The sequence below is a fragment of the Paraciimarium castrense LEGE 11436 genome, from assembly GCF_056633055.1.
Genome location: NZ_JBSJOW010000008.1, coordinates 1 through 56,746 on the forward strand (window position 1 = coordinate 1; position 56,746 = coordinate 56,746).

At 67.8% G+C, this 56,746-nt stretch carries 49 protein-coding genes (1 of these 49 cut by a window edge); 12 read left to right on the forward strand and 37 right to left on the reverse strand.

Going from position 1 to position 56,746, the window contains the following annotated elements; genetic code table 11:
* Nucleotides 1-213: 213 nt before the first annotated feature.
* From ACWJIO_RS12085 to ACWJIO_RS12100, 4 genes are all read right to left on the reverse strand, one after another.
* Entirely contained in the window at nt 214-1,002 is a 789-nt protein-coding gene (locus ACWJIO_RS12085; protein ID WP_480313716.1) for an isocitrate lyase/PEP mutase family protein, read from the reverse strand.
* 73 nt (nt 1,003-1,075) lie between these two features.
* Complete coding sequence (locus ACWJIO_RS12090; RefSeq protein WP_480313718.1) at nt 1,076-2,461, reverse strand: condensation domain-containing protein; 1,386 nt, start codon at nt 2,459-2,461, stop codon at nt 1,076-1,078.
* Nucleotides 2,454-4,280: an AMP-binding protein gene (locus tag ACWJIO_RS12095; RefSeq protein WP_480313720.1), complete on the reverse strand. Its 1,827-nt coding sequence runs from the start codon at nt 4,278-4,280 to the stop codon at nt 2,454-2,456. Before ACWJIO_RS12095 ends, ACWJIO_RS12090 begins: the two co-directional genes overlap by 8 nt.
* On the reverse strand, nt 4,277-6,004 hold the full coding sequence (locus ACWJIO_RS12100) for a thiamine pyrophosphate-binding protein (protein WP_480313722.1): 1,728 nt from the start codon (nt 6,002-6,004) through the stop codon (nt 4,277-4,279). The genes ACWJIO_RS12095 and ACWJIO_RS12100 overlap by 4 nt, the downstream gene beginning before the upstream one ends.
* Nucleotides 6,005-6,268: 264 nt before the next feature.
* On the opposite strand from ACWJIO_RS12100, the gene fabI reads away from it, so the two are divergent.
* On the forward strand, nt 6,269-7,051 hold the full coding sequence (gene fabI, locus ACWJIO_RS12105) for an enoyl-ACP reductase FabI (protein ID WP_480313724.1): 783 nt from the start codon (nt 6,269-6,271) through the stop codon (nt 7,049-7,051).
* A 12-nt stretch (nt 7,052-7,063) separates the two neighbouring features.
* On the opposite strand, the gene ACWJIO_RS12110 is transcribed toward fabI, so the two are convergent.
* Complete coding sequence (locus ACWJIO_RS12110; protein WP_480313726.1) at nt 7,064-7,684, reverse strand: carbonic anhydrase; 621 nt, start codon at nt 7,682-7,684, stop codon at nt 7,064-7,066.
* Nucleotides 7,685-7,770: 86 nt separating this feature from the next.
* Between ACWJIO_RS12110 and hisB the strand changes: the two genes are divergently transcribed.
* Nucleotides 7,771-8,418 (forward strand): imidazoleglycerol-phosphate dehydratase HisB, encoded by a 648-nt coding sequence (gene hisB / locus ACWJIO_RS12115; protein WP_480313728.1) that lies wholly within the window; start codon nt 7,771-7,773, stop codon nt 8,416-8,418.
* 42 nt (nt 8,419-8,460) lie between these two features.
* On the opposite strand, the gene ACWJIO_RS12120 is transcribed toward hisB, so the two are convergent.
* The 13 genes from ACWJIO_RS12120 to ACWJIO_RS12180 all read right to left on the reverse strand — a co-directional run bounded on the left by ACWJIO_RS12120 (nt 8,461) and on the right by ACWJIO_RS12180 (nt 24,604).
* Complete coding sequence (locus ACWJIO_RS12120) at nt 8,461-9,291, reverse strand: LpxI family protein (RefSeq protein WP_186697462.1); 831 nt, start codon at nt 9,289-9,291, stop codon at nt 8,461-8,463.
* Nucleotides 9,292-9,383: 92 nt separating this feature from the next.
* Entirely contained in the window at nt 9,384-10,667 is a 1,284-nt protein-coding gene (gene hisS, locus ACWJIO_RS12125) for a histidine--tRNA ligase (RefSeq protein WP_480313730.1), read from the reverse strand.
* A 7-nt stretch (nt 10,668-10,674) separates the two neighbouring features.
* Nucleotides 10,675-11,754, reverse strand: a complete 1,080-nt coding sequence (locus tag ACWJIO_RS12130) for an NAD-dependent epimerase (RefSeq protein ID WP_480313732.1) — start codon at nt 11,752-11,754, stop codon at nt 10,675-10,677.
* Nucleotides 11,751-12,704, reverse strand: a complete 954-nt coding sequence (locus ACWJIO_RS12135) for a UDP-glucuronic acid decarboxylase family protein (protein ID WP_480313734.1) — start codon at nt 12,702-12,704, stop codon at nt 11,751-11,753. Before ACWJIO_RS12135 ends, ACWJIO_RS12130 begins: the two co-directional genes overlap by 4 nt.
* A 4-nt stretch (nt 12,705-12,708) precedes the next feature.
* Entirely contained in the window at nt 12,709-14,088 is a 1,380-nt protein-coding gene (locus ACWJIO_RS12140) for a nucleotide sugar dehydrogenase (RefSeq protein WP_480313736.1), read from the reverse strand.
* 49 nt (nt 14,089-14,137) lie between these two features.
* Nucleotides 14,138-16,318: a hypothetical protein gene (locus tag ACWJIO_RS12145; protein WP_480313738.1), complete on the reverse strand. Its 2,181-nt coding sequence runs from the start codon at nt 16,316-16,318 to the stop codon at nt 14,138-14,140.
* Nucleotides 16,319-16,407: 89 nt separating this feature from the next.
* Entirely contained in the window at nt 16,408-17,238 is an 831-nt protein-coding gene (locus tag ACWJIO_RS12150) for a DUF4115 domain-containing protein (RefSeq protein WP_480313740.1), read from the reverse strand.
* Nucleotides 17,239-17,394: 156 nt separating this feature from the next.
* Nucleotides 17,395-19,881 carry a type II secretion system protein GspD gene (locus ACWJIO_RS12155; protein ID WP_480313742.1) on the reverse strand — a complete coding sequence of 829 codons (2,487 nt, stop codon included), beginning with the start codon at nt 19,879-19,881 and terminating at the stop codon, nt 17,395-17,397.
* A 258-nt stretch (nt 19,882-20,139) separates the two neighbouring features.
* Nucleotides 20,140-20,946: a hypothetical protein gene (locus ACWJIO_RS12160; protein ID WP_480313744.1), complete on the reverse strand. Its 807-nt coding sequence runs from the start codon at nt 20,944-20,946 to the stop codon at nt 20,140-20,142.
* Nucleotides 20,943-21,650 carry a PilN domain-containing protein gene (locus ACWJIO_RS12165; protein WP_480313746.1) on the reverse strand — a complete coding sequence of 236 codons (708 nt, stop codon included), beginning with the start codon at nt 21,648-21,650 and terminating at the stop codon, nt 20,943-20,945. The genes ACWJIO_RS12160 and ACWJIO_RS12165 overlap by 4 nt, the downstream gene beginning before the upstream one ends.
* The gene (locus tag ACWJIO_RS12170; protein WP_480313748.1) at nt 21,647-22,537 is read right to left on the reverse strand and encodes a type IV pilus biogenesis protein PilM; all 891 of its coding nucleotides are present in this window, start codon (nt 22,535-22,537) and stop codon (nt 21,647-21,649) included. The genes ACWJIO_RS12165 and ACWJIO_RS12170 overlap by 4 nt, the downstream gene beginning before the upstream one ends.
* Nucleotides 22,538-22,588: 51 nt before the next feature.
* Complete coding sequence (locus ACWJIO_RS12175; RefSeq protein WP_480313750.1) at nt 22,589-23,785, reverse strand: quinone-dependent dihydroorotate dehydrogenase; 1,197 nt, start codon at nt 23,783-23,785, stop codon at nt 22,589-22,591.
* A 9-nt stretch (nt 23,786-23,794) separates the two neighbouring features.
* Nucleotides 23,795-24,604: a ribonuclease H family protein gene (locus ACWJIO_RS12180; RefSeq protein ID WP_480313753.1), complete on the reverse strand. Its 810-nt coding sequence runs from the start codon at nt 24,602-24,604 to the stop codon at nt 23,795-23,797.
* Between the two features lie 182 nt (nt 24,605-24,786).
* Between ACWJIO_RS12180 and ACWJIO_RS12185 the strand changes: the two genes are divergently transcribed.
* Nucleotides 24,787-25,518 (forward strand): DUF3747 domain-containing protein, encoded by a 732-nt coding sequence (locus ACWJIO_RS12185; protein ID WP_480313755.1) that lies wholly within the window; start codon nt 24,787-24,789, stop codon nt 25,516-25,518.
* A gap of 322 nt (nt 25,519-25,840) precedes the next feature.
* On the opposite strand, the gene rplL is transcribed toward ACWJIO_RS12185, so the two are convergent.
* Nucleotides 25,841-26,224, reverse strand: a complete 384-nt coding sequence (gene rplL / locus ACWJIO_RS12190) for a 50S ribosomal protein L7/L12 (protein ID WP_480313758.1) — start codon at nt 26,222-26,224, stop codon at nt 25,841-25,843.
* An 80-nt stretch (nt 26,225-26,304) separates the two neighbouring features.
* Nucleotides 26,305-26,838 carry a 50S ribosomal protein L10 gene (gene rplJ, locus ACWJIO_RS12195; RefSeq protein WP_193814487.1) on the reverse strand — a complete coding sequence of 178 codons (534 nt, stop codon included), beginning with the start codon at nt 26,836-26,838 and terminating at the stop codon, nt 26,305-26,307.
* Nucleotides 26,839-29,102: 2,264 nt separating this feature from the next.
* On the opposite strand from rplJ, the gene ACWJIO_RS12200 reads away from it, so the two are divergent.
* From ACWJIO_RS12200 to ACWJIO_RS12215, 4 genes are all read left to right on the forward strand, one after another.
* Nucleotides 29,103-29,303, forward strand: coding sequence for a hypothetical protein (locus tag ACWJIO_RS12200; protein ID WP_480313763.1), 201 nt, complete (start codon nt 29,103-29,105; stop codon nt 29,301-29,303).
* A gap of 412 nt (nt 29,304-29,715) precedes the next feature.
* Nucleotides 29,716-30,417 (forward strand): aKG-HExxH-type peptide beta-hydroxylase, encoded by a 702-nt coding sequence (locus ACWJIO_RS12205; RefSeq protein ID WP_480313765.1) that lies wholly within the window; start codon nt 29,716-29,718, stop codon nt 30,415-30,417.
* Entirely contained in the window at nt 30,414-31,853 is a 1,440-nt protein-coding gene (locus ACWJIO_RS12210) for an AMP-binding enzyme (protein ID WP_480313767.1), read from the forward strand. Before ACWJIO_RS12205 ends, ACWJIO_RS12210 begins: the two co-directional genes overlap by 4 nt.
* Nucleotides 31,850-32,872, forward strand: a complete 1,023-nt coding sequence (locus ACWJIO_RS12215) for a hypothetical protein (protein ID WP_480313769.1) — start codon at nt 31,850-31,852, stop codon at nt 32,870-32,872. Before ACWJIO_RS12210 ends, ACWJIO_RS12215 begins: the two co-directional genes overlap by 4 nt.
* 21 nt (nt 32,873-32,893) lie before the next feature.
* On the opposite strand, the gene ACWJIO_RS12220 is transcribed toward ACWJIO_RS12215, so the two are convergent.
* Entirely contained in the window at nt 32,894-33,199 is a 306-nt protein-coding gene (locus ACWJIO_RS12220; RefSeq protein WP_480313771.1) for a hypothetical protein, read from the reverse strand.
* 61 nt (nt 33,200-33,260) lie between these two features.
* Here ACWJIO_RS12220 and ACWJIO_RS12225 point away from each other — a divergent pair, with 61 nt between their 5' ends.
* Nucleotides 33,261-33,749: an N-acetyltransferase family protein gene (locus tag ACWJIO_RS12225; RefSeq protein WP_480313773.1), complete on the forward strand. Its 489-nt coding sequence runs from the start codon at nt 33,261-33,263 to the stop codon at nt 33,747-33,749.
* Between the two features lie 57 nt (nt 33,750-33,806).
* Here the strand turns inward: ACWJIO_RS12225 and ACWJIO_RS12230 are convergent, their stop codons facing one another.
* The 7 genes from ACWJIO_RS12230 to gloA form a co-directional block, all read right to left on the reverse strand.
* Complete coding sequence (locus ACWJIO_RS12230) at nt 33,807-35,366, reverse strand: AMP-binding protein (RefSeq protein ID WP_480313775.1); 1,560 nt, start codon at nt 35,364-35,366, stop codon at nt 33,807-33,809.
* A gap of 13 nt (nt 35,367-35,379) precedes the next feature.
* Nucleotides 35,380-36,087: a 50S ribosomal protein L1 gene (gene rplA / locus ACWJIO_RS12235; protein WP_480313777.1), complete on the reverse strand. Its 708-nt coding sequence runs from the start codon at nt 36,085-36,087 to the stop codon at nt 35,380-35,382.
* 97 nt (nt 36,088-36,184) lie between these two features.
* The gene (gene rplK / locus ACWJIO_RS12240) at nt 36,185-36,610 is read right to left on the reverse strand and encodes a 50S ribosomal protein L11 (RefSeq protein ID WP_480313779.1); all 426 of its coding nucleotides are present in this window, start codon (nt 36,608-36,610) and stop codon (nt 36,185-36,187) included.
* 103 nt (nt 36,611-36,713) lie between these two features.
* Nucleotides 36,714-37,319 (reverse strand): transcription termination/antitermination protein NusG, encoded by a 606-nt coding sequence (gene nusG, locus ACWJIO_RS12245; RefSeq protein ID WP_480313928.1) that lies wholly within the window; start codon nt 37,317-37,319, stop codon nt 36,714-36,716.
* A 149-nt stretch (nt 37,320-37,468) separates the two neighbouring features.
* Nucleotides 37,469-37,666: a preprotein translocase subunit SecE gene (gene secE, locus ACWJIO_RS12250; protein ID WP_228009125.1), complete on the reverse strand. Its 198-nt coding sequence runs from the start codon at nt 37,664-37,666 to the stop codon at nt 37,469-37,471.
* A gap of 185 nt (nt 37,667-37,851) precedes the next feature.
* Nucleotides 37,852-40,764, reverse strand: coding sequence for an ATP-dependent Clp protease ATP-binding subunit (locus ACWJIO_RS12255; protein WP_480313781.1), 2,913 nt, complete (start codon nt 40,762-40,764; stop codon nt 37,852-37,854).
* On the reverse strand, nt 40,754-41,155 hold the full coding sequence (gene gloA / locus ACWJIO_RS12260; RefSeq protein WP_186697497.1) for a lactoylglutathione lyase: 402 nt from the start codon (nt 41,153-41,155) through the stop codon (nt 40,754-40,756). Before gloA ends, ACWJIO_RS12255 begins: the two co-directional genes overlap by 11 nt.
* A 127-nt stretch (nt 41,156-41,282) precedes the next feature.
* Between gloA and eno the strand changes: the two genes are divergently transcribed.
* Entirely contained in the window at nt 41,283-42,575 is a 1,293-nt protein-coding gene (eno, locus tag ACWJIO_RS12265; RefSeq protein WP_480313783.1) for a phosphopyruvate hydratase, read from the forward strand.
* Nucleotides 42,576-42,611: 36 nt separating this feature from the next.
* Here the strand turns inward: eno and ACWJIO_RS12270 are convergent, their stop codons facing one another.
* The 4 genes from ACWJIO_RS12270 to argJ all read right to left on the reverse strand — a co-directional run bounded on the left by ACWJIO_RS12270 (nt 42,612) and on the right by argJ (nt 46,475).
* Entirely contained in the window at nt 42,612-44,288 is a 1,677-nt protein-coding gene (locus tag ACWJIO_RS12270; protein WP_480313785.1) for an ABC1 kinase family protein, read from the reverse strand.
* A complete protein-coding gene (locus ACWJIO_RS12275) occupies nt 44,285-44,641 on the reverse strand; it encodes a hypothetical protein (RefSeq protein WP_193914821.1) in 357 nt (118 codons plus the stop codon). Before ACWJIO_RS12275 ends, ACWJIO_RS12270 begins: the two co-directional genes overlap by 4 nt.
* Before the next feature lie 81 nt (nt 44,642-44,722).
* A complete protein-coding gene (locus ACWJIO_RS12280; RefSeq protein ID WP_193914819.1) occupies nt 44,723-45,208 on the reverse strand; it encodes a hypothetical protein in 486 nt (161 codons plus the stop codon).
* Between the two features lie 22 nt (nt 45,209-45,230).
* Nucleotides 45,231-46,475: a bifunctional glutamate N-acetyltransferase/amino-acid acetyltransferase ArgJ gene (gene argJ / locus ACWJIO_RS12285; RefSeq protein WP_480313788.1), complete on the reverse strand. Its 1,245-nt coding sequence runs from the start codon at nt 46,473-46,475 to the stop codon at nt 45,231-45,233.
* A gap of 80 nt (nt 46,476-46,555) precedes the next feature.
* Here argJ and coaE point away from each other — a divergent pair, with 80 nt between their 5' ends.
* A complete protein-coding gene (gene coaE / locus ACWJIO_RS12290; RefSeq protein ID WP_480313790.1) occupies nt 46,556-47,197 on the forward strand; it encodes a dephospho-CoA kinase in 642 nt (213 codons plus the stop codon).
* Between the two features lie 18 nt (nt 47,198-47,215).
* On the opposite strand, the gene ACWJIO_RS12295 is transcribed toward coaE, so the two are convergent.
* The gene (locus ACWJIO_RS12295) at nt 47,216-49,840 is read right to left on the reverse strand and encodes a hypothetical protein (protein WP_480313792.1); all 2,625 of its coding nucleotides are present in this window, start codon (nt 49,838-49,840) and stop codon (nt 47,216-47,218) included.
* A gap of 113 nt (nt 49,841-49,953) precedes the next feature.
* On the opposite strand from ACWJIO_RS12295, the gene ACWJIO_RS12300 reads away from it, so the two are divergent.
* Nucleotides 49,954-51,126 carry a serine hydrolase domain-containing protein gene (locus ACWJIO_RS12300; RefSeq protein ID WP_480313794.1) on the forward strand — a complete coding sequence of 391 codons (1,173 nt, stop codon included), beginning with the start codon at nt 49,954-49,956 and terminating at the stop codon, nt 51,124-51,126.
* Here ACWJIO_RS12300 and ACWJIO_RS12305 read toward each other — a convergent pair.
* On the reverse strand, nt 51,087-51,752 hold the full coding sequence (locus tag ACWJIO_RS12305; protein WP_480313797.1) for a 2OG-Fe(II) oxygenase: 666 nt from the start codon (nt 51,750-51,752) through the stop codon (nt 51,087-51,089). The genes ACWJIO_RS12300 and ACWJIO_RS12305 overlap by 40 nt on opposite strands.
* A 7-nt stretch (nt 51,753-51,759) precedes the next feature.
* Nucleotides 51,760-53,307: an Asp-tRNA(Asn)/Glu-tRNA(Gln) amidotransferase subunit GatB gene (gene gatB, locus ACWJIO_RS12310; RefSeq protein WP_480313802.1), complete on the reverse strand. Its 1,548-nt coding sequence runs from the start codon at nt 53,305-53,307 to the stop codon at nt 51,760-51,762.
* A gap of 95 nt (nt 53,308-53,402) precedes the next feature.
* Here gatB and ACWJIO_RS12315 point away from each other — a divergent pair, with 95 nt between their 5' ends.
* Complete coding sequence (locus tag ACWJIO_RS12315) at nt 53,403-54,521, forward strand: FAD-dependent oxidoreductase (protein WP_480313806.1); 1,119 nt, start codon at nt 53,403-53,405, stop codon at nt 54,519-54,521.
* On the opposite strand, the gene ACWJIO_RS12320 is transcribed toward ACWJIO_RS12315, so the two are convergent.
* Nucleotides 54,499-56,376 (reverse strand): CHASE2 domain-containing protein, encoded by a 1,878-nt coding sequence (locus ACWJIO_RS12320; RefSeq protein ID WP_480313808.1) that lies wholly within the window; start codon nt 56,374-56,376, stop codon nt 54,499-54,501. The two genes, ACWJIO_RS12315 and ACWJIO_RS12320, sit on opposite strands and share 23 nt — an antisense overlap.
* A 29-nt stretch (nt 56,377-56,405) precedes the next feature.
* Nucleotides 56,406-56,746: the 3' end of a FecR family protein gene (locus tag ACWJIO_RS12325; protein WP_480313810.1), read on the reverse strand. 436 nt of this gene lie beyond the right edge of the window; the window shows 341 of its 777 coding nt (coding positions 437-777); the start codon falls outside the window, past its right edge — the gene reads right to left on this strand; its stop codon occupies nt 56,406-56,408.

A 56,746-nucleotide genomic window follows, 5' to 3' on the forward strand; every position in this document is an offset into this window, starting at 1 on the left:
TGTGGTACGCCGTCAGTGACGGCTCCAGTTGGTGCAGAAACCACAGCCGGCTCTGGGCAAAGGACGCCGGGTAGGCGTGAGCCCCGGCAGGCCAGGGGGTCGCCGGGGGCTGCGAGGCGGGAGTCGCGGGGTTGGCCGAGCTGCCGGGAGCGGCTGACGCCGTTGAACCAGCCCCCGCCAGACGATCCAGTCGTGATCGGAAGGAGGAGCCGCTCATGGCCACAAGGCATCCTGGAACAGCTCCTGGCACTCCGCCAGGGACACTCCATGGTTGAGGCTCTCCGAGAAGGGCAGGTGGTCGTCAGCCAGGCTCTCCAGCTGCTGGGCAATGGCCCGCTGGGCAGCAAACAGGCACGGGGTGCTGTAGATCAGCAGGTCGAGTCCAAGCTGCCCAAGGGTTCGGCGGTCACAGGGCGGGGTGCGCCCGCCACCGATCACGTTGACCACCACCGGGCAGCGCACCGAACGGCGAATCGCGCCTAGCAGGTCGAGATCCTCCATCCCATCGGCGAGCACAGCGTCACAGCCCTCGGCTTCGAAGGCCGTCACTCGCCTGAGGATCTCGCCGGGCTCGCTGGCGTCTGTGCGGGCCACGACGACGAGGCGATCACGGGCAGCCAGCACCGCTCTGAGCTTCAACAGATACTCAGCCAGGGGCAGGATCTCCTTGCCCTCCAGATGCCCGCAGCGCCGGGGGCGGCGCTGATCCTCCAGGACGATTCCCGAGGCCCCTGCCCGCTCCACCGCATGGGCCACATGGGCGGCCATGGTGGCGTCACCGAAGCCATCGTCCAGGTCCACCAGCAGGTGATGCCGGGGAAAGGCGTGGCGCAATCGATGCACGAAGGTGAGCAGATCACTCCAGGCGATGAAGCCCACATCGGGAAGGCCATAGGTGCTGGCCGACAGACCAAACCCACTCACGAACAACGCATCGAACCGGGCCGCCGCCAGCCGTGCGCTAAACAGGTCGTAGATACCGATGAAAGGTACAGGGCGCAACGGCTTGGGGGCGTCGCCGCTTGAGGCCAGAAGAGCACGTAGCGCAGCTCCCGCTGTTTGCATCGGCAGCAGTTCAGGCATAGGTGTTCAAGACTGAATCAGGCTCCGCAAGCAAGCGAGCAAGAAGCGACTTCATTCTCTCGAACAGCTCATGGATGGCTTGCTCGGAGAAGCGATCTGTTGCATAGATGATCTTGGTCTGCAGGGAACCATCCGGCAGATGGCGAAATCGGAACTCCAGGGCATGCCTGGCCCGCTGCGATGGCGAGGGAAGTCGGCAGACCTCAAGCCCCAGCAGGCCAGGCCCCCAGGGCCTGTCGATGAGCTGAACCACGACAGGAACAGAGGTATGAGGAGGCTGCGCTGGCCAGAGGGCCTGCTCGAGCATCACGAAGGGGAGCACCTGATGATCCAGGGCTTGCAGGACGGAGGCGCGGACACAATCCAGCAAGTGACGAAAGGAGTAAGACCCTGACAGACGAATGCGGATGAGCAGAAGATTCACGAACGACCCCATCAGCGGCTCCAGGGAAGGGTGGCGGCGTGCAGCCACGGGCACGCCGATACCGATGTCGCCCTGACCGCTGCGCCCGTGCAGGAGGACTGCCACCAGGGCGAGAAGCCCCATGCAGAGGGTGGCGGCGGCGCTGCGGCAGAGCGTCTCCAGGGCAGCTGCAAGGCTGGCGTCCAGCTCGTAGTAGCTGCAGCGGCCTCGATAGCTCGGCGACTGCACGGCCGGCCGGTCGGTCGGCAGCACCACGGGCGGCAACTGATCCAGGGCAGCGCTCCAGGAGCTGAGCAGAACGCGGCGATCCGCTGAACCGAGGCTGCGCCGTTCCCAGCTGGCGAAGTCGACGTAACGGAGCGGCAACGCCTCCAGGGGACTGGCTGCCCCGTCCACAGCGGCCGCATACAGGACGGCCAGGTCGCGGTAGAGCACGGTCCGCGACCAGCCGTCGAAGGCGCAGTAGTGCAAGACGAGCAACAGCACGTGGTCGCATTGCCGGCCCTGGAGCAGCAGGCCGCGCAGCAGCGGCCCCTTGGCCAGATCGAAGGGCCGCTCGAGCTCCTGCTGCAGCCGCGCCCTCACCGCTCCTGGACCCTGGTGCTCCGGCAGCGCTTCCAGCTGCAGATCCACCCCCTGAGCTGGATGCACCACCTGCAGCAGGTCCTCCCCGCCCGGCTGAAAGGAGGTGCGCAGCGGCTCATGGCGCTCGATCAGGCGATCGAGCGCCCAGGCCAGTGCTCCCGGCTGCAGCTCTCCGCGCAGGTGGAGGGCATCGGCAATCGCGCAGGCTGCGCCGTCAGCGTGCTGCTCGAGGCGCCAGAAGCGCAACTGGGACGTGGAGGCCGCGAAAGCCGGCAGCTTGTGGGGAGCTGGGGAACCGAGCGAACGGGCGGGCGGGAAAGGATCGCTGGCCAGTTGCCGCAGGCGCCCAAGCCGGGAGGGCTCAGGCACTGAGGCCCCCGTCCAGGGCAGCGAGGGCTTGGTCGATGCGCATGTCCAGTTCGGCCGCCAGCATCCTCGGGGTGGGGTAGCGGAACAACAGGGTGGCTGGCAGATCGAGCGGGATCTGGCTGTTGAGCCGGGAGATCACCTGCTGACCAGTGAGAGAATCCCCGCCCAGAGCGAAGAAGTTGCTGGATCGCGAGGGCAGAGGGCCCCCCAGCACGGCGGCAAAGATCTCCCCCACCAGCTCCTCCACTTCACCCTCCAGCGGCTCCGCCGCAACAACCAGCAGGTGGCTCAGGCGCTCGGCCAGGCCGATGCGCTGCAACTTGCCGGTGGCCCCTTTCGGCAGCGCCTCCACGCACAGGATTCGACTGGGTACCTGATAGGGGGCCAGACGGGCAAAGCAGTGGCTGCGCAGGTCGTCCTCAGTCGCGCTTGCACCGGAAGCCAGCACAACCGCGGCAGCCACGTCCTCCCCGAGGCTGGGATGGGGCAAGGCGAAGCACACAGCCTGCTCCACGGTGGGGTGGTTCAGCAGAGCCTCATCGACCTGCCGGGGAATCACCTTCTCGCCGCCGCGGTTGATCATCTCCTTGAGGCGTCCCGTGAGCCGCAGCACTCCCTCTTGATCGAGTGAACCCTCGTCTCCTGTGAGGAACCAGCGGCCCCCATCCGGGCTCGCGACCCAGCCATCGCCCGCCGCCGCGAGATAGCCCGTCGTCACGTTGGCGCCGCGGATCGCCACCTCGCCCAATTCCCCGGCCGGCAGGGGTTGGTGCTCAGACCCGAGCACGGCCAGCTGAGGTCCAGCCGCACTGCCCACACTGCCGCCCACCCTCCGGCCGGGCGGCAGGCGGTTGCTGCAGATCTGGTGGGCCGCCTCGGTCATGCCGTAGGCCTCGATCACCGGCACGCCGAACACCGTTTCCAGCCGCTGGGCCAGCGCCGGCGCCAGCGGCGCTGAACTGGAGCGGATGAAGCGGAGGGCCGGGGCAGGCGGGGCGCCGGTTTCAGGGCCGCAGGCCCGGATCAGCCCCTGCAGGAGGGTGGGCACGGCCGACACCCAGGTGGCCTCGGAGCGGCGCAGCAGCTCGAGCAGCTCTGGGGCGGCAAGCGGCTCGCTGCAGATCACGCTGCCTCCCGAGAGCAGCGGTGCCAGAAGACTGGCCACGATGCCGTGGATGTGGAACAGCGGCATCAGCGCCAGGCTGCGGTCTGCTGGGGTCAGCTCCAGCACTGCGGCCACGTGAGCGGCGGAGCTGAGCAGATTCCCATGGGAGAGGGGAACGAGCTTCGGGGTGGAGGTGGTGCCGGAGGTCTGCAGCAGCAGGGCCAGATCGGAGGGTTCTGGCGGCGTGAAGCAACCCTGAGCCGCAGGGGCTGCTGCGTCGCTGGCCCCGAGGGGGGGGAGCCTGCGCAGGGCCAGTCCCTCAGCCTCAGCCGCCGCGAGCAGGGCTGGGGGAGGCTGTGGATCGGTGAGCACCAGGCTCACCCCGAGGCGCCGGAGGTCGGCCCGATGGGCAGCTTCAGGAGCCTGGGGGTTGAGGGGAGCCGCAATAGCCTGGGTCATCGTTGCCAGCAGAGCGGCTGCGGCCTGGGGGCCGGGCGCCAGCGCCAGGGCCACCCGGTGTTCACGGCCGATCCCTGCTGACTGCAGCAGGGCACCCACTGCGGCCGCGGCCGAAGCGAGACCGACCCGGTCGAGGCCGGCCCCGGAGCCATCCAGCAGCACGGGATCGGCACCATCGCCTCGCTCCACCGCCCCGAGAAGTTGCAGCAGCGTCTGGGGAGCGGGCTGCTGCAGTGGGGGTGAAAACGTGCTCATGCTGCGTCCGCTGCAGTGGAGGCTGAATCGACAAGCGTATTGATGAGCAGGGGCTCTGAGCCAGCCAATCCCGCGGCAAGAGCGCGGCGCAGCTCCTCCGAGGTGCCGGCCCGGCAACCGCTGAACCCCAGGCTGCTGGCCAGCTGCTCGTAGCTGAGGGCTGGCTGGAAGACATGCACCCGTTCCGGGTGCCGGGGAGGGAGTTTGCCCAGCTGACTCAACGACCCGTTGGCACCGTCGTTGTTGACGACCAGCACCACGAAGGGCAGGTGATGGCGCACGGCCGTCTCCAGCTCGATAGCCGCCAAACCGAAGGCGAAGTCGCCCGTCACCAGCAGCACGGGCCGGCTGGGGTGGTGGAGCCGGGCGGCCATGGCAAAGGGCACGCCGGTGCCCATGCAGCCGTTCCAGCCTGGATCGAGGTGCAGAAACGGCAGCTCCCGGGGAAGAAAGCGCTGGGCCGCCTGCAGGGTGATCTTGCCATCCATCACCAGGAAGACCTCCGGGGGCATCACGGCCCGGATGACCTCAAACACAGCAGGGATCGAGAGGGGCCCAGGCACGGCAGGAGGCGATGCAGGGCCCGATGGGGTGGGCGGCTCTGCGGCAGCGGGGGGCGCGCTGAGATGGTTCCCGGCCGGCCGGGCCATTCGGTTGGCAGGGGAGTGAAGGAGTTGGGAGAGGCGGTTGAGCAGCAGCCCAGGGTCGGCGTTCACCCGCTCCATGCCCCGCACAGCCCCCTGGGCAGGACCGGGCGTGTCATCCACGAGAATCACGGCAGCGCCGGGATTGATCTCGGCGCCGAAGCGCAGGCGCCAGTCGAGGTCAGCACCGAACAGCACCACGAGGTCGGCCTGCGCCAGAGCCATGGCGCGCGCCCTGGGGCCCTCAACGGCCCGGGGGTGACTCTCCGCCAGCACGCCACGCATCAAGGGCAGGGCCACCACCGGTAGGCCCAGGCGCTCCAGCCAAGGGCCAACCCGGGCAAGGTCGAGCCGCCAGCGCAGCCCATCGCCCAGCACCAGCAAGGGATGGCGAGCGGCCCGCAGGCGCTGCGCCAGCCGCTCCACAAGCTGATCGCCCGGCGGAGCGGGCTCAATGTGTAGCGGCTGCACAGGCCCTGGATCCAGGGTCTTTGCGGCCAGCACGTCGGCCGGCAGGTCGATGTAGACAGGTCCTGGCCTGCCACTACGGGCAATCCGCACGGCCTCGCGCAGCAGCCGGGGGATGTCATCCGGCGTCTTGGCGCAGGCCGCCCACTTGGCGATCGGTTCCATCAACCGGGCACCGTCCAGCTGCTGGAAATGCCCGTTCTGGCCGTCTCGTACCGCACTGCGGCCACCCAGAACGAGGAGGGGCCAAGCGTTATCGCGGGCCACCAGTATGCCGGTGATGGCATTGGTCACCGCCGGCCCACTGGAGAGCACCACTGCCCCCTGCTGGGATCCCGCCACAAAGGCGGCAGCAGCTGTCATCAAGGTGGCCCCTGCCTGGGTGCGGGTGCCGAGCACCCGCAGGCCCCTGTCGGCACAGGCCCGGAAGATGTCGTGCACGGGAGTGCCACCGACACCTGCGATCCAGCGGAAGTCCAGTGCGGCGAGACTGCTCGCCACCAGCTCGCTGCCACTCAGCAGGGCGGGTCCGCGCTGCTGAAGGGCCTGCAGGAGGTCGATTCTGTCCACCGTCTCCCGGCGCTGGGCGGCTTCGGCGGGGGCAGGATCCATCAGCAAGGTCGTGGCACCATCCAGGGCCCATTCAGTCAGCAACGCCGCTGCCCTGCGGAGTGGCCGGGAAGTGGGGTGCTGGTAGCGGGTGGCGGTCAATCAATCATGGCCCAGATCAACCTGGCGGTCAAAACGCCGTCCCTGGGACTTTGCCCTCAGCCGGAGCAGTCCACCCCCTTGGGGGAGAATCAGCCGAAGGCCCAGATGGCCGCAGGGTCTCACCCCGCACCACCGGCCCCACGACCGTTTCCGCTCCTCCCCCCCATGCTCCTCGATCTGCGCGGCAAGAAGGCCCTGGTCACCGGCATCGCCAACAACCGCTCGATCGCCTGGGGCATTGCCCAGCAGCTCGCTGCCGCTGGCTGTGAGCTGGGGGTCACCTACCTGCCGGATGAGAAGGGCCGCTTCGAGGCCAAGGTGCGCGAGCTCACGGCGCCGCTGAACCCCAGCCTGTTCGAGCCCCTGAACGTGCAGGACCCCGCCCAGATCGCAGCGGTGTTCGAGCAGGTGAAGCGGCAGTGGGGGCAGATCGACGTGCTGATCCACTGCCTGGCCTTCGCCGGCAAGGAGGAGCTGGTGGGCGACTACTCCGCCATCAGCCCCGAGGGCTTCGCCCGGGCCCTGGAGGTGAGCGCCTACTCCCTGGCCCCCCTCTGCCGCCACGCCAAGCCCCTGTTCAGCCAGGGGGCCAGCGTGATCACCCTCAGCTACCTGGGCGCCGAGCGCGCCATCCCCAACTACAACGTGATGGGCGTGGCCAAGGCGGCCCTGGAGGCCTCGGTGCGCTACCTGGCCGCCGAGCTGGGTCCCGAGCAGCAGGTGCGCGTCAACGCCATCAGCGCCGGGCCGATCCGCACCCTGGCCAGCTCCGCCATCGGCGGCATCCTCGAGATGATCCACAACGTGGAGGAGAAGGCCCCGCTCAAGCGCACCGTGACGCAGGACGAAGTGGGCGCCACCGCCGCCTTCCTGGCCAGCCCCCTGGCCTCGGGCATCACCGGCCAGGTGCTCTACGTGGACGCCGGCTACTGCATCACCGGCATGTGAGCACCCGCCCCTTCAGGGGGTGCTGATGAACTGCTCCGTGCGCATCGGCATCACCGCCCCCATCCAGTCGATCGTGGTGGTGTGCAGGTTGTAGAAGGCCGCTTCCACGCTGAGCCGCCCGGCGCGCAGCAGGTCGGTGAGCAGCACGCTGGAATCCACCAGGTTGCGGGCGGCATTGAGGGTGTGGTGGCGGGAGGCCTGATCAAGGTCGTGGTGGCCGCCGAGGTTGATCAGCTCCATGCGCAGCTGGCCCACCAGCTGGGCCAGGCTCGGCGTGAGCGTGAGCGCCGGGTTCAGGGCCGCCTCCACGGCGCCGCAGCGTTCATGGCCCAGCACCACGATCACCGGCACGCCCAGATGGGCCACGGCGTACTCCAGCGAGGCGATCGCGGCGGAGGTGGAGAGGGTGCCGGCGTTGCGCACCACGAACAGGTCGCCGAATCCGGTGTCGAACAGCAGCTCCACCGGCACCCGCGAGTCGGCGCAGCCCAGCACCGCGGCGGTGGGGTGCTGACCCGATTCCACCTCCAGCATGCGCTCGCGGCTGCTGTGGGGATGGAGCGATTCACCCTCCAGAAAGCGCCGATGGCCCGCGCGCAGCTCGGCGAGCACCGCCTGGGGAGAGTTGGTCAAGCGGCGGCCGCAGCGGTGGGCGTGATTGTGGACGGATAGCGGCCGTCAACTTCGGCATGATTGGTACAGTCCCGCCCCTTTGGCCCGTGTCCTCCCTTCCGGACCTCAACCACGACGGCCCCGGCGGCGGCCGCAGCGGCACCGTGCACCGGCTCACCGGCGAAACCGACGTGCGCGTGCAGCTGGGCCTCGATGGCAGCGGCCGCTGCCAGGTGGGCACCGGCGTGCCCTTCCTCGACCACATGCTGCACCAGCTGGCCAGCCATGGCCTGCTCGATCTGGAGATCAGCGCCGTGGGTGACACCCACATCGATGACCACCACACCAACGAGGACGTGGGCATCGCCGTGGGCCAGGCCCTGGCCCAGGCCCTGGGCGACCGGCGCGGCATCCACCGCTTCGGCCACTTCGTGGCACCCCTCGACGAGGCCCTCGTGCAGGTGGCCCTCGACTGCTCCGGCCGGCCCCACCTCAGCTATGGCCTGGAGATCCCGGCCCAGCGGATCGGCAGCTATGACACCGAACTGGTGAAGGAGTTCTTCGTGGCGGTGGTGAACAACTCCGGCCTCACCCTGCACATCCGCCAGCTGGCGGGCTCGAACTCGCACCACATCGTGGAGGCCTGCTTCAAGGCCTTCGCCCGGGCCCTGCGGCTGGCCACGGAGATCGACCCGCGCCGCGCTGGCGCCATCCCCAGCAGCAAGGGAGTGCTGGAGCGGGCTGGCGCGGCCTGAAGCAGGTCGGACCGGCGCCTGGGCCGATCCAGCCTCAAAGTGTCAGCGGATCTGCTGGCGCGCCCACAGGAAGAGCCCCAGGCGCTCGGCATCGGCCATGGTGCGCTCGGCATCGAGCAGCAGGGCGCCGCGGGCCTCCCAGGCGATGCCGGAAAGGCCTGCTGCTGCGGCCTTCGCCACCGTGGTGGGGCCGATGGCGGGCAGGTCCATGCGGCGGTCCTGCTGGAGCTTCGGGGCCTTGTAGAGCACGCCGGAACGGGGCGCCTCAGGTGGCAGGGCCCGGCTGCTGGCCACCCACTCGAGCATGGCGTCGGTGCCGGGCAGGGCTTCGGTGGCCAGGCAGAGCCCCCCCGCCACCACGGCGCCCTGGCCCACGTCCACCATCGAGATCGCCTCCACGATCTGGGCGGCGCGCTCCACATCGGCCCGGTCCATCTCTGTGGGCAGGCGGCTGGCGTAGACGCCGGGCTCGGGCAACAGCTTGGGCGCCACGTCCTCCACACCCACCACCTCCAGCCCGAGCTCCTCGATGATCTCCGCCAGGGAACGCAGGGAGGCGTCGTCGCCCTTGCGCAGCGAGGCCAGGATGCGGGGCGCCGCCATCAGGGTGGAGCCCTCGAAACGCATGATGTTGAGGGCCCGGGGCCGGTGGAACTTGCCCACCATCACCACCTGGCGGATGCCGCGCTTCTCGAGCGAGCGGAAAAAGGAGATGGAGCGCTCGAAGTAGAACTCCTCAGCGTCCTCCAGCTCCACCTCCAGGCCATGGGGCCGGCAGACCAGGTGAGGCCGCCCAGACGCCCTCAGGGCCTGCGAGAGCATCCTGGGCAGCACGCCGGCACCGGCAATGATCGCGAGGGTCGAGTCACCCATCTAGGCCGGCGGTCACAGTCCAGTCGTGGTTGGCGGCAGTCAACTGCCAGCACGTGGTCACTGACGGCCTGGAGTGGACACGTCCTCAGTCGTCATCGGGCCAGCCGCGCCGCGACTTGCTCGGGGCTGAGCCGCTGATCGGCGCTGGCGGCAGGGGAGCCCTCCGCCCCGCTGGGGCGCAGCTCGCGCAGCAGCACCACGCCGGCACTGGCCTCGTCCTCGCCGATCACGGCAGCCCAGGCAGCGCCGGAGCGATCGGCCCGCTTGAACTGCTTGGCAAAGGCGGCTCCGCTGGGATCGATCTCCACCACCAGCCCGGCCCGGCGGCAGAGCCGCGCCAGCGGCAGGGCCTGGGCCTCGGCCTCAGCGCCGCGGCTCACCACGTAGAGATCCGGTGGCGGCTGGCTGGGCAGGCCCGCGGTGGCGGAGCGGCTGAGCAGCAGCACCAGCCGCTCCATCCCCATGGCCCAGCCGATGGCCGGCGTGGCGGGGCCGCCCAGCTGCTGCACCAGGCCGTCGTAGCGACCGCCGCCGCAGACGGTGGCCTGGGCCCCGAGCTGATCGCTGGTGATCTCGAAGGCCGTGTGGCTGTAGTAGTCGAGGCCCCGCACCAGGCGGGGATTGAGCTGCACCGGGATGGCCAGCGCCGCCAGGCCGGCCTGCACCGCCTCGAAGCGCTCGCGGCTGGCCCCACAGAGGCTCTCCAGCAGGCTGGGTGCCTCGGCCAGCAGGGCCTGGGTGTCGGGGTGCTTGGAATCCAGCACCCGCAGGGGGTTGGTCTGGAGGCGGGCCTGGGCCTCGGGGTCGAGCTGGGAGCGGCGCTGCTCCAGCCAGGCCACCAGCTGCTGGCGGTAGCCGGCGCGGTCTTCCGGGCTGCCCAGGCTGTTGAGTTCGAGCGCCAGGCCGCCCACCCCCAGATCGGCCAGCAGATCCCACGCCACGGCGATGGCCTCCACATCGGCGCGGGGTTCGGCAAAGCCGAGCAGCTCCAGGCCGATCTGATGGAACTGGCGCTGGCGGCCGGCCTGGGGGCGCTCGTAGCGGAACATCGGTCCGCCATACCAGAGCCGCTGGGGCCCCTGGCTGAGCAACCCGTGCTGCAGCACCGCACGCACCACCGACGCCGTGCCCTCCGGCCGCAGCGTGCAGCTGCGCTCGCCCCGGTCGACGAAGGAGTACATCTCCTTACCCACCACGTCGGTGGCCTCACCGATGCCACGGGCAAACAGCTCCGTCACCTCCAGCAGCGGCGTGCGGATCTCCTGGATGGCGGCGCGGCGGAAGTGCTCCGCGGCCCGGCCTTCCACGTGCTGCCAGAGGGCCGTGGCCCCAGGCAAGAGGTCCACCATGCCGCGCAGACTCTGCAGCGAAGCCAATCCCGATTCAGGCGAAGGGAACCGAGTCTGCCTGGCGAAGCCGCGCTGCAGGGTTCTGGACCCGCGCTGAGCCGTGATAGTCCAGATACCAGCGGGCGAAACGCTCCACTCCCTGCTCCAGGCTGGTGGAGGGCTCGAACCCCACCCAGGCCTGCAACCGGGAGGTGTCGGCCGCTGTGGCCTTCACATCGCCAGGCTGCATGGGCTGGAGATCGAGCACGGCCCGGCGGCCCAGGGCCGCCTCCAGCACCTGAATGAAGCGCAGCAGCTCCACCGGCGCACTGTTGCCCAGGTTGAACAGGCGGTGCGGCGCCCAGCTGGTGGCGGGATCGGGAGCGGCCGGATCGAACTCCGGGTTGGCGGTGGCGGGTTGATCAAGGCAACGCACCAGCCCCTCCACGATGTCGTCGATGTAGGTGAAGTCGCGCCACATGGCGCCGTGGTTGAACACCCGGATCGGCTCGCCGGCCAGGATCGCCCTGGCGAAGAGCATCGGCGCCATGTCCGGCCGTCCCCAGGGGCCATAGACCGTGAACAGGCGCAACCCCGTGGCCGGCAGTCCGTAGAGATGGCTGTAGCTGTGGGCCATCAGTTCATTGGCCTTCTTGGTGGCGGCGTAGAGACTCACCGGGTGGTTCACCGGCTGGGATTCCGTGAAGGGAAGCTGGGTGTTGCCGCCATACACCGAGCTGCTGGAGGCATACACCAGGTGGGCCACCTGCTGCGCTCGGCAGGCCTCCAGCACCTGGGAGAAGCCCAGCAGATTGCTCTGGATGTAGGCCGCCGGGTTGGTGATCGAGTGGCGCACGCCGGCCTGGGCGGCCAGATGCACCACCCGGTCAAAGCGCTCCCGCTCGAACAGGGCGCTCAGCAGGGAGGCCTCCTCAATGGCCCCCTCCACGAAGCGCCAGGCGCCCGAGGCGGCAAAGGGCTCCAACCGCGCCAGCCGCGCCCGCTTGAGGTCGGGGTCGTAGTAGGGGCTCAGGTTGTCGAGGCCCACCACCTGCTCCCCCCGCGCCAGCAGTCGCTCGCAGAGGGCCCCGCCGACGAAGCCAGCCGACCCTGTCACCAGAACAGCCGTGGTCATCGGGGGGACGAGGGGAGGCTGGAGCGGAACCAGGCGATGGTGGGCTCGAGGCCCTGCTCAAGGGGCACACCGGGCTGCCAGCCCAGCTCTCGCCGGGCCAGATCAATCACGGGCTGCCGCTGCAGGGGATCATCCTGGGGCAGGGGCAGGCAGATCAGCTCCAGGGCCGGATTGATGCGATCCCGCACCTGTTCGGCCAGCTGCCGAATTGTGAACTCGCCGGGGTTGCCCAGGTTGATCGGCCCGGTGGAAGCACCGTTCATCAGGCGGATCAGGCCCTCCACCAGGTCATCCACAAAACAGAACGAGCGCGTCTGGGAGCCATCGCCATAGAGGGTGAGCGGCTCGCCGCACAGGGCCTGCACGATGAAATTGCTCACCACCCGCCCGTCATCAGGGAGCATGCGCGGCCCGTAGGTGTTGAAGATGCGCGCCACCCGAATCTCGGTGCCGTGCATGCGGTGGTAGTCGAAGCAGAGGGTCTCGGCCACCCGCTTGCCCTCGTCGTAGCAGCTGCGCGGGCCGATCGTGTTGACGCAGCCGCGATAACTCTCGGGCTGGGGATGCACCTCAGGATCGCCATACACCTCGCTGGTGGAGGCCAGCAGCAGCCGCGCCCCCACCCGCCGGGCCAGGCCGAGCATGTTGTAGGTGCCCAGGAAACTGGTCTTGGCCGTCTTGATCGGGTTGTGCTGGTAATGCACGGGCGAGGCCGGGCAGGCCAGGTGCCAGATGCGGTCCACCTCCAGGCGGATCGGCTCGGTCACGTCGTGGCGAAGCAGTTCGAAGCGGGGATGGCCGATCCACTGGGCGATGTTGGCCTTGCGGCCCGTGAAGTAATTGTCGAGGCAGATCACCTCCTCGCCAGCCTTCATCAGCCGATCCACCAGGTGGGAGCCCACGAAGCCGGCTCCACCGGTGATCAGGTTGCGCTGCAGCGTCTGCGGCATGGCCTCAGCCCTCCCCCACGCGCCAGACGCTGAGCCCGGCGGCGCGGGCGGCCTGCTGATCGGCGCTGCCCCGGGCATCAAAGAGCCAGGCAGGTCTGCGCATCACGGCAGCGGTGGCGGCCCAGTCGATCCGGCTGAACTGCTGCCATTCGGTGAGCAGCAGCACGGCGTCGGCTCCAGTGGCGCCCTGCTCCAGGGAGGCACAGGGCGCCCAGCTGGCCTCCCCATCGCCGGGGGGCTGGCCGAGGTCGGCCTCGATCTGGGCGGGGCTCACCTTGGGATCGAGGATCTGCAGCTGGGCACCCTCCTCGATCAGGTCGCGGGCGATCTGGATGGCGGGGGAGGCACGGGTGTCGTTGGTGTCGGCCTTGAAGGCAAAACCGAGCAGCACCAGGCGCTTGCCGGTGACGGTGCCGAACAGGCGTTGCACCACCAGGCGGGCGATGCGGTGCTGCTGCCAGGTGTTGAGGCTCACCACCTGCTCCCAGTAGCTGGCCACCGGCTCGAGGCCGTAGTGGCGGCAGAGGTATACCAGGTTGAGGATGTCCTTCTGGAAGCAGCTGCCGCCAAAGCCCGGGCCGGCCTTGAGGAACTTGGGTCCGATGCGGCTGTCGCTGCCGATGGCACGGGCCACCTCGTTGACATCAGCTCCGCTGGCCTCACAGAAGGCGGCGATGCTGTTGATCGAGCTCACCCGCTGGGCCAGGAAGGCATTGGCGGCCAGCTTGCCGAGTTCGCTGCTCCAGATGTTGGTGCGCAGGATGCGCTCCTGGGGCACCCAGTGGGCGTAGATGGCGGCGAGGGCCTCGATCGCTTCAGGATCCTCACCGCCGATCAGCACCCGATCGGGGGCCTCGAGATCGGCCACGGCCGTGCCCTCGGCAAGGAATTCGGGGTTGGAGAGCACCGCAAAGCTCTGGCCGGGCTCAGCGCAGCCGAGGATCGCCTTGACGGCCTCGGCGGTGCGCACCGGCAGGGTGCTCTTCTCCACCACGATCGTGTGGCCGCGGGCCGCCTTGGCCACGGTGCGGGCACTGGCCTCGATCCACTTGAGGTCACTGGCCTGGCCGGCGCCCAGGCCCCTGGTCTTGGTGGGGGTGTTGACCGAGAGAAAGACCATGTCGGCGGCGGCGATGGCCTCCTCCACGGCGGTGCTGAAGTGGAGGTTGCGGCCGCGGCAGCGGGCCACCACGGCGTCGAGGCCCGGCTCATAGACCGGCAGGCGGCTGAGGTCGGCATGGTTCCAGAGGGCGATGCGCTCGGCGTTGAGGTCAACGACGGTGACGTCGAGCTGCGGACAGCGATCAGCGATCACGGCCATGGTGGGCCCGCCCACGTAGCCCGCGCCGATGCAGCAGATGCGACGGGGTAGCTGTGCTGCCAAGGGAATCCGCCTCGAATCGGCTGACGCTACGCCAGGCGATTCAGGATGCTCAGAGCTCGCCGAAGCCACCCGGGCCAAACACGAAATTGTCGCCGAAGGTGCCGCGCGGCAAGCGCGCCGGCCCGCGCGAGGGCGAGTTGGGCACGGCGGGCGACGGCGTCCCCGACCTGCCGCCTGGGCGGCGGTCGTCGTCGCGGATGGTCGTGACCGTCCGCGACCTGCCGATCCGGGCGCTGTCGCTGCTGAGATCCACCCGGAACGTCTCCCTGCCCTCCCGCCGGCGGTCCTGCCGGGTCCTGATGCGGAAACTGGCCAGCGTGGTGCCATTGCCCTGGACCCGGCCACTGATGTTGGTGGCGGTCACCTCGATCAACCCATCGGGGCGAGACGTGAGCGGGCCCAACCGCAGTCCGGCGCCGGCGCGGAGCCGCCGCGCTGTGAGCGGGTCAAAGTCTCTGCCAGAGCGGGCTGACTGGCCCTGGGAGCGAAGCTGAAAGGTGACGGAATCGCCGGCGGCCAGAGCACTGTTGCCAAGCCTCACGCTGTAGCCCTTGGTGGTTCTGCCCTCGCGCACACTGCCTCGGCCGCTGAGGCTGATCTCCAGCGGAGCCGTCGTGGGGAGGGGGTCGCTCTCTCCTGGGGGCGGGGACTGGCCCGGTGGCGGGACGGGCGGCTGGACCGGTGGTGCCACATCGTTGTCCGTGATCGTTGTGGTCACGGCCGTCGCTGTGATGAAGCCACCAAGGCTGAGGGAAAAGCTCTCGCTGGCTTCGACCGCTGCATCGTCCACGCTGGGCAGCGTCACCGTGGCGACGACGGCATTGGGGGAACGGGTCTGATTGGCCGTGGCCACGACTGTGAAGGTACCGGGGGCGGCGTTGCCCCGCTCCGTATTCGGCAGCAGATCGAGCTTCACGCCTGGGCCGGCGCTGAAACTGGAGGCCAGCAGGGCACCAAAGTCAGCGCCTGGTGTGGCCGTGATGCCGCTGAGGCGGAGCGTGAACGCCACCGACTGGCCCCGCTCCAGCCCGTTGCCAGCCAGCCGCACCGTGTAGGCCGAGGAGGCCCCTTCCACCACGCTGGCTGGACCGCTGAGGGAAATGGATTCGCGCACATCCAGAAGGATGTCGTTGAATTGCAGGAACTCCATGCCCCTGATCACATTCAGCCTTGCTGTGCTGCTGATATTTTCACCGACAGACCACACGGTGTAATCCTGGGCATCGTTGGAGCTGGTGAGATCCAGACCGCCGCCATTCGCATCCACAACCTCAAAAGACCAATCCCTAAAGGTTCCGTAGAGGAAAGCAGTATCAACACCATCGCCGCCCAAGAATTCACTCTGAAAGGGCAGGAAAGCATAGACATAGTCATCTCCTGTGCCCAGATCTACGACGGACTGATAGTAATCGGGTAGGACATAACCTGGCGACGCCTGGGGAGACTCCCTGACAAATTGCACATTATCGGCAGACTGCATGTTGACGATATCATCGCCTGCGCCAGTACGAATCGTGGCCTGGTAGGCCGCATGACCAAACTGCACGAAGGGGCCAAGACCATCCCTGACCGGTTCCACAAGGACAGAGACACGATCATCGCCTCCACCAGTGTCCAGCGTGGCGAAGGCCACAGCATCAACAAGTTGCACATCATTGGCCTGATCACCAGTTTCTACAGTGATCGCACGCAGTTCAGTGCCGGCAATGCCCTCATAGGTGAGATTATCCCCACTGAGCTCGAGCCATTCGCTGGGATCGATAGACTGACTGATGACGCCAGCCCGATTTACAATGGTGGCGACAATCGTACCGGTCGGCGCCACAGGTTCTGCGGCGCTGGCCAGGGTGAGCCGGAAGGTTTCTCCGGGTTCTGCGATGGAATCCGCCCCTGTGCGGATGGCAAAACTCACAAGCTCCGCGCCTGCCGCGATCACTTCTTCGCTGGTGTTGGACACCGTGACGCTGAGGGCACCGCCTACAGCGGCTACCACCGCCAGGTCAATACCGGAGCCGGCCGAGATGTCACTGTCAAGGAGAGCTGAAAAGTCAATGCCCCTAGGGAAGGCCTCACTGACCACGAACCCTTCTGTGGCCGTGATTCCCTCAGTGTCCAGGGTAAAGGTGAGACTCTCGCCAACTGGCAAGCCTATGTCCACAAGTGACACCTTGAAAGGCGCGCTCCGGCTGCCCTCCGCAATGACACTGGGACCAGAGAGGGTGATGGCCATAGGAGCTGAGACTCAGGGCTCAACTCTAATCAATGGCTACAGGCTTGCTCTGGAAGGTTCATGACGAGACCCTGAAGATTGACATCGCGCTAGCGTCCATCCGTCGGGCTTGATGGGGCCGAATCGGCCTCGGCTGGCTGAAAGCTCTTCCAGCCGAGGTTGTTGATCGCCGCGAGAGCCCGGAAGTCGTCCCCGTTCAGCGCCACCTTCAGCAGATCCGGGCGGCCAGCCCGCACCCGCAGGCCACTCCCCAGGGCGAGACTGCGCTGAGCGCCCTTGTTCAGCAGTTCGGAGAGAACAACACGTCCATTGACGGTTTCCACCTCCACCCAGCACGGGCCCTCGGCCCTCAACTGCAGATGCTGCTTCCCGGGCAACGGAGCTTCCGAGGGGGCCGCCACGGTGGGTGGTGCCTCCGCCTTGATCGGTGGCCTGGGTAACAACGCGCCCTCACGGGGCCCGCGCGGCTCACGGGCGACCTGACCCCAGCGCCCCAGGGCTTCAACGCCCACCACCAGCAGGGCAACGGCCGTCGCCGTTGCGACCGTGAGCAGCGGCAGGCGTCGGTGCTGGGCCAGGCGCCGGGCCGCGGAGTGCCAACGTCGTCGCAGCCCGAGCCGCCACCGCCGCAGGCGCCTCGGCGGCAGCTGTCTGGAGAGCGGCCACCGGGGCCTGGCCAGGGCCAGCTCCGGAGCTGCCTCGGGCTCTGGCGCAGGCCCCCCCGCAGGCAGGGCTGGGCTCTCATGCAGGGGAGGTCCAGCGGTGGGCAGCTGCTGCTGCAGCATGCGCCGTTCTTCCAGCAGCCGGCGTATTTCCAGGGCCACAACGTGCACCTGCTGGCGAAACTTCGTCTCGTAAATCGAGGGAATCTCGTTGATCAGGGCCTGATAGTCAGCCAGTTCAGCCTTAGCGCGCTCCAACTCCTGCTCCAGAAGCTGTACAGCATCATCTCCATCATCCGATTGGTAACTGGATGGTTCGGTTGAGGGGGGGAACGCCACAGCAGATGCACCTTCAGAGGTGGGAGCAAGGGTCACCCCGCAGGGAACGCCTCCGCGGGAGCCCGGTGCTAGCCATCAGAAGCCTCCATTACCGAGGAATTCACGACCTTGGCGAGTGCCTGGCTGGTAGCCATAGCCGAACGTGCCACCCGTATCGTCATTGATGACTCGTGGCGTGACCATAATCACGAGTTCACGCTTTTCTTTTTGATTACCAGTGCTGCGGAAAAACTGACCAATCAACGGAATATCCCCAAGGATTGGCCACTTACTGACCACCGAGCGATCAAAGTCAGAAATCACACCAGTGAGAATGAGTGTCTGGCCATCGCGAACCCGTAAGGCGCCAGTATCGAGACTCCGAATGCTGAGAATATTGAGATCAGAGCCGCATCCCTGCGGAGCCGGCTCACGAGCCGTCACGGCAGAAACGCTCGGTGACAGTACAAACGTGATGAAACCATTGTCATCGATTTTCTCTACTCTTGCTCCCAGCACCAAGCCTGCAGTCGCCAGCTCCGGCGTGCACACCACGTTGCCACCCTGGGCCGGAGTTTCCGTCTCGTAGCTGGTCACCACATTGGTGCCGACCCTCACCACACCTTCATTGGCCCGACGACGGCCAATTGGTGAGTCCACGCCAAATTCGCGAATACCTTGCTGCACATCGTTGGCACTCGTGCCACTGAAAGTTTCATTGCCGTCCCTGAGCAGGGAAGGATTCTCCTGAAGGATCAGGGTGGGGCTGGCCAACAGCTTGGTGGAACCCGAAACAATCTGGGCTCGTACAAAATCAAAGAACGTATCGGCAGGATAGTTGGAGCCAGGGTTCACTCTCCTGCTGCCCGTAAAATTTGAAGAAGAGAGATTGGAGGTTTCCACATTGCGCCCCAATGTACGGGAGAGCACCCTGTCGACGCTTCGTTGAAGTGAGTCAGAGCTGAGGTTGGTGGAATTGTTGATCGGCTCTACGATGAACTGCCCATCCCGCTCCACCAGGCGCGAGCCAGTTTCGCTCGAGAGCGCACGGTTGACCTCCCTCAGCTGGCTGTTGGTGAGGTCCCGACCCAGCCCCCGCGTGACCTCAAGAGTGTTTGAGGAGCTGCGGGTAAGGGTCTCAGTTTGATTGAAGTCCGCCTCCCCGGGGGGCAGAAAGCGGCCAAAAGCCCCCAGTAGCTGGCCATTGTCGTTGACAATGAAATTATTGCCAAATCGGAATGCGAAAGAATTATCGATGGAAGCATCATTTTCGAGATTGACATCAAGAATTCTCACATTCAAGGCCACCTGCCGTTGCCTGAGATCCAGCTGTCTGAGGTATTGCTCACCGATCGCCACCACGGATGGATCACCCACCATGGTGATCGTGCCGAGCCGGGTGTCCGTCGTGGCCCGCAGGCCGATGAGGGGGCCAGTGGTGGCGCCAAAGGCCTCCACTGTGGTGATGGTGCTTGCCTGGGTGGTCTGGGCGTTGGGGGCCGATGAGATCGCATCGGCCTGGGTCACTCCCTGGGTGACCGAAGTGGTGACGGTGTTGGTCTTGGTGACCGTGGCCCCCAGGTTGGCCAGATAATCCGCAGCGGCATTCGGGCCCACCTGGTTGAGCCGATACACTTTTGAAACTTGTGCCCCAAAGCTCTTGGAGAGGGCATTCGGGCCAGCCAGGATCATGTTGCCCTCAAGCTTCCCCTGCAGCCCCGCGGCCAGCAGGGTGGTATTGAGGGCACGGGCATAGGATTCGCCCCGGAAAGCTATCGAGAGGGGCCGATTGTTCTGGTTGAGCGGCAGCCCACTGGGCACTGCCCCGGCGGGCTGCTCATCGACATAGGCAAAGCCATAGCCCCCCAGGCTGGCCAGGGCCATCAGCGCATCGCGGGCCGGTGCGTTCTTGAGGGTCATGGTCACCGGTGGACCGGAGACATTGACGAAGCCTGGATTGCGCAGGGTCATGGTGCCCACGGCCATGTCGCCAAGGGGAGGAGCCACGGCGCGCGGTTGCAGCGGCGGCGCATAGGTGGGCAAGGGCACGGCTCCAGGGCTGGCCAGGTTGAAACTGTTGACCTGCAGGGAGGCCTGGGGCACCGGCGAGGGGAAGGAGAGAATCAGAGCGCGCCCATCGGCACTCACCACAGGCCGGCCCAGGGTGACCCCGGGCATGGGAGTGACGCTGATCGAAAACGTGGTGCCGCCGCCATCAAAGCTGATGCTCTGGAATCCCACTTCCGGCAGCGACAGGCGCTGGGGCCCCACCATCAAAGCCGAAGGTTCAGCGACGAACAGCCGACCCTGCCAGCCCGGGCCATCGGAACTCTGCTGCAACTGAGGCGAGATGCCGGTGCCCTCGATCACCAGCTCCACCATGTCCGGCAGGCGCCGCACCTTGAGCTGAACCGCACCGGTGACCTGCTCGGCTGGGGGAGTGCTGCCCGCCGATGGCACCCTCGGGGCCGAGCCCACCGCAGACTGAAACAGCAAAGGCGAAAGACAGCCAGCAACGAGTGCCAAGGCCCAGCTATGCCTTCCAGCGACAAGCCCCGAACGCTGACTGCGCAGCACCACCATCTCCCGAGCCAATTCGCAATGGCACGATCTTAAGCGCATTCAGGGCGCCAATCTGCTCGTTGAAACTTGGCGGGCCCACGCTTCGATCTCACCACCCTCAACGAGTTTTGTTGCTCTGAAACCGCTCAGGATTGAATATTTACGCCTTGAGTTCGACTTCAACACAACTCGCACTGACCACCGCTGACTTCAAGGAAGACCAGCGGTGGACAATGGCATCGATGAATTCACGCCATCAGTGACGGACCAACGGCCCGGCTACTCAGCCCCTGGCTGCGTTGGAGGAGGAGGCGGAGCAGCATTCGGAGCCGGCGGAGCAGCATTCGGAGCCGGAGCCGCTTCAGGGGCGCCGGAGGCAGCGGCGGGCGGCTGGGGCTTCAGGCCACCTTCGGGCACCTTGTAGTAGGTGAGCAACAGCTTCAACTCTGGCACCACGGGTGTTCCGGCTGGAGGGCGGCTCTGCTGGGTGGTTTGCGTGGCTGCCGTAGGGTTGACCAGAACCATCTTGAAGTCACTGGGAATCGCCAGCAGGCTGAGCTTCTCAACAGCCCGCAGAAAGCCCAGCAACCGTGGATAGCTTCCCCTGGCGCTGAGCAGCACCTGCTCGGCAGTCAACCCGGCCTGTTCAAGCGGCGTCTGCGGGGTTGGGGCCTGCTCCCCTCGCGCCTGGTCTTCCGGGGGGGCTGCGGGCTTGGCCGCCACCGGCTCAAAGAGTTCGAGCTGCACGCCATTGCGGATGGCCTCGCGGTCGATCTGACTCAGAAACGTGAGGAACTCGCCACTGCCCTGAATCAGGGCGAGGATCTTGCGTTGTTGCCCCTCGGCCTTGTCTTTGTCCAACGCGGTCTGATCGAGCTGGCGGCGCAGCAGGGGGATCCTCTGTTCCAGGGCCTCCAGATCGGCGAGCCGCTGGGAATCGGCCCGCAGGCGCAACACCTGGGGCACCAGCAAGCCTGCAGTGAGCGCCGCGGCGATCAGCACGCCCACGCCGATCGGAACGCCCAGCAGAAGGCGCTGGCGCAGGATCTGCTCTTCTGGGACCTGGGGGGCCTGGAGATTGGTCATGGCAGCAGTCCCTCCTTCTGGAGCAGGTCGAGACGGCGGGCGAGGCCCTCGGCGCCCAGTTCTTCGAGAACGACCTTTTCCGCCGCCGCGGGGATCGGCTCCCGGAACGCAAAGCGCAGCTCGAATTCCACCGCTGGTGACACCCGGTTGCGGTTGCTCTCGGCCCGGTCACGGGACGCCTTGACCAGGGTCACCCCCTTTTCAGCATCGACCAGGGGGGAACGTTCGAGCACCAGCTGGAGGGCGTTGATCCGAACGAAGGCCTCCGGATCGCTGGCCAGCCCCTTGAGCAGCATCTGCTGTTGGTCACTCTGCTGGAGGGCATCGGTGAGCTGAATCCCCTGCGGCACCCGCCGCTGCAGATCCCGCATCAGAGCTGAGGAGGAGCGGGTTCCGATCAATCCCTTGACCAGGCCCGCGTTGATCTGCTCCAGCGTCTGGAGGCCTTGGGCGCTGGCCGTGAGCTTGCCCTGGAGCTGCTGCTCCTCCGCCTCCACCTTGACCAGCCGGTCGATCTCCGCCTGCACGAACAGACCCCGCAGCATGGTCAAGCCGGTGAGGCCCACCAGCAGCCCGATGAGGCCGGCACCGATCGCCGCACCCTTGAACATGGTTTGGCGATCGGACTGGCGGGCCAGGGCCGGTTCCGGGAGACCCAGCTCCTCGCGCTTGTCGCGCAGCAAATCGAAGGGGGCACCGCTCATCGCGCCAGCTCCGCTGCAGCCAAGCCCGCCAGCACCAGGGTGCCGAAACCGCCCCGATCCACTGTTTCCAGTTCGAGGCCTGTCTCCTGCTCCACGGCGACGGAGCCATCCAGCTGGTCGCTCAGCAGCAGACGGGTGCTGGTGGTGCCGAACTGATCGCGGCAGAACTGCAGACTCCGCTGCAGGGCAGACACCAGCTGCGGGGGGTCGAGGGGGAGCCGTCGTTGGAAGTGGGGGGCCCCATCGAGCCATAGGTCCAGCAGGCATTCGGTGCTTGTGGGCTGCAGCACGCCGAGCAGCTCCCCGGGGACCATGGCGTCGAGATCCTCGCGCAGGGCCAGCATCTGGCAGGCCTGGGAAGGCAGCAGGTGGCGCAGGCTGGAGCCAGCGATGGCGAACAGGTCGATCCAGGCCTCCACCGTGGTTCTCGGCGCGGCCACCACCACCGCGCTTCCCGCCCGACCAGGCACCGGTTGCACATCGATACTGGCCGCGCCCAGCGGGTAGGGGAGCCTCAGGTCGGGATTGAGCTCGCGCAGGGTCTCGATGGGGTCCTCCGGGCAGACGCCACCGGGCCACGTGATCAGGCGCCACTCACAGGCCTGGCGGGGTAGGGCCACCACCAGGCTGGCATCGGGAGCCTGGTGCTCAAGCAACAGGTCTCCCACAAAGTCGCCGAGGGCATCGGCGGCAATGGGCATGCCGTCGCGCAGGGTGCGGGCCGGAACCACGGCGCTCCAGATCGGTGTCCTGGGCTTGCCGTTGCGGAACCCCTGCCCCACCAGCAGCTGAGGATCAGTGAAGTCGAGCAGCACAATCCTGGGCAACAGCTCGGACCGCAGCGGGCGCCAGCGCTCTTTGATCCCGGCGAGCACCACGTCAACCACCCTTGGATGGCTAGGAAATTAGTCCATCTTGCCCCAACTGGGTGTAGCGAATCAGAACGATCTCCAGGGAAGGCCAGCCCCCACCGCCTGGCCCAGGTGGGCCAGGCGGTGGCACTCGAGCTGGTGACTCAGGCCTTCCAGAATCCTGGGCACCAGAGCCGGCCCCCCATAGATCCAGCCGGTGTAGAGCTGAACCAGGGAGGCCCCTGCGGAGATCCGTTCCCAGGCGGCCTCGGGGGAGTCGATCCCCCCCACACCGATCAGCGGCAGGGCAGGTCCAGCCGTGGCCCTGAGCCGGCGCAGCACTTCCAGGGCACGCCGTCGCAAAGGAGCGCCGCTGAGCCCCCCCGCCTCCTCCGCCAGGCTGCGCCCCGTCTGGACCAGGCGCCGCTGCTCCAGTCCCAGGCGGTTGAGGCTGGTGTTCACTGCAATCACCCCTGCCAGACCCTCCTCGTAGGCCATGCGGGCAATGGCGTCGATGGCGTCGTCCTCGAGGTCGGGAGCGATCTTCACCAGCAGCGGCGGACAGGCGGGCAAGCGTCGCAGCCGCTCCACCAGCCGGCGCAACAGCACTTCGTCCTGAAGATCACGCAGCCCTGGCGTGTTGGGCGAGCTCACGTTGATCACGGCGTAGTCGGCCTGGGGCGCCAGCAGCTCCAGGGAGGCGGCGTAGTCGTCCGGGGCCTGCTCCAGGGGAGTGAGCTTCGACTTGCCCAGGTTGATGCCCAGCACCGCGGGGCGCTGGCCTGGGGCGGGCAGCCGCTGGCGTTCCAGGGTGCGCAGCGCTGCGGCAGCGCCCTGGTTGTTGAAGCCCATGCGGTTGAGGGCAGCCCGCTCCTCAGCCAGCCGAAACAGGCGGGGACGGGGGTTACCGGGCTGGGCGTTCCAGGTGATCGTGCCCAGCTCGGCGAAGCCGAAGCCGAACTGGTGCCAGATCGCCGCCGCCACGGCGTCCTTGTCGAATCCCGCCGCCAGTCCGAGCGGGTTGCGGAAGCGGCAGCCAAACAGAGTCTGCTCCAGGCGTGGGTCGGGTCGGCGCAGCTCCTGGCCGAGGCCGGCCAGGGCCCCGCTCACCAGAGGCCAGCGACGCCGCAACGAGGCCTGGGCCAGGGTCGTCAGGGTGAGACGGCTGAGCTGTTCGGCATCGGCCCCGCCATCGCGGCAGAGCAGGGGGGCCACGAAGCGGTCGTACAGCGCCCCGGTGGCGCTCTCGCCGCCCTTGGTGCTCAGTTGCTCACCATCTCCCATCACACCCGCCTACGTCCGATCGTCCAATCCTGCCGTCCCGCGCCGCAGGCGCCAGCGGCCATCCTGCAGCGGCTCCACCCGCCAGTCCCGCCAGGCCCAGGGCCCACTGCGGCGCTCCAGCGTGCGCAGGGGCTGCTCCACCAGCTGGGCCAGCTCCACCAGGGTGAGGCCGTAGCCCCGATCGGCCACCCGATCGGCCCATTCGAGCCGAGTCAGCAACTGCTGCAGGGGCGCCGGAGCGGGGGCAGCGTCGAGGCCGTCGGTCTCGCCAGCGGCGGCGGCGGCTTCGGTTGCGGCAGGCGGAGCGGGTACTTCGGCCTCCAGCCTGGCGGTGGCCAGCACCTCCCCTGTCATCAGAGGCGGGATCCGGCCGCGGGAAAAGGCCACGGCGATGGTGTCGCAGCGATCGTTGTCGGGGTCACCGCTGTGGCCCTTGACGTGGCGCAGGGGCACGTCGGCAAGGCGGGCCCGGTCCAGCTGCTCCCAGAGATCACGGTTCAGCACCTGTCCACCGGAGGCGGTGCGCCAGCCCTTGCGTTTCCAGCCGTGGATCCACTTGCCGAGACCATCGATGAGGTAGCGGCTGTCGGTGCGGATCGCCAGGTCGGGATGGCGGGGTAGATCGCGCAGGGCCACCAACAGCGCCAGGGCCGCCGTGAGCTCCATACGGTTGTTGGTGGTGGCGTGGTCAGCGCCGCCCAGCTCGTGAATGGAACCATCCTCGAAGCGCAGCAGCGCCCCCCAGCCGCCCGGGCCCGGGTTACCGCTGCAGGCCCCGTCGCAGGCCGCCGCCACCACCCGCACTGGCCGATCAGCCACTGGACAACCCCGTCATCGTCGCTAAACAGATCTTCTACTCTGAGCTGCCACTCGGGCAGAGCGTCGCCATGGTCAGCAGCCGAGCCCCGGTCAGCAGCCGTGCCTGCCTAGCTCAGCGGATCGCTGTCAGCGGGGCAGCAGTCGCTGCTGCAGGTGCCGCGATCTTCGGCCCCAGCTGGGTGATGGGCCGTCAGGCCGCCGGGGCCCATGCCGCCCCCCTGTTCGGCAGCCAGCCCATCGCCCCCGGCCAGGCGATCGCCGTAGCCCAGCCCCTGGCCGGCAACCGCTGGAACCTGATCGTGCTGGAGCAGCTTCGGGCGGCCCCTCCCTGCTGGCGCGAGCTCCCTGATGGCTCGGTGATCTCCTACGACAACGACGTGGCCGAGGGTGTGTGCGGCCGCTACCTCTCCAGCAGCGCCTACTCGCTGCGCGTCGCCAACGACGACCTCAGCAACCCCTGGCGGCTGCGCATGGAGAGCGACAACGGCCGCCTGCGGCTGCTGGCCTCCCACCCCCAACAGACTACCCTGATCCCGGTAGCCACTGGAGAGGTTCCCCCCAGTGGCCTGGCCAGCCTCAAGCTGGAGCCGGGCTGGACCTTCCAGCGCCGCACCTATGGCGAGGAAACCCTCCGCCATCTCTACATGGCTCACGCCGAGCCCCTGCCAGTCCTGCTGGCGCGGGCCCGCGGCGGCGGCCAGCTGGCGGCGCTGCCATCCCTGGCCCCACCTCCACTGCTGAACGGCTCAGGCCCGGTGGCCGAGTCCAGATCCAGCAGTACCCGCAGGGGCATCGCCAGCCTCGGGCGTTCATCGGCGCTGTCCAGTCGATCCAGCCTTCAGCGGCAGTCTGGCTTGCAACGGCCCCGCCAGAGTGGCGTCATCGCCCTTGAGGTGGTGCCCTACGGCAGCTGAGCCAGGCCCAGGCCAGTTCAACGAGTGACCGACGCCCCCAGACACCCCCAGATCCCTCCGTTACTGTCGTGTTTGTGAGGAGTGGGGAACGACTCTTCCGGGTCGAAACGAGGACAGACTCCGAAAGACCGTTCCACAATCCTGCCCCGCCTTTGGCGGGGCATTTTTTTTGCTCCCTAAGGCTTTGGCGCCAACAGGGTTCGGGCAGGCGCGGGGGCACTACCAGCGGCCCAGCAAAAAGCCGGCCCTCAAAGGAGCCGGCTGCTGAAGGCGCCGCCTGGGCGCCGGTGGGCGCGGGGCCGGCAAGCCGACCCCAGGGCGATCACTTGATCGACACCTTGCCGCCGACCTCTTCGAGGGCCTTCTTGAGGGCCTCGGCATCGGCCTTGGCAATGCCTTCCTTGACCGCCTTGGGGGCGGCTTCGACGAGGGCCTTGGCGTCGCCCAGGCCCAGGCCGGTGGCTTCGCGCACGGCCTTGAGCACCTTGATCTTGGCCGAATCTTCGTAACCCTCAAGGATCACGTCGAATTCGGTCTGCTCTTCCACGGCCTCAGCGGCAGCGGCGGGAGCAGCGGCCATCATCACGCCGGCGGAAGCGGCGGCGGAGACGCCGAAGGCCTCTTCGATCTGCTTGACGAGCTCGGAAGCCTCAAGCAGGGAGAGGGATTTGAGTTGGTCGAGAATCTGGTCGGTTGTAGCAGACATGGTTGGGAATCAGCAACAGATCTGTGGGTAACAGTCGGATCGGTTCTGCTCGGCAACAGCCGCTGGCAGTGGGGCAGGCCTCAGGAGGCCTGGCCCTCGCCATCGGCGTGTTGCTGGAGCGCCCGAGCGAGACCGGAGGGAACCTCGTTGATGCCCACGGCCACTTTGGTGGCCACAGCGTTGATCGCACCGGCGATCTGGGCCATGAGCACCTCCTTGGAGGGCAGATCCCCGATGGCCTTGATGTCGGACTGGGACAGGAGCTTGCCTTCGAAAAGGCCGCCCTTGGTTTCCGACTTCTTGCTGTCCTTCTGGAAGGACTGCACGGCCTTCACCGCACCACCCACGTCGCCCTTGACGAGCACGAAGGCGTTGGTGCCGGTGAGCAGGGATTCGAGATTCGACCAGGCACTGTCGCCATCAATGGCCCGACGCATCAAGGTGTTTTTGGTCACCTTGCACACACCGTTGCTGGCCTGCAGACGGGTCCGCAGATCAGACATCTCCTTGATGGACAGGCCCTTGAAATCAAGGACCAGTGCCAGTTCGGCCTCGCCGAGGAGCCCCTTGAGCTCTTCGACGATCTGTTGCTTGTTCTCCAGCGTGCGGCCCATAGGAAAGGATCGGATCGGGGGAACAAGCCGGGTACGCGGCCCTGGACGCCAACGCCAACCACTCAGAGAGTGACTGCCGGAGGGCTCGAGGCCGCTGCATGCTCCTGACCCGATCAAGACGCCTGGGGATGGACCCACCGGCGGCCTGGAGGCCGAAAACCTGTCGCGAACACCTCGGCAGGACTTACAGAAACGCATCCACCGGCGAACCGGAGGGCGTTCTCACCTGCTGTCTGGGGTAGGGCGCGTGCCCTTCTGGCCTAAGCCAGCTTCTCAACCTATCAGAAAGCCCCTCCACCGAGTGGCCAGTCCCGGCAGAAGACCCATGTTTGGGCCTTCTGCCGGGACTGCTGGTGCAATTCAATTCAGGCCTCAAGTCAGGCCCCAAGGTTCCGCCGAACACGCTCTCCATCTGCATAGCCGTCGCGCCCCACCCCCCACAGCGGCGATCTGGGCTCCACCGCTGTGGCGGGGCCCCTCCGCAGCTCCGCAGGCTTGGGCACGGGAGTGACTAGCGGATGATCGGATTCAGCAGGGTGTCACGTCCAGATGGTTTCCGAAACAAGTAAAAGACTTCTTGACTGCAGCAGCATGTTAGGGTAAGTTCTACGGGCATTAGAATGTGCTTGCCATGGGCAGTGCTGATCAGCTTCTGGATCTGTTCGGCTTCAGCCTACGGAATGAAACGAGCTCAGCCGCCTCGGCAAAGGTGGGCAAGCCACTCCCTGCTGAACCTACTGAACCGATAGAGCCCTACCAAGACATCGAAACCACGCGATCTCCGGAGCAGAGCTGAACACAACCCGCTCTTGCTGATCTCAACCAAGACTTGCCGAGCGCCCAGGCACCTCTCTCGACCGCGGCCATGCGCCGTGGACCCGGGTCCGTATGTTCTCGATGAGGCCGGTCCAAAAGCCACAGCTCCGCAGCATGGCTTTCGGACAGAAAGTCCGCTCGATTTCTTGACCCCAAGAGTGAATCCGTCTAGACTTTGCGGCGTTACTACCCTGTGGCCCCTCCCCAGGGGCTCCATCCGTGGACCCGTCCCGTTCACTTCAAGCATGACCAGAATCCATCGCCTTGACGGGCTGTTCGGCTTCAGCCTCCTGAACGAGCCTCGCTCAGCTACATCAGCCAAAGTGGGCCGCGAGCCTATCGAGCCTGTGAGCGGAGCCACCGGACAATCACAGGTGGAGAGGATCGCCACCATCAATGCCTGCCCTGGGAGCAATGCTGTCGCTTGAACCCATAGAGCCCCAACCCACACGGCCCTGAACGGCGCCGCCGATCACAACCCTCTGCCACCGGAGTCAACCCCCAGTCTCTCAAGGGCAACAGCCCATTGCTGATGCCCTTCAGATCTGAGGCGATGGGCCCGGAAGGTATAGCCTGTGGTGGTGCATGAGGCAATCTTCCTGGTTTCTTGACTGCAAGAGTTGATTCCATTAAATTATACCCATCAGGCCATGGTGTATCTCCGTCGCCTTGAACCCTTCACCACCCCCTCCATTCCCATGGCCAGTGCCAATCACCTTTCAGGCCTGTTCGGCTTCAGCCTTCTGAACGAACCCCACTCAGCCACGGCAGCAAAGGTGGGCAACGGGCCCGTCGAACCCAATGATACAGCAAGCCCTGGGCGCTCAGATGTTGCAAGGATCGTGACCCTCAATGCATGCCTCGGGGCCAAGGTAGGCCTGCAACCCATTGAACCAATTGAACCAGCCAGGTTCTGAACACGACCGGGACCTCAAGGGTGGATTCCACCAAGATTCGCTCACAATCTTGGCCAATCCACACTCTCCTTCAGCCCAGCATCAAACCCATTCACCAGCGTCGGGATGACCAGTAGCGACCGCCTTAGCCACTTGTTCGGCTTCAGCCTGCTGAGCGCCCCTCATTCAGCCACAACGGCAAAAGTGGGTGGCGGAGCAGAAGAAGCGCGGCCCATCAGCCCCATCGAACCAATCGAGCCCTACCAGGGCGTAGAACCTACTGAACTCTGAACAGGATTCACTCAGGCTCTGTTCTTACTTTGAGCGCCAAATGTGTGGCTCGGCCTGATGCCTTCTCCAGGAAGGGCATGAATCATCGGTGGGCATTTTGTTGCTTGTTCAGGCCGCGGCCCTTGAGCAACACATCACTCCGTGGTGGGCTTGAGGCAGCCTGCTTGACCTCTTTACAGCAAGAGTTGATTCCAGTAGTTTCCTGAATTGGCCCATGGCTAATCGCCGTAGGCCTACGCCCTAAATCCCCCCTCTGGTCCCATGGACATTGCCAATCGCCTTCAGGACCTGTTCGGCTTCGGCCTGCTGAATGACCCCAGTTCAGCCACCACAGCCAAGGTGGGGGAAGGGATCCCTGTTGAACCCCCTAATCAGAAACCAGAGATCGCGGTGGCATCCACCCTCAACGCCTGCCTCGGGGCGAAGGTGAGCGAACAACCCATTGAACCCACCAAGCACTGATCAGCACCCACCCAATCCCGTGCTCTCGGACGATCCCAGCCTGACGGCCAGAATTCACACTTGTCTGACTGAGGGACATCAGCGACTTGCTGATTCCCTCTTCTTACTGGAGGAGCAGTTGCCTCTTCCAGCTCAAGAGACCTGCTCGGATGCGCTCTCCACGCAGCTCCGCTCCGGTGCTGCCTCGCTCTCGCCCTGGCTTTACCTCGGCTATTACGAACTCGGGTCCGCAGTCTTGTCTGGCCAGGCCAACCCAGGGCAGGCCGATGCTGTAGAAGCGCAGCCCGCCCAGGGGCTGGCTGCACTTCAGCCAAGAGTCACCGCGGCTCTCGCCTTGATGCGCCACGGCCTCTCACAGCCAGCAACCCACTGTCAGTCCCCAGAGGCCTGGATCGTCGGTTTCGGTGATCCGGTGGCCGCCTCCCCACCCATGTGGTCAACGCTGCTGGCCATGGTCCAGGAAGGTGGCGACTTCGTGAGTGATCTGATCAGCCCCGCCGACGACCTGATCTGCCAGTTCCGGCAAAGGATCTTGGAGACGCGTCGCCTGATCGCTGCCGTGGATCCCGGCCTGCACGGGTTGATGGAGCGACTGCAGCGTTTCCTGGTGCTTGCCGAGCCTGGGCCAGCAGCCCGAGCAGCCAGCCAGAGCTTCGGCGGGGCCACAGCATTCTTCTTCCGCGGCGGCAGCCTGCTCAATGCCAGCAAGCTTCTCGCCCCTGCCGCCATGGTGGAGTTGCTGGTGCACGAATACGCCCACGCTGAGCTGTTCGCCCTGGGGCAGGAGCAGGTGCTCTGCCTGAACCCTGACGATGAGCGCTATGCCGTGCTGATCCGCAGTGACCCCCGGCCCATGCATGGCATCCTCCACTCCATGCATGTGGTGTCACGGGTGGTGGGGGTGATGGACAAGATCCTGCGGGAACCCGCCGCGATGCTTCCTGATGGCGGCGCCTGCCAACAGGCCCTGAGGGAGTGGCGACCACGCCAGCTCGCCTACGGGCTCTCCTCCCTGGCCGCCGTGCGCGACCACGCCCGCCTCACCCCCCTGGGCCAGGAGGTTGTCGAAGCGGCTGCCTGCCGGCTGGGGGAGCCGGCCGCACAGGCCGTGTGAAGCCGCCCCCGTGCCTTGAAGACCAGCTCCAGGAGCGCTGGCAGCAGCTCGTCGCCGCAGCCCCTGGAGCCCCTGCCCTCGACTGGTTGGGAGAGGTCTACAGCTTTGAGACCCTCGCCGAGCTGGTGGCTCAGGAGCAGCTTGGGCTGGCAGCGTTGATCACGGCGAGAAGCCCCATGGCGTCGGCCCGGGTGGGAGTGGGAGTCGCCGATGGGCCCCAGAACCTGATCAGTGGCCTGGCCCTGATGCTGGCGGGGATTCCCCAGGCGATTCTGCCGATCACTGCACCGCAGGCCGAGCAGGAACGGCTGGAGCGGCGGCTGGGGCTGAGCCATCGGCTGGGCCACGGGGCGCCGCCCACCCCGGGACCATGGACCTTCCTGGGCCGTCTGAGCTCCGGCCTGTCCTGCTGGCACCGCCCCGTAGCCGAGGCCCCCGAGCCGGCGGATCCAGCCAATCCGGATGTGTTTCTGGGCACCACATCCGGCACCACATCAGGCCTGCCGGGGCTGATCAGGATGCAGGCCAAGGCGGTGTTGGCGACGGCCAATCCCCACTCCCCCTACCAGCTCATCACCACTCCGTTGCTGGGCGAAGGACTCCAGAACTGGAGTGCCAGGCTCTACAAACTGCTCACCTTGATCCGGGGTCGGCGGGTGGTGATCCGCCAGGGGGACCAACCGTTCCAGCCCGGAACCATCCCGAGCGGGTGCGACGGCATGCCGATGCCACCGAACAGACTGCGGCTGCACCTGGCCTGGAACGATCTGCGCCACTGTCCCGAGGGTTTTCTGCTGATCAGCGGCGGCGATCGGGTGCCCATGGCCCTCCGACAGGCGGTGGTGGACAGCGGCCCGGTGCGCCTGGGAATCACCTGGGCCACCAGCCAGAGCGGGCCTCTCACCTGGCTGCCCCCTGAAGCCGTGCTGGACGAGTGGGAGTCCGTGGGCTGGCCTATCCCAGGCGTGAAGCTCGAACCCACCGGCCCACTGCGCTTTGAGCGTGACGGGCTGAGCTTTCGCGAAATGATCGCCACAAGCCCGGGCCGCAACCCCTTCAATCCAGGGGACCTGCTGGCCATCTCGCCCTCTGGTCAGGTGATCTTCGGGGGCCGTTCCAATGATGTGTTCCTGTTCGCGAGCCTGTTGATCTCGCCGTTTGAGATCGAGGAGGTGCTGAGCCAGCATCCGGCCGTGGAACAGTGCGTCGCCTTCGGAGCGCGCTCTGACCGCTATGGAGGCGTGCCGATGGCTGCCATCGTGCTGCGACCTGGCCATCAGGCCGCCACAGCCCTGAGCGAACTCGACCAGCTGGCCCGCGCCAGCCTCGGCAGCAGCCGCCCCCGCAAGATCATGGCCGTGGACACCATCCCAGAAGGCCCTACGGGGAAACCGCTGCGCCGGGTGCTCGGCGAGCAGTTCGCGCTGCAGGCATGAGCGCTGCACTCCACCTGCCCTGGGAGGAGCTCGAATGCAAGCTGCGGGCCGAACCCCCACCGGCCTGGTACGAGCGCCTGAAAGGACTGGAGACCAACCGCTTCAACCAGCACCAGATCCTGCTGAATCGGTTCGCCACCGGAGGCGAACTGAAGACCCTGTTCTGCCTCGCCCAACGAGATTCCGTCAAGCTCCAGGCGTTCGAGGGGTGGGCCCGTCAAGCCGGGCAGTTTGCGCCAGCCTACAAAGGCGTAACGGCACGCTTTCACAGGACAGAACATCAACGAGCCAACCACACACTCTTTCACTACCAATCCCGCAAGCCAGGAGGCCAGAACCTCGAATCGCGCCATCTCCTGATCGGCTTCACAGGGAACATCGGACTTCTGATGACTCCGACTCCCTACATCCTCTCCGCCCTCGGGGTGCTCAATCATGATCTCCTTCTGGTTCGGCGCCACACGCTCAACGGCTACTTTCAACAGGACGGCCTGGTGATCCAAGAGATCAGCGATCACCTCACGGAACATCTCAGCCGACTGCGCCGCCAGGGTCTCAGGCTCAAGCGGGTCAGGACCCTGGGGACCAGCGCCGGGGGCCTACCGGCTCTGACCATCGCCCACCGCCTGGGGCTGCCCCTGGGGGTGGCGATCGGTGCGGGCGGCGACGAAGCCACCTTCGCCCCAACCAGCCGCTTTGGCCTCAGCCAGCAGCGGCGCTGGAGCTGGCGGCCCTCCATGCGCCGGAGCACGCGTCTGGTGATGGCCTTTCCAGAACACAACGCCGACGATCGCCACTGCGCTGAGCTCGTAGCGCGTTACTACCAGAGACACCACCGCAGAAGCTGCACCCCGATCATGCGGTCGTTTTTCGGTTGCGCTCACCACACGCTCTTTCTCGATCTGGTGGCCAAGGGGCATGATCTCACCAAGGCATTGACCAGCCTGCTGATAGATAGCACATCACCATCAACAAGCCATCGAGATTATCAGCTAGCACAAGATATCCCGTATTCCTGACAAGATGCAGCTGGTCAATATTCAGCTTAGCTGAGCTCGTATGTACTGTCTCAGCTGATCTACTGCATGGAAGGTAGCGAGATTCTCGGGTGTGACCACAACGCCGTGATCCAGCTCAAGGCTGATACAGAACTCCATGCAGCCAAGACTATCCAAGGCCAGTCCTTGCATGGTCATCGATGCATCGACGTTCTCAAGACCTGCCTCAATCTCGGGCAACTCACCGGGCGGAAGCGATAGTGCTCGCAACGCCTGGATGATGATCTGATTCTCACGATGGTAGGGCGGTTCAGCTGAGAGTCCTGAGGAGCCTGGAACTGCCGCCATCGAGATTGGAGATTACTCTAGGGGCCAATCATAGGTCCATCCCCAGGACTACTCTGAACGCTTGATCCCCACCTCCTCAGACCGACTCGGAACGCATTTCGACCCTGGGGCCAGCACCATCCGGGAGGCCCAGATGGAGGACGCGGCCGCCATCGCTGATCTGATCAGCTCGATGGGCTACCCCTCGACTCCCCAGGAGGTGCAGCAAAGGCTGCAGAGCATGGCTGGTCCGCCCTACAAGACTTACCTGTCCCGACAGGGTCCTCCTGAGGACGAGACGATCACAGGACTGATCGGCCTGATCACACCCAAAGTGCATACCTGCAATGAACCAATCGGCTGGGTGATGGTGCTCGTTGTACACCCAGACCACCGTCGCAGGGGAATTGGCAATCAACTGCTCCGGCATGCAGAAGCGCATCTAGTACAACAAGGTGCGAGGTTTGTACAGCTGTTCAGCGCCATTGGCAACACTGCAGCCCATGGATTCTATCGGCATGTGGGCTATACCCCGCAGGCCATTCGGTTTTTGAAAGTTCTCAAGACCTGATGCCGCGTGGTCTACGGACTGGCGGCATGCGGGCAGGAGACGACAGGGCAGGTTGGATCAAGACCTCAGGCGGTAGCGCTTGGCCAGGATCCGCCGCAGCGGTTTTCCGGCCAAGCCCCTGGGTATCTCCGCCTCGGCATGAACGGCGTAGAGCCCCCGAAAGCCGAACAGCTGCCGTGAACGCTGCTGGAGGGTGGCCGTTGTGCTCTCCGGATCCACTCCCGGTACAAGTCGCACCACGGCCATCGGAACGGCGCCGTAGGTGCTCGATTCAGCGCCAAACGCCACTGCCTCAAGCACCGCTGGGGAGCTTTCGAGGAAACCCTCCAATTCCACTGGTGACACCAACACCCCCCGGAACAGGAACACATCATTGGCCCGGCCGGCAAAGGCATAGGCCCCATCCCCGAGGGGCCGGAGCCGATCCCCCGGGCGGAACCCCGTGAGCTGCTGCACGCGGAGGGTCCAGCCGCCGCTCGGATCGGGGTAGGTCAGCGGCAGGCGCTTGTCCACCTGGATTTCGGCGGCACCATCCGCCTCGAGCCCCCCCAGGAACTGGAGCTGCACCCCCTCCAGGAGCCTTCCCACCGAGTCCTGCTGGTCCAGCAGCTCAGCCGCCGGCAACGACGTGATCGGCCCGCTCTGGCTCGTGGAATAGGTGATCGCCAGGCTATGGGGCCGAACCCGATGCACCGCCTGGCGCAGGGCCATCGGCACCCTGTCGGTGCCGACCAGCATCCGCAGGGACTCCGGGAAACGGGCCAGATCCCCCCGGGCCAGCAGGCGGCGCAGCAACGGCAGGAACAGGTGAAGACGCGTCGCCCCGCTGGAGGCATAGAGGCCACCAAGCTGCTCTTCATCGGTCGGGCCGACCAGGCACAGACAGGTGCCGGCCAGGATCAGGTTGATCAACTGGGCTCTGGGCCCGGCGAACTGAAGGTTGACCACCACCAGACGCCTTGGCGTGAAGTACAGCCAGCCAGCACCGGCGGTGAGGTAGTGCAGGCAGGCATGGAAGGTGCGGCTGCTCACCGTGGGCACGCCTGTCGTGGTCCCCGAGGAGAGGGTCAGAAAGGCTGCCTCCTCCAGCCGCACCGGGGCCTGGGGGGCCGTGCGGGGCTGGGTCTCGGCGGGCACCAGCAACCGGAACGGGTCCGCCACGGCGACCACCAGTCCCTGGTCACACCATCCGACAAGGCTCAGCGCGCCCCCCTGGCACAGGATCCGATCGCAGCCCAGGGACTCGGCCAGCCGAGTGTGCTCCTGCACGAGGGCATGCTGCGGCAGCACGATCTGGCAATGACCCTCCAGAAACAGGGCTACACCGAGCACGAAGTTGGCCAGGCCATCGCCGGCATGAATCCCCACCGTGCAGCGGTGGTTCCCGAAGCCGGCGTTCTGCAGCTGAGCCCGGCAGGCTTTCACCCAACCGGCAAACTCCGATCGCACCACGGCACCGGAGAGCTGCCAGATGACCTCGGCGTCTGGAGCCTGATCGCACCAGCCCTCAAACAGCAGGGGCAGCAGCAGCCTGAGGTCAGCGGCAGCGGCGCCGTAGGCCTGAAGACGATCGGGCCGGCCCGCACCGGGCCAGCCGTGGGGCGACGCTACGTCCATGAGCCCTCTGGGCTCAGCCCTCCTGCTTGATGTCCTGCAGGGCGGCGAAGTCCACCTGCACCGAGGGACCCATGGTGGAGGTGACATAGAGGGAGCGCCAGTAGCGGCCCTTGGCACCGCTGGGCTTCTGGCGGTCGATCGTCTCCTGCAGGGCCTTGAGGTTGTCGAGCAGCTTGGCGGGATCGAAGCTGGCCTTGCCGAAGCGCACGTGCACGATGCCGCTGCGGTCGGCACGGAACTCGAGCTTGCCGGCCTTGAACTCGGCGATGGCGCCGACCAGGTCGGTGGTGACGGTGCCGGCCTTGGGGTTGGGCATCAGGCCCCGGGGGCCCAGCACCCGGCCCAGCTTGGCCACCTTGGGCATCATGTCCGGGGTGGCGATCAGAAGGTCGAAGTCGATCGTGCCGCCGGCGATCTGATCCACCAGATCGTCGTCGCCGGAGAGGTCGGCGCCGGCGGCCTTGGCGGCAGCCACGGCCTCACCCCGGGCGATCACGGCGATGCGAATGCTCTGGCCGGTGCCGTGGGGCAGGGCCACGGTGGTGCGCAGCTGCTGGTCGGTGTACTTGGGATCGATGCCGAGGCGCACGTGGGCCTCGATCGTCTCGTCGAACTTGGCGGTGGCGTTGGCCTTCACCAGCTCGATGGCCTCCATCGGCTCATGGGCTCGCTCGGCGACCTTGGCCTGGAGGGCGGAAAAACGCTTGGAAACTTTTGGCATGGCGGGTATGGGGTGCGGGCGATGCAGGCCAGGCCTGGGGCGCACGAGGCGCGGTGGGCCGCTGGCTGGATCTCCCCCTGGGGATGGATGGAAGGACTCAGTCGTTGACGGCGACGCCCATGTTGCGGGCGGTGCCTTCGATGATGCGCATGGCCGACTCGACGCTGGTGCAGTTGAGGTCGGGCAGCTTGGTCTTGGCGATCTCCTCGAGCTGGGCGCGGCTGATGGCACCCACCGCTCCTTTCGAGGAAGTGGCGGCACCCTTGTCGATGCCGGCGGCCTTGGAGATCAGCACCGAAGCGGGAGGCGTCTTGGTGATGAAGGTGAAGCTGCGGTCTTCAAAGACCGAAATCTCCACCGGAATCACATAGCCGGCCTTCTCCTGGGTGCGGGCGTTGTACTCCTTGCAGAACGCCATGATGTTGACGCCGTGCTGACCCAGGGCAGGACCCACAGGGGGCGCCGGGTTGGCTTTGCCGGCCTGGAGGGCCAGCTTGATCACGGCTACGATTTTCTTGGCCATCGTCTCGAACTACTGGGCGGGGCTGCGGATCACCTCCTGAAGGGAGGCGTGACGGGAACGGCCATCCTCCGCAGGGAGACGGCCGCTGAGCGGAGCCAGGGGCTCAGCTCTGCTTGCTGATCTGGGCGAACTCGAGTTCCACAGGCGTTTCCCGACCGAAGATCGAGAGCAGGGCCTTGAGCTTGTTGCGCTCGCCCGACACCTCGATCACCTCGCCCTGGAAGTCCTTGAACGGCCCGGCCGTCACCAGGATCTGATCGCCCTCGGTGAGATCGACCTTCACCACTGCTTTCTTCTCAGCCGCCCGCTTGAAGATGCGGTCCACCTCCTGGCGGCTCAGCGGCCTCGGCTTGATGTGGCCGCGGGCGCGGGCCGTAGCCCGACGCTCCTCCGCCCCCACGAAGTTGATCACGTTGGGGGTGCTGCGCACCGCCATCATCGTGTCCTCGTCGAGCATCATCCGCACCAGCACATAGCCGGGGAACACCTTCTCTTCCGTGCTCTGGCGGCTGCCGTCCTTCTTCAGCTTCACCCCGGGGGTCTGGGGGATCTCGATCTCCAGGATGCGGTTGTCCACCCCGAGGGTCACCGCCCTCTGCTCCAGGGTGGCCTTCACTTTCTTCTCGCAGCTGGACGCCACCTGCACCGCGTACCAGCGGGCCACCTGGCGCTTCTCGGTGGGGGCTTCGGCGGCCGGCTCAGAAGACAGCTCTGCCCCCGGGGCAAGCGGGCCGGCAACGGGGTCGGTTTGGGGGTCAGACAGGGTCTCGGACACGGTGCTCAGGCTTGGGGCTCGGGAGAACAGGGGGAGTGGGCGCTGCGGCTGGGGGCTGGGGGTCGGACAGGAGTGGCTGAGGGTCAGCCGAACACCTGGGAAGAGGCCCAGCCGTAGAAGCGATCGATCGCCGCGATCGCCGCCGCCGAGAGCCCCACCATCAGGATCACCGCCACCGACTCGCTGAACAGCTGCTGGCGGCTGGGCCAGACCACCCGGCGCAGTTCCGCCAGGGTGGCGGCACCGAACCCCTTGGGACTGGCCGCCTCGGCCGCTGCCAGCTGCTGGGCCTCCGAGGCGTCGGCGAGCCCGGCTGGGTCAGCGGCCACCTCAGCGGCAGCCTGCTCAGCCGCAACGGTGCGCGGGGAGCCGTTGGGGTCAGAGCTGTTGGGATCGGGGCTGTTGGGGTCGGACAACACGGGCGCTGACGCACGCGGGCATCCGCGCGACTCGGCAAACAGTCACCCTACCGGACGCCCTTCCCCAGCGGCTCAAAGCACAGGCCTGAGCCGGCGCCCTCGCCGAGGCTGATGCGCACGCCCCGGGCCCCCTCGTAGCGGTCCTCCAGCAACTCGGTGGCGAGGGGATTCTCGATGCGGCGGCGCAGCACCCGGCGCAGGGGCCTGGCCCCGTACTCCGGCTCATAGCCCTGGGCCGCCAGGGCCTGCACCACCGGCTCCTCCACCTCCAGCTGGAGCTGCTGCTCCGCCAGCAGGGAGGCCAGCTCGGCCAGCTGCAGCCGCACGATGCGCTCGAGATCGGCCTCCGAGAGAGGCCGGAAGCGGATCACCTCATCGATGCGGTTGAGGAACTCGGGCCGGAAGCTGGCCGCCAGGGCCTGGTCCATGGCCTGCTCCACCTGGGCCCCGTCCAGGGCGCCGCGGGCATGGTCGAGAATCGCCCGGCTGGCCAGGTTGCTGGTCATGATCACCACCGTGTGGCGGAAGTCCACGGTGCGGCCCTGGGAATCGGTGAGCCGGCCGTCATCGAGCACCTGCAGCAGCAGGTTGAACACCTCAGGGTGGGCTTTCTCCACTTCATCGAGCAGCAGCACGGCATAGGGACGGCGCCGCACGGCCTCGGTGAGCTGCCCCCCCTCCTCATACCCCACGTAGCCGGGCGGGGCCCCCACCAGCCGGGCCACGGCGTTGCGCTCCATGAATTCGCTCATGTCGAGGCGCACCAGGGCCTCGTCCTCGTCGAACAGGGCCGCGGCCAGGGCCTTGGCCAGCTCGGTCTTGCCCACACCGGTGGGGCCGAGGAACAGAAAAGAGCCCACAGGCCGCCGCGGCGACTGCATGCCGGCCCGGGCGCGCCGGATCGCGGCCGCCACCGCCGCCACCGGCTCCAGCTGGCCGATCACCCGCTCGCCCAGGCGGCTGTCGAGCTCCAGCAGCTTCTGGCGTTCGCCAGCCAGCAGCCGCTGCACCGGAATGCCGGTCCAGCGGGCCACCACATCGGCGATGTCGCCGGGCTCCACCTGCTCGCGCAGCATGGCGTCTGTCTGCATCGCCACCTCGAGGTCGCGGCGGCGCTGCTGCACGCCATGGAGCTGGTCGTACTGGAGCCGGGCGGCCTCCTCGAGATCGCCACAGCGCTCCGCCTCGGCGATGGCATGGCGCAGGTCTTCGTCCTGCTGGAGCAGATCGCCCAGCTCCGCCACCCGCTGCCGCTCCGCCTGCCAGCGCTGCTTGAGGCCGTGCAACACCTCGGTGGCCTGGCGCCGCTGCTCCTGCAGGGCGACCCGTTCGGCCTCCGGCGCCGCCTCGGCCGAAAGCAGGGCCAGCTCCACCCGCCGCAGCGCCACCTCGGCCTCCTCCACGGGGCGGGGCTTGGAGGTGACCTCCATGCGCAGGTTGGCGGCGGCCTCATCCACCAGATCGATGGCGGAATCGGGCAGGCAGCGATCGGCGAGATAGCGATCGGCCAGCCGGGCGGCGGCAGCCAGCGCCGCATCGGTGATCGTGACGCCGTGGTGGAGCTCGTAGCGCTCCTTGAGGCCGCGCAGGATCTCGACGCTGGTCTCGACGCCGGGCTCGCGGATCACCACCTGCTGGAAGCGGCGTTCCAGGGCGGGGTCTTTCTCGATGCTGCGGCGGTACTCCTCCGGCGTGGTGGCCCCCACGCAGCGCAGCTCGCCGCGGGCCAGGGCCGGTTTGAGGATGCTGCCGGCATCGGCGTTGGAGCGGTCGCTGCTCACCACCGCGTGCAGCTCATCGATGAACACGATCACGCCGGGGTCGGCATCGCGCACCTCCGCGAGCACGGAACGCAGGCGCTCCTCGAACTGGCCGCGGAACTTGGCGCCGGCGATCAGGGCGCCCAGATCGAGGGCCACCAGCCGCTGCCCCAGCAGGGCATCGGGCACCTCACCGGCCACGATCCGCTGGGCCAGGCACTCCGCCACGGCGGTCTTGCCCACGCCCGGCTCGCCGATCAGCACTGGATTGTTCTTGCTGCGGCGCGACAGCACCTGGATCAGACGGCGGATTTCGGCATCGCGGCCGATCACCGGATCGAGTTCGGCGGCGCGGGCGGCGGCGGTGAGGTCGCGGCCGTAGCGCTCCAGCGCTGTGGGTTCGGGGCCTTCCGGCTCCAGCTGCAGCGGCGGCTCGGGAGCTGGCACCGCTGTTCTGGCCGGGGCGGGGGCGGTTGCCGGCGGCCGCTCGGCCGCTGGGGGGCGTCCGGCCGGCTGACGGCCCAGCCGAGGGGGCGCCTCCATCCAGTCCTCGGAGCCGGCCCAGTCGTCGTCCGCGGGGCTGGCGAAGGGAGCTGATCTGCTGGGGGGCGCGGCTGGAGCGGTGGCTGGCGGCGCAGGAGTTGGCGCGGGCGGGGCCATGGCGGCACGACGCGGCGTGGAGGGCGCCGGCGCCCCTGGGCGCAGCTGGCGCAGCAGCAGCTCCTCACTGAGGCCCTGCTGGGCCAGCAGGCTGGCGCCGATGCGGGGCTCCTCCACCAGGGCCAGCAGCAGGTGGGGCAGGTCCAGCAGCCGCGAACCCCAGCCGGCCCGGCGGCGGTCGGCTTCCTCAAGCAGATCCTCCAGGGCATCGCCGATGAACAGCTGATCGGATGTGCTGCTGGGTTGCTTGGCGCAGAAGCCCTCCAGCCGGTCCAGCAGCTGATCGGCATCGAGGGGCAGGCGGTCAGCCCAGGCCCCGAAGCGCCGCTCCAGCAGCAGGGCCTGCAGCAGGTGCTCCACATCGAGCACGCCGTGGCGCCAGCGGCGGGCCGCGTCCTGGCCGGCCAGCAGCAGCTCCCAGGCCTCGGCACTGAAGCGTTCGGGCTCGCCGGTGAGGCTGGCCGGGGCCGCAGGCGCCGCAGCGGTGTGGCCCCCGGAACGCACCACGGAGGACACTTCGGGACCCAGCTCAGCCGGCATCGGATCTGGACCCCAGCTGGATCAACTCCACCTTGTAGCCATCGGGATCCTCCACAAAGGCAATCACGGTGGTGCCGTGCTTCATAGGGCCTGGTTCCCGCACAACGCGACCGCCCTTGGCCGCGATCGCGCCGCAGGTGCCGTGGATGTCGTCAACGCCCAGGGCGATGTGGCCGTAGCCCTCACCGAGGTCGTAACGCTCGGTGTCCCAGTTCTGGGTGAGCTCCAGCACGGTGTGGTCGCTCTCCTCGCCATAGCCCACGAAGGCCAGGGTGAAGCGGCCGGAGGGGTAGTCCTTGCGGCGCAGCAGCGTCATCCCCAGCACCTCGGTGTAAAAGGCGAGGGAGCGGTCCAGGTTCCCCACCCGGAGCATGGTGTGCAGCAGACGCATCGGCTGGCCGGGGCGGAGGTCGTGCCCCCATTCTGGCCAGCAAGCCGGCCCACAGTGCCCGTTGCCACACATGGTCGGGAGGGGGTGGCCCATAGGATCCTGCCCTGACAGCACCAGGCCGGCTCCAGTGATCGACTCCCTCGACCTCGTGATCGACACCGTGGTGGCCCGGGAGGTGCTCGACTCCCGCGGCACCCCCACGGTGGAGGCGGAGGTGTTGCTGGAAGGCGGCGCCAGCGGCCGGGCCATGGTGCCCAGCGGCGCCAGCACCGGCGCCCACGAGGCGCACGAGCTGCGCGACGGCGGCAGCCGCTACATGGGCAAGGGCGTGCTGCAGGCCGTGGGCAACATCGAGGAGAAGATCGCCCCGATGCTCTGCGGCCTTTCCGCCCTCGACCAGGGCGCCGTGGACGCGGCGATGATCGAGCTCGACGGCTCTGACAACAAGAGCGCGCTCGGCGCCAACGCCATCCTGGCGGTGAGCCTGGCGACCGCCCGGGCCGCGGCCAATGGGGTGGGGCTGCCGCTCTACCGCTACCTGGGTGGGCCGATGGCCAGCCTGCTGCCGGTGCCGCTGATGAACGTGATCAACGGCGGCGCCCACGCGGCCAACAGCCTCGACTTCCAGGAGTTCATGCTCGTGCCCCACGGGGCGAACAGCTTCAGTGAGGCCCTGCGCATGGGCACCGAGGTGTTCCACGTGCTCAAGGGGCTGCTCAAGGACAAGGGCCTGAGCACCGCCGTGGGCGACGAGGGCGGCTTCGCGCCGGACCTGGGCAACGTCGCCGCCGGCGAGCTGCTGGTGCAGGCGATCGAACAGGCCGGCTACCGGGCGGGGGATCAGATCTCCCTGGCCCTCGATGTGGCCAGCACTGAGTTCTTCCACGACGGCCGCTACGCCTTTGACGGCGGCAGCTACACCAGCGCCGAGATGGTGGACCAGCTGGCCGAGCTGGCAGGCCGCTTCCCGATCGTGTCGATCGAGGACGGCCTGGCGGAGGACGACTGGGATGGCTGGGCCCTGCTGAGCGAAAAGCTCGGCGCCACGGTGCAACTGGTGGGAGACGACCTGTTCGTGACCAACACCCAGCGGCTGCAGCGCGGCATCGATCTGGGCCTGGCCAATTCGATCCTGATCAAGGTGAACCAGATCGGCTCGCTCACGGAAACCCTGCAGGCGATCGATCTGGCCGGCCGGGCTGGCTACACCAGCGTGATCAGCCACCGCAGCGGCGAAACGGAAGACACCACCATCGCCGACCTGGCCGTGGCCACCCGCGCCGGCCAGATCAAGACGGGCTCCCTCAGCCGCAGCGAGCGGGTGGCCAAGTACAACCAGCTGCTGCGCATCGAAGATGATCTGGGCAGCCAGGCCGTCTACGCCGGCGCCGTCGACCGCGGCCCCCGCGGCAGGGGATGAACCGGAGCCATCAGCGTGGGGATTCGGACAGGCTCTTCACTCTGAATCCGTGGGACCGGCGGCAGCACTTGTAGCGATGCCGGGCAGCTGATCCAGGCGGCCATCGCGGGCCAGGCGGGACTGCAGCTTGAGCCAGCCCAGCCCCACCGGCAGGGACGCCACGGCAGGGATCACCACCAGGGCCGGTTGCCGGCTGGTGGCGAGCAGCGAAGCTGCCACGGCCAGACCAGCCAGCAGCATCGACTGGCCGGCCGACTGCTGGGCCAGGGCGAGGCGCCGCAGCAGCCGGTCGGTTTCGCCGGCCCGGATCTGCACCTGCAGGTCCCCCTGCTCGATGCGGGCCAGGCTGTCGTCAAGGCGGCGCGGAATGCCGAGGGCCCGGCTGCCCACCTCGGCTGCCTGGCGGGAGAGTTCGCCGAACAGGTCGCCGCCGCCGTTGCCGCTGGAGGTCATCAGAGGGAGCAAGTAGGGGCGGGCAATCGCCACCAGGCTAAAGCCAGGGTCGAGGCTGCGGCCCACCCCCTCGAAGGTGGAGAGGGCCCGCATCACAAAGATCAGCTCGGGCGGCACCCGAAAGGGCTGGCCATAGACGAGGTCGTAGAGGTCGCCGGAGAGCTTCTGCAACACGTTGGCGGAGAAGGGTGGTGTGAGGGCGTCGTTGAGCATCACCCGCACCAGCCGCCGCACGGGGCCTGGATCCGCCTCCGGGGCGATGACGCCGGAGGCCTGCAACTCCTTCACCAGGGTGGAAGCATCGCGGGCGGCGGCCGCACGCACCATGCGCCCCAGCCGTGAACGCAGCCGGCCCGAGAGCTGCCCCATCATGCCGAAGTCGTAATAGATGAGCGTGCCGTCTGGGGCAACAGCGAGGTTGCCGGGGTGGGGATCGGCGTGGAAGAAACCGAAGCGCACCAGCTGCTGCAGATAGCTGGCCGCCCCTTTCTCAGCCACGGCGGCGGGCACGATGCCGGCGGCAAGCAGGGCGTCGCGGTCGTTGATCTTGATGCCGGGCACGTAGTCGAGGCACAGCACCCGGCGGGAGCTCAGCTCCCACACCACCGCCGGGATGCGGATGCCGGGGTCGTCCAGGAACTGCTGGCGGAAACGGGCGGCGTGCTCGGCCTCCAGGCGGAAATCGAGCTCGCGCAGCAGCACGCGGCGGCACTCCTGGGCGATGCCCACCCAGTCGCGGCCACGGCCCCAGCGGGGGTGACGCTGCACCACGGCGGCCAGCTGCTGCAGCACCTCCAGGTCCAGCCGGAACAGCCGCTCCAATCCGGGGCGCTGCACCTTGAGCACCACCTGGCGACCACTGCGCAGGCTGGCGCGATGCACCTGGGCCAGGCTGGCCGAACCGAGCGGCAGTTCCTCGAGATCGATGATCTCGGCGCAGCGCTCCCCCAGTTCCTCTTCCAGCAGGGCCTGCACCACCGCAAAGGGGAAGGCGGGCACCTGGTCCTGCAGGGAGGCCAGCTCCTCCACCAGCTCGGGGGGCAGCACGTCCGGCCGGGCCGAGAGCAGCTGGCCGAGTTTGATGAAGGCCGAGCCGAGGGCCAGGAACTCGCGGGTCAGCCAGCGGGCGCGGCGCCTGGCGCGGCGGCTGCGCCGTTCAGGGGTGGGGCCGCCCGGGTAGGTCCAGCGCTTGCCGTCCCACCAGAGTCCGGCGCTGAGGCGCAGGGCCAGCCACCAGATGCGCAGGGGGCGCTGGATCACGGGCGCCGATCCAGACGCTGACCCAGCCCTGCCACCTGGGCCCGCAGGGCATCGATCTGCTCCTGGACGGACAGCCCCGCAACCACAGCGGCGGGGCGCTGGAAACCATCGCCAGGGCGATCTGGATCCACGGGCGTGGAGGCAGAGCCAGACGCACCGCCCTGGCCATCGCGCTCCAGGCGGCCGGCCTCCAGCTCCACCTCCTCCCAGAAGAGCTGCAGCTCCTGGCGCACTTTCTCAGGGGCGTCCTGCACCACGAGGGCCAGGCTGGCGGCCGCATCCACCAGGCCGCTGCCGAGGCGTGCCCCCAGCCGGGCCACGGCGGCCTGCATCAGGATCTGGGGCGCCGTCATGGGGCCTGAGCTGCTGCTCGAACTGTGCCAGATGGGCGCTGCCAGTGCGGGGCCAGGCGCCGGGTTCCGCTCGGGATGACCTCAGGGACTGGGCTCCGGCAAGGCAGGGGCTGGGGGTGGGGAGGAGTCGGGCTCAGGGGTGGCATCGGCGCCTGGGTCAGCAGCAGGGTTGAGGGGCGGGATTTCGGGGAGGGTTTGGAGGGCCCGCTCCTGCTCGGCCTGCCGCTCATCCCGCTGGCGCTCGGCGGCCTGCTCGCGCTCGGCAGCCTGGCGTTCCTGTTCGCGCTGCTTGGCCTGGCGCTCCAGCTCGAGCAGCTCCAGATCGCCGCGGATCTCCTCGTTGTCACTGCCGAAGCGCAGGCGCAGGCTCTCGAGGCTGGTGCCCGGGAACTCGCGCACATCAAACCCCTGCTGCAGCTGCACCAGCCCCGGCAGCTGCAGCACCAGCAGCCGCTGGGTGATGCCATAGCCCAACCCGAAGCAGAATCCGGCCAGCAGCGGACCGCGCCAGCGGTGGCGGGGCCGGACGGGCCGGGCAGCGGCGGCAGCTGAACTCGACTGGGGCATGGAGGGAGGCTACGCGCCGCGCTCAGGTGGTGTAATCGGCGTTGATGCGCACGTACTGATCCGAGAGGTCGCAGCCCCAGGCCCTGCCGCTGCCGGGGCCCTGCCCCAGCCGCAGGCGAATCAGCACTGTGTCACCGCCAGGCCCGCTGCCACCCAGATAGGTGCCGGCGGCGCAATCGCGCAGGTAGGCGGAGGCGGCGGACCGATCGAAGCGCAGGGGCTGGCCGGCGGCCATCAGCTGGTGCTCCCCCAGCCACAGGGCCACCGCCTCGGGATCGAAGACCACCCCGGCGCGGCCGGCGGCAGCCACGATCCGGCCCCAGTTGGGATCGCGGCCATGCACGGCGCACTTCACCAGCGAGGAGCCGCAGACGGTGCGGGCCACGGCAATGGCGCCGGCCTCGTCGGCGGCCCCCTCCACCTGCACCTCGATCAGGCAGGTGGCCCCCTCGCCATCGCGGGCGATCGCCCGGGCCAGGTGCTGCGACACCGCCGTCAGGCCGGCCTCCAGCGCCTCAAGGTGCTCGGGGCTCAGGGGCTCGCCGGCTGCAAAGGCCAGGACCGTGTCGTTGGTGCTGGTGTCGCCGTCCACCGTGATCGCATTGAAGGAGCGATCCACCGCCCGCCGCACCATCGCCTGCCACAGGGGCGCCGGCACGCCGGCATCGCAGCTGAGGTAACCCAGCATCGTGGCCATGGCGGGGTGGATCATGCCCGAGCCCTTGGCCATGCCGCCGATCCGCACCCGGCGGCCGCCCAGGTCGGCCTCCAGGGCGATCTGCTTGGCCGTGAGGTCGGTGGTGAGGATGGCGGTGGCCGCGGCCTCGCCACCCTCGGGGCTGAGGGCCGCCGCCAGGGGATCGAGGCCCGCCAGCAGGGTGTCCATCGGGATCGGCACGCCGATCACGCCGGTGGAGCAGATCAGCACCTGCTCGGCCGCCAGCCCCAGCCGATCGGCCAGGGCCGCGGTGGCGCGCAGGCTGTCGATCAGGCCGCGATCGCCGGTGCAGGCATTGGCCTGGCCGGAGTTGGTGAGCACCGCCCGGGCCCGGCCGCCGCTGGCCGCCAGCCGCTCGGCGCAGAGGTCCACGCAGGCCGCCCGCACCAGCGAGGTGGTGAAGCTGCCGGCGCACACGGCCCCCTCCGGGGCCAGCAGCAGGCAGAGATCGGGATTGCCCGACGGCTTCAGCCCGGCGGTGATGGCAGCAGCCAGGAAGCCGGCGGGGGCGGTGACGCCGCCGGGGATCGGGTGCCAGGTGGGGGTCACGGCGCCAGGATGAATCGCCCCATCCTGCCGAGCCGCCGTGGCTTCACTCGCTTCGGCACCGGACCCTTCATCCCCAAGCCATGGCTCCCGCTTCCGCCAGCCCCCCCGCAGCCCGCTGGCGCGGTGGCCAACGGCGCATCGGTCTCACCGGTGGCATCGCCAGCGGCAAGAGCAGCGCCGGCCGCTGGCTGGCCGAACGGCACGGGCTGCCGCTGCTGGATGCCGACTGCTACGCCCGTGAAGCTCTGGCCCCCGGCAGCCCAGGCGAGCAGGCCGTGCTGCAGCGCTTCGGCCCGCAGGTTGGGCAGTCCGCGGCCGGCCTCGACCGGGCCGCCCTCGGGCGGATCGTGTTCTGTGACCCGGTGGAACGAACCTGGCTGGAGCAACTGGTGCATCCTCAGGTGCGCCAGCGCTTCGAGGCGGAACTGGCCCGGCTGGCGGAGGCCCCGGTGGTGGTGCTGATGGTTCCCCTGTTGTTCGAAGCGGGCCTCGAGGGGTTATGCAGTGAGGTGTGGCTGGTGGACTGCGAGCCCGGACAGCAGTTGGAGCGTCTGATGGCCCGTGATGGGCTGAAGGAACCTGAGGCCCGGCAGCGGCTCGCGGCCCAGTGGCCCCTGGCGCGCAAGCGGTGCCTGGCCGACCGGGTGATCGACAACCGCGGCTCCAGTGAAGGGCTCAGCGACGCCGTGGCGCAGGCCCTGGCGGCCGCCGCCCCCGGCTGAGGCCCTGGGGCCAGCCCCTCACAGCCCCAGGCTGTCCGCCCCCAGCGCCGGCAGCGCTGGGGGCCGGCGCTGGGCGCTCCGATCCCTGGCGGCGGGATCGGTGGGCAGAAAATCGTCAGTGCTGGTGCCAAAACCACCGATCTGATATTCCACAAACAGCGGATAGAGCGCCCCTGCCGGCAGGCCCGAGGCATTGGTGGGCGTGAACGCACCGGCGGCGGAACGGGCCGTGGAGTTGAAGCGCAACAGTTGAAATGCCCGCTGCTGGGCCGTCGTCAGCCCGGTGAGATCAAGCTTCTCCAGGTTGAAGCCGATGTCATACCCATTGCGGAAACGGTCGCTCAGCCCGAATCCATAGACACTCGGCGCAGCACCGTTGACCAACGACGCCCAGACATTGAAGGGGGCCTTGAGGCCCGTGGGGAAGGGCTGCTGCCACGCCGCAGCACCGAACAGGGCCTGCCTGGCCACCGGCCCCCGCAGCTTGTCCAGCCAGGGCGAGGGCACCACGTCCCCAGCCCGGGTTTGATAGGCCTGATCCAGCTGAGCCAGCTGGCCAATCGGCAGGGTTTTGGCCGCAGCGCCCCTGCCGTAGGTGAAGGGCTGGGTCGCTCCCGGCAGGCCGGCGTTGATCAGCGAGAGCGCATCACCAACCACCGTTCCGTAGAGATCATTGACCAGGGCGCTCTCAACCCGGTAGGGCCCCGTGGATCCGCTGCGGACGTAATAGCCGGCACCGGCCCCCAGGATGCCGGCGGTGGTGGCGGCATAGGTGAAGTTCGTGGCATTCACCAGTTGGTTGGCCTGCCAGGTATCTCCCAGGCTCAAGGTGGCGACCAGGGCCTGGTTGTTGGCGGGATCCCGCACCTGGAAGCCGGTGATCGGTGCCGAGGCCGTCACCGAAGGATCAGACTTGAAGATGAGCTCGTTAAGGCCCGTGATGGCATCCGGCGCCCAGTTCAGGCGGATCGTGGGAGCGAATCCTCCAGGCAGCTTGCCGCCAGCAGGAACTTGAAAGCGGGCGCCGGTGGAGACCCCATTCCAGAAGCCACCATTGGCACCCCGGAACGTCCAGGAGCTTCCGTCGTAGCGGATCGCCAGGCCGGGCACTGAACCAGCCTTCCCATCGAGGCTCAGGGACTGCCAGTCGAAGGGCTGGGGACTGGCCGGGGGCGTGAAGGCGAGCAGCGGGTCCCCAGCTCCCTGCCAGACGTAGGGCTTGGGATTCAACGCGATGGCGCTGGGGCTGTAGGAGAAGAGGTCGTCGTAGTAGGAGAACAGGCCCGACACCTGGTAGGGCTTGGTGGTGGGCTGCTGCCTGGCCCCCTGAACGGCGCTGAGGGGCACCAGCCCCCCCGAAAAGGTGATCGCGTTGCGGTAGTTCGGCGACCAGTCCAGAGTCCACCCCCCCGACGGCTGCGTTGGGGTCCGATCCGAGTTGGCGATGCTGTAAGTGTTGGCCGGCGCTGGCCCCGGCAGCCCGAGCGACTGCGGAGTTCCGAGCCAGGGGATGACGATTGAGGCCTGCTGAGTCAGCTTGGCCGGCGGCGCTCCTCCAACATAGGAGTCGTAATCGAGACTCAGCCGGATGGAAGCATTCTGGTCATACGCAGCGAATTCACCCGTTCCGTCGAACCCTACAAAGCTGACATCATTGACCCGATAGGCAACCTGCTGATTGAACTGGCCAGACCAGCGCAGCGGGTAGTCAGCTGGATTCAGACCTGCGAGATAGCGAAAGTAGGCGTAGAACTGGCCATACAAGGGATCAACAACAGCATTGGGAACGCCGCTGTAGAGGTCCTTGGGGTTGGCATACAGATCGCCATCGGTGGGGCCCAGCTGAGACTGCCGGAGCTGGGGGTAGTCCGACTGAAGCGTCTGTGCCAGAGCCGCGCCATTGTTGACATCCGGGTTGTAGGCTCCTGCCGCCGTGAGGTACGACCCCGTGCCGGGAATACTCAAGCCATTGCCACCTTGGTCGGCAACCCCTCGGTATAGGGTGCCGGCAGCGTCGGCATACCAGACATTCAGACTGGAGGGCAGGCCGAACTGCTCGATATAGGTGATGTCGCCATTGTTGCTGTTGGCAGCTCCACTGGCATTCAGCCCGACGTAGACCTCGCCGAGCATATAGTTATAGTTTAACTGGGTGGGATTGGGCGCACCCGCATTATCATTCACCAGGCTCCCCTGTGGCTTTTGGGAGGCGAAAAGCAGCTGGCCATTCTGAAGATCGCTGAGCCAGAGGGCTGGGAATGAGGACTGATCGGCCAGCAGATCCTTGTTGGCAGCAGAAAAGACCTTCTTGATCTCTGGAACCGCCTGCTGGTAGGCATTCAGGTAGTCAGGACGGGACGAACCAGGCTTGAGCCATGGAACAATCGCGCCGGTGTTGTCGGCAGCCAGCTGGCTGAGGCGCAAGGGTGCCTGCCCATGAAGCGTGGAGAGGTCGGTGCCGACAGGTGGGGGCGCCTTGATCGTATTGCCGGTGCCGAGGTTGAAGTTTCCCTGGGCGGAATCCCCGATCACCTGCAAGTACCAGCGGCGCAGAAACTCCTCCGAGCTCTTGATCCTGTCGCGATTGATGTTGTGACTCAGGGTCACAACATAGGGAATGGCTCCCAATGAATTGGCCGTCATCGCCCCGCAGGACCTGCTGCCAGGAACCTAGCCACAGCCAAGCCAGGGGACCCGCTCCGGCATCGGGAGGATAGGGAAAACAGTCTCGATTAACCTTTGCCCCTGAAGCTCAGGTGGTTTTGGCCTCTCTGCCATTGGACCCGCGCCAACCCGCCCCCGGGGGCCGGGCCGTGGCCATCGCGGACACCTGGGCCCTGCGCTCGATCACCAAGTCGTTCACCGTCACCCTGGTGCTGAAGCTGGCCGATGCCGGCCGGCTTGACCTCGATGCCCCCGTCGCCCGCTATGTGCGAGGGGTACCGAACGGCCAGGCCGTCACGATCCGCGATCTGGCCGCCATGACCAGCGGGCTTCCCGACTACACCACGCCGGCGCTGTTCCGGGCCCTGGAGGCCCGTCCCCAGCGCATCTTCCGGGGCCGCGAACTGCTGGCCTACGCCTGGCGGCAACCCCACAGGAGCGCCCCCGGGCAGGAGGCGGTGTACACCAACGCCAACACCGTGCTGCTCGGCGAAGTGGTGCGTGCCGTGACCGGCCGCAGCTTCGAACGCAGCCTGCGCCGCCAGGTGCTGCGGCCCCTCGGGCTCCAGCAGACCCTGGTGACCCCCGATGACCGCCGCTGGCCCCAGCCGCGGCCGGTGGGCTATCAGCGAGACAACGGCCTGCTGGCCCCCCAGCTCACCAACCTCTCGATCTTCCGGGCCGCCGGCGAGATGCTGGCCACCCTGCCCGACCTGCGCCGCTGGGCCGGGATGCTCGGCCGTGGCAGTCTGCTCAGCCGCCGCACCGCCGCGGAACGGCTGCAGGCGGCGCAACCGCTGGTGCAAGGACCGGAGTACGACCGCTATGGCCTGGGCATCGGCGAAATCGCCGGCTGGCGGGGCCACACCGGCGAGGGCTTGGGGTTCACTGCCCTGGTGATGTACGAACCCGTCTCGCGGGCCCGGGCCGTGATCACCATGAACATTTCCAATGTCGACGAGGGCCACCTGCCCACGCGCTTGTTCCGAAGACTGGCGCAGCTGCTGGAACGGGATGGCATCACCGGCCAGGCCCCCAGGGCCTCCCCCGGGCATCAGCTCCCCTTGAAACAGCTCGACGCCGCCGTGGGGCAGGTGGTGCGGCGCTTCGGGGTGCCTGGCGTGGCGGCAGGAGTCTGGCTGCCCGGGGGCCGTCGCTGGCGCCTGCTCAGCGGCGACGCGGTGCTGGCCAGCTCCGGCTCCCAAGGGGAGCAGCCAGGCCAGGATCAGGCCCTGCCCTGGCTGGCGCCGGGCCCAACCGCCTGAGGGGCGGGCTGGGTGCGGTACCACTTGGTGACGACGTATTTGCGGCCACCACCAACCTTCAGGCTGCCGTGCAGGGTGGCTGGGTTGACGCTCCCATCCGGAAGCAGGTTGTTCCAGGCCAGGCCAAAGCCAGGCACAGGGTGATAGCGGCGGCCAACGCGATGGAAGAGCGTCTGTCCCCCCTCTTCCACCGCATTCAGAAACACCATCACGGTCCAGCTGCGCTGACCATGGCGGGCCAGGTGATCGGCGCAGGCAGGATCCTCTGGAGGAAACCCATCGAGATGGGCGCTGTAGAACTCGCCTTCCCGATAGCGCTGCCCCTGAAGCGCATCGCCCCCCTCGGATGCCAGTCCGGTCAGCGCAGAGAAGCGCTGTTCCACGGCGGCGGCCAGATCTGGGCAGAGGCCCTCAAGCAGACAGGTCTGGCTGGTGCGGTGATGGCTGAGGCCCGCCAGGGTATGGGCCCGCTCCGCCTTTGCTTCGATCACAGCGATCAAGGCCGCGCAGAGATCGCGTGGCAGAAGGCTGGGGATTTCATAGATCTCCGCCAGATCGGTGTCCAGCCGCCAGGCCCTGGGCCTGTGGGCCGGATTGCGCAGGGGGATCTCGACCGTTGTCGCCATCCTGGGCTCAGCCCTTCAGCTTCTCGGCCAGGATCCGGTTGGCAAGTTTGGGATCGGCCTTGCCGCCGGTCTGCTTCATCAGCTGGCCCACGAAGAAGCCCTGCAGCTTGGTCTTGCCGCCCCGGAAGGCCTCCACTTCGGCCGGATGGTCAGCCAGCAGCTCTTCCACAATGGCGCTGATCGCCGTGGGATCGGAGATCATGCCGAGGCCGCGTTCGGCCACGATCGCCTTCACGGAACCGCCCTGCTCCAGCAGCTCGGGCAGGAGGTCCTTGGCGATCTTGCCGCTGATCGTGCCGTTCTCGATCAGCTGCACCATCTCGGCCAGCTGATCGGGGCGCAGCGGCAGCTCCCCATAGGCGAGGCGGTTGGCGTTCACGTGGGCGGCGATGTCGCCGGTGATCCAGTTGGCGGTGACCTTCGGATCGGCGCCAGCCGCCACCACCGCCTCGAAGTAATCCGCCATGGGGCGCTCATCGGTGAGCACCCGGGCGTCGTACTGGGAGAGGCCCAGGCTGTCGGCGTAGCGGTGCCGCTTGGCAGCCGGCAGTTCGGGCAACTCGGCGCGCCAGCCCTCCCGCTGCTCGGCACTCACCTCGATCGGGCCGAGATCGGGGTCGGGGAAGTAGCGGTAATCGCTGCTGCCCTCCTTGGAGCGCATGCTCTTGGTGAGCTGCTTGCTCTCATCCCAGAGGCGGGTTTCCTGCAGCACCGGCTCGCCGCTTTCGTAGGCCTTGATCTGGCGCTGGATCTCGAAGTCGATCGCCTTCTGGATCGCCGAGAAGGAGTTCATGTTCTTGATCTCCACCTTCGTGCCGAAGGGGGCCTCGGGTCCGCGGCGCACCGAGATGTTCACATCGCAGCGCAGCGATCCCTCCTGCATATTGCCGTCGCTCACGCCCAGATAGCGCATGATCCGGCGGATCTCCGAGGCGTATTCCGCCGCCTCACGGCCGGTGCGCAGATCGGGCTTGCTGACGATCTCGGCCAGGGCTACCCCGGCGCGGTTGTAGTCCACCAGGGAGTGGGTGGAGCCGGCCAGGCGGTCGCTGCCGGCGTGCACGAGCTTGCCGGCGTCCTCCTCCATGTGCAGCCGCTCGATGCCGATGCGCTTCAGGTAGGTGTCCTTCCCCTTCTCGGCCACCTCCACCTCAATCCAGCCGTTCTCGGCGATCGGCTCATCGAACTGGGAGATCTGGTAGTTCTTGGGCAGGTCGGGGTAGAAATACTGTTTGCGGTCGAACTTGCTGTGCTCGGCCACCTGCAGGTTGAGCGCCAGGGCCGCTTTCACCGCATACTCGAGCACCTTCTGGTTGAGCACCGGCAGGGTGCCCGGCAGGCCGCACACCACCGGGTCGATGTGGGTGTTGGGCTCATCGCCGTAGGTGGTGGAAGCCCCGGTGAAGATCTTGCTGTCGGTACCCAGCTGCACGTGGGTCTCCAGGCCGATCACGGCCTCCCAGGCCGCTCCAGTGCCCTCGGATCCGGCCCCTGATCCGGCCCTGGTCCCCGGTGCCGGCCCCTCCAGGGCTGTGGCCTGGGCTGTGCCTGCCATCTGAACTCTCCAGCGCCATTGCGTGGAGCGATCCTATGGAACCCGGGCACCGGCCCTGCGCTTGGCAGGATGCCTGGGGCCTGCCGACCCCGCCTGTGAGCGCAGCCGCCGAAACACTGATCCTGGGTGGGGGCCTGATGGGCCTGGCCATCGCCCACCACCTGGCCCGCGCAGGCGGGCGGGTGAGGGTGCTCAGCCGCCGGCGCCAGGAGGCCGCCGGCTTCGTGGCGGCGGGGATGCTGGCGCCCCACGCCGAAGGCCTGCAAGGGCCCCTGCTCAGCCTGGGGCAGCGCTCCCTCGTTGCCATTCCCGGCTGGGTGGCGCGGGTCGAGGCCGACGCCGGCCTGCACTGCGGCCTGCGCCCCTGCGGCATTGTGGTGCCCTTCGCCACGGCTGCTGAGCGGGATCGCTACCCCACGGCCGCCCAGGGGGAGGCCCTCGACCGCGCCGGCCTGGAGCGGCAGGTGGCGGGCCTCGGGCCGCGCTGGCAGGCCGGGCTGCTGTTCCCCCAGGACGGCCAGATCGACAACCGCCGCGGCCTGATGCGGGCCCTGGAGCGGGCCTGCGTGGAGCGGGGCGTGGGCTTCGAGGAGGGCGGTGAGGTGCTGGCGCTGCAGCGCGACGGTTCAGGAGCGCTGGAGGCCGTGGGCTGGCGCAGTGCCGCCGGCCGCCAGGAGCTGCTGCGCTGCAACCAGGCGGTGCTGGCCTGTGGCGCCTGGAGCGGCAGGCTGCTGCCCCAGCTGCCGGTCGCCCCGGTGAAGGGGCAGATGCTCTCCCTGCAGGGGCCCCGCCAGGCGCTGCGGCGGGTGATCTTCGGGCCGGGCACCTATCTGGTGCCCCGGCAGGACGGGCTTCTGGTGGTGGGCGCCACCTCGGAACCCCAGGCGGGGTTCGCCGGCGGGCTCACCCCCGACGGCCAGCGGCAGCTGGAGGCCGGCATCGCCGCCCTGCTGCCCGAGGCCAGTCAGTGGCCACCGATGGAGCGCTGGTGGGGCTTTAGGCCCTGCACCCCCGATGAGGCGCCGATCCTGGGGGCCAGCCCCATCCCCGGGCTGTGGCTGGCCACCGGCCACCACCGCAACGGCGTGCTGCTGGCCGCGATCACGGCCGAACTGGTGGGGGAGCAGCTGCTGGGGCGCTCGCTGGACGCCGACGCCGCCGAGCTGCTCAGCCACTTCCGCTGGGACCGCTTCAGCTCTGCGGCAGGCTGCTGAGGGTGAATACGGGCAGTGCCCCCATCCCCTTCACCGCCTGCTCCCCCAGGGCCTGCACCGGCAGCACCGCCTGCACCAGCTCGGCGGTGGCGGCATCGAACAGCAACGGCGCCCCGGCCGTGCGGGTGAGGCCCTCCATACGGCTGGCCAGGTTCACCTTGTCGCCGATCACGGTGAACTCCATGCGCCGCGGGCTGCCGATCTGCCCCACGATCACCTCGCCTGAGGCCAGGCCGATGCCGCTGTCGAGGGGGTCGAGACCCTCGGCACTCCAGGCCCCATTCAGCCGCTGCAGGGCCTGGCGCATCGCCACGGCACAGCGCACGGCGGCGGTGGCCTCCGCCTCGGGGCCGCGGCCGATCGGGGAGCCGAACACGGCCATCACGGCATCGCCGATGAACTTGTCCACCGTGCCGCCATGGGCATTGATCACCTCCACCATCTCGCCGAGGTAGCGGTTGAGCTGGCGCACGTGCAGCTCGATCTGGCCCCGGCTGCTGCGGGCCTTGGTGAGCTGGGTGAAGCCCTTGAGGTCGGAGAACAGCACCGTGACCGGCAGCTGCCGGCCCCGCAGGATGCCCTCGGCCTCGGCGGGGTCGGAGAGAATCTCGGCCACCACGCTGGGGGCCACGTAGCGCTCAAAGGTGCGCCGCAGCCGCCGCCGCTCGCCCTCTTCCGCCAGGTAGGCATCCCCGCCGTAGAGCACGCCCAGCAGCACCAGGGCGGAGCCGGGCACCAGCAGGGGCAGCCACACGGCGAGGCGATCAAAGCTGAACCAGGCCACCCCCAGCTGCAGGGCCAGGGCCGCCCCCACCAGCCCGAGCCGCCAGCTCACCCCGCCCCGCACCACGGCCAGGCCCCCCACCAGCAGCAGCGGCAGCATCGCCAGCAGGCCTCGCTGCAGGGGGCGCTCCGGCCACGAGCGCAGGCCATCGCCCTGAAGGGAGTTGGCCGTGGCCGTAGCCAGCATCTCGAGCCCCGAGAGGCTGCCGAACGGCGTGGCGGTGCCAGCGCCGCCCTGGGCGCCCACCGGGCCAACCAGCACCACGGCATCGCGGATCAGGCTGCGCTTGGGGTGGTTGCGCCAGCGCTCAGGATCCAGCACTTCCCAGGCCGGGATCCTCTCAAAGGACCCCTCGGGCCCGTAGAAGCTGAGCTGGCGCTGAGCATCGTCCTGGCGGCTGCGGCGCCCGGAGCGCTCCAGCACCGCCTCGGACAGCGGCTTCTGGGGACTGGCCCCCACCAGGGCCAGCACCCGTTCGCTGTAGGTGCGCGGGTGTGGGTGGGCCTCGCCATGGCCACCGGGCAGGGTGTTGGTGATGCCGATGGCGTCGGGACCGGCCGCCAGGCGCAGGGGGTCGGCGGGGGGCGCCAGGCTCAGGCCCACGTAGCTGGTGTCGCGCACCTCCATCACCTCGGCGGCGAGCACCACCTGCCCACCCCGGCGGCGAATGGCCGCGGCCAGGGCCTGATCGTCGGCGTCACCTTCGCCGCTGCGGCCCTCGAACACCACATTGATCGCCACCGCGGCCGGGCTGGCCTCACCGAGGCGATCGAGCAGGTCGCCATAGCGGGCCCGCGGCCAGGGCAGGGTGCTCAGCCCCTCCGCCCAGGGCGGGATCGCCGCGGCCCCCTGGGGCTGGTCCGCGAACCAGGCCCCCTGCTGCAGGGTGGAGTCGTCGATGGCGATCAGCACCACGGCCTGGGGCCCGGCCCGGCGGCCGCGCAGGCGCACCAGCTGATCCTCCAGACCCCGCTCCACCACCCGCAGCGGCTGGGGCGGGCGCGCCGTCAGCCAGCCGGCCGCCGCGGCCACCAGGCCGGAAGCGAGGCCCAGAGCGAAGGCACGGCGCATGGCGAAGACGGGGCGGAGCAGAACGGGCCTCAGAAGAAGCTGGGCAAGCCGAAGATCGGCAGGGAGGGCGTGAGCGAGGAGCCAGGCAGACGCACACCCGGCATGGCCCGGCGCAGATAGCTCTCCAGGGAGCCCATCCCCGGCAGGGACACGTTGAAACCCTTGAACAGCGGCCCGCCCAGGATCGAGCTGTAGTCACCCGAGCTGAGCCGCAGCAGGGTGAGCACCACCCCGGCCGGCGACAGTGTCACCCGCTGGCCCGCCTCCACGCGGGTGGGGGCGGCGGCACCGGGCTCATCGGCGGGGATCGGCTCGCCGTCCCGCAGCGGCTCGATCTCCACCGCTCCCTCCAGCACGGAGAGCTCGGCCT

What these genes read in the sequence shown, in the direction of transcription:
- ACWJIO_RS12215 (WP_480313769.1), top strand. Translation starts at nt 31,850, where the DNA reads ATGAGCGCTGCACTCCACCTGCCCTGGGAGGAGCTCGAATGCAAGCTG.
- ACWJIO_RS12320 (WP_480313808.1), bottom strand. Translation starts at nt 56,376, where the DNA reads ATGCGCCGTGCCTTCGCTCTGGGCCTCGCTTCCGGCCTGGTGGCCGCG.
- ACWJIO_RS12165 (WP_480313746.1), bottom strand. Translation starts at nt 21,650, where the DNA reads ATGAGCGGTGCCCCCTTCGATTTGCTGCGCGACAAGCGCGAGGAGCTG.
- ACWJIO_RS12220 (WP_480313771.1), bottom strand. Translation starts at nt 33,199, where the DNA reads ATGGCGGCAGTTCCAGGCTCCTCAGGACTCTCAGCTGAACCGCCCTAC.
- ACWJIO_RS12155 (WP_480313742.1), bottom strand. Translation starts at nt 19,881, where the DNA reads ATGGTGGTGCTGCGCAGTCAGCGTTCGGGGCTTGTCGCTGGAAGGCAT.
- ACWJIO_RS12200 (WP_480313763.1), top strand. Translation starts at nt 29,103, where the DNA reads ATGGACATTGCCAATCGCCTTCAGGACCTGTTCGGCTTCGGCCTGCTG.
- ACWJIO_RS12185 (WP_480313755.1), top strand. Translation starts at nt 24,787, where the DNA reads ATGGGCCGTCAGGCCGCCGGGGCCCATGCCGCCCCCCTGTTCGGCAGC.
- ACWJIO_RS12100 (WP_480313722.1), bottom strand. Translation starts at nt 6,004, where the DNA reads ATGGATCCTGCCCCCGCCGAAGCCGCCCAGCGCCGGGAGACGGTGGAC.
- ACWJIO_RS12130 (WP_480313732.1), bottom strand. Translation starts at nt 11,754, where the DNA reads ATGACCACGGCTGTTCTGGTGACAGGGTCGGCTGGCTTCGTCGGCGGG.
- rplA (WP_480313777.1), bottom strand. Translation starts at nt 36,087, where the DNA reads ATGCCAAAAGTTTCCAAGCGTTTTTCCGCCCTCCAGGCCAAGGTCGCC.
- rplJ (WP_193814487.1), bottom strand. Translation starts at nt 26,838, where the DNA reads ATGGGCCGCACGCTGGAGAACAAGCAACAGATCGTCGAAGAGCTCAAG.
- ACWJIO_RS12160 (WP_480313744.1), bottom strand. Translation starts at nt 20,946, where the DNA reads ATGACCAATCTCCAGGCCCCCCAGGTCCCAGAAGAGCAGATCCTGCGC.
- ACWJIO_RS12280 (WP_193914819.1), bottom strand. Translation starts at nt 45,208, where the DNA reads ATGCCCCAGTCGAGTTCAGCTGCCGCCGCTGCCCGGCCCGTCCGGCCC.
- gatB (WP_480313802.1), bottom strand. Translation starts at nt 53,307, where the DNA reads ATGGCAGGCACAGCCCAGGCCACAGCCCTGGAGGGGCCGGCACCGGGG.
- ACWJIO_RS12135 (WP_480313734.1), bottom strand. Translation starts at nt 12,704, where the DNA reads ATGCCGCAGACGCTGCAGCGCAACCTGATCACCGGTGGAGCCGGCTTC.
- ACWJIO_RS12255 (WP_480313781.1), bottom strand. Translation starts at nt 40,764, where the DNA reads ATGCCGGCTGAGCTGGGTCCCGAAGTGTCCTCCGTGGTGCGTTCCGGG.
- gloA (WP_186697497.1), bottom strand. Translation starts at nt 41,155, where the DNA reads ATGCGTCTGCTGCACACCATGCTCCGGGTGGGGAACCTGGACCGCTCC.
- ACWJIO_RS12275 (WP_193914821.1), bottom strand. Translation starts at nt 44,641, where the DNA reads ATGACGGCGCCCCAGATCCTGATGCAGGCCGCCGTGGCCCGGCTGGGG.
- ACWJIO_RS12295 (WP_480313792.1), bottom strand. Translation starts at nt 49,840, where the DNA reads ATGACGGCCAATTCATTGGGAGCCATTCCCTATGTTGTGACCCTGAGT.
- ACWJIO_RS12095 (WP_480313720.1), bottom strand. Translation starts at nt 4,280, where the DNA reads ATGAGCACGTTTTCACCCCCACTGCAGCAGCCCGCTCCCCAGACGCTG.
- ACWJIO_RS12120 (WP_186697462.1), bottom strand. Translation starts at nt 9,291, where the DNA reads ATGGGTGACTCGACCCTCGCGATCATTGCCGGTGCCGGCGTGCTGCCC.
- rplL (WP_480313758.1), bottom strand. Translation starts at nt 26,224, where the DNA reads ATGTCTGCTACAACCGACCAGATTCTCGACCAACTCAAATCCCTCTCC.
- fabI (WP_480313724.1), top strand. Translation starts at nt 6,269, where the DNA reads ATGCTCCTCGATCTGCGCGGCAAGAAGGCCCTGGTCACCGGCATCGCC.
- coaE (WP_480313790.1), top strand. Translation starts at nt 46,556, where the DNA reads ATGGCTCCCGCTTCCGCCAGCCCCCCCGCAGCCCGCTGGCGCGGTGGC.
- ACWJIO_RS12145 (WP_480313738.1), bottom strand. Translation starts at nt 16,318, where the DNA reads ATGGCCATCACCCTCTCTGGTCCCAGTGTCATTGCGGAGGGCAGCCGG.
- ACWJIO_RS12305 (WP_480313797.1), bottom strand. Translation starts at nt 51,752, where the DNA reads ATGGCGACAACGGTCGAGATCCCCCTGCGCAATCCGGCCCACAGGCCC.
- rplK (WP_480313779.1), bottom strand. Translation starts at nt 36,610, where the DNA reads ATGGCCAAGAAAATCGTAGCCGTGATCAAGCTGGCCCTCCAGGCCGGC.
- ACWJIO_RS12230 (WP_480313775.1), bottom strand. Translation starts at nt 35,366, where the DNA reads ATGGACGTAGCGTCGCCCCACGGCTGGCCCGGTGCGGGCCGGCCCGAT.
- ACWJIO_RS12175 (WP_480313750.1), bottom strand. Translation starts at nt 23,785, where the DNA reads ATGGGAGATGGTGAGCAACTGAGCACCAAGGGCGGCGAGAGCGCCACC.